The 57,609-nt window shown below is 59.5% G+C and carries 50 protein-coding genes; 25 read left to right on the top strand and 25 right to left on the bottom strand.

Annotation, left to right across the window (positions count from 1 at the left end; genetic code table 11):
- Nucleotides 1-175 precede the first annotated feature (175 nt).
- Nucleotides 176-4,528, top strand: coding sequence for a mechanosensitive ion channel domain-containing protein (locus CCR96_RS01850; RefSeq protein ID WP_201215590.1), 4,353 nt, complete (start codon nt 176-178; stop codon nt 4,526-4,528).
- 133 nt (nt 4,529-4,661) lie between these two features.
- Here the strand turns inward: CCR96_RS01850 and CCR96_RS01845 are convergent, their stop codons facing one another.
- Nucleotides 4,662-5,312 (bottom strand): methyltransferase domain-containing protein, encoded by a 651-nt coding sequence (locus tag CCR96_RS01845; RefSeq protein ID WP_201215581.1) that lies wholly within the window; start codon nt 5,310-5,312, stop codon nt 4,662-4,664.
- Nucleotides 5,313-5,532: 220 nt separating this feature from the next.
- On the opposite strand from CCR96_RS01845, the gene CCR96_RS01840 reads away from it, so the two are divergent.
- Complete coding sequence (locus CCR96_RS01840) at nt 5,533-6,510, top strand: universal stress protein (RefSeq protein WP_201215579.1); 978 nt, start codon at nt 5,533-5,535, stop codon at nt 6,508-6,510.
- On the opposite strand, the gene CCR96_RS01835 is transcribed toward CCR96_RS01840, so the two are convergent.
- Nucleotides 6,507-8,252, bottom strand: a complete 1,746-nt coding sequence (locus CCR96_RS01835) for a cation:proton antiporter (RefSeq protein WP_201215577.1) — start codon at nt 8,250-8,252, stop codon at nt 6,507-6,509. The two genes, CCR96_RS01840 and CCR96_RS01835, sit on opposite strands and share 4 nt — an antisense overlap.
- 206 nt (nt 8,253-8,458) lie before the next feature.
- Between CCR96_RS01835 and CCR96_RS01830 the strand changes: the two genes are divergently transcribed.
- The 3 genes from CCR96_RS01830 (at nt 8,459) to CCR96_RS01820 (ending at nt 11,931) form a co-directional block, all read left to right on the top strand.
- Entirely contained in the window at nt 8,459-10,039 is a 1,581-nt protein-coding gene (locus tag CCR96_RS01830; protein WP_201215574.1) for a peptide chain release factor 3, read from the top strand.
- A 115-nt stretch (nt 10,040-10,154) separates the two neighbouring features.
- Nucleotides 10,155-11,282 (top strand): hypothetical protein, encoded by a 1,128-nt coding sequence (locus CCR96_RS01825; RefSeq protein ID WP_201215565.1) that lies wholly within the window; start codon nt 10,155-10,157, stop codon nt 11,280-11,282.
- A gap of 142 nt (nt 11,283-11,424) precedes the next feature.
- Nucleotides 11,425-11,931: an Hsp20/alpha crystallin family protein gene (locus CCR96_RS01820; protein WP_242518332.1), complete on the top strand. Its 507-nt coding sequence runs from the start codon at nt 11,425-11,427 to the stop codon at nt 11,929-11,931.
- A gap of 331 nt (nt 11,932-12,262) precedes the next feature.
- Here CCR96_RS01820 and CCR96_RS01815 read toward each other — a convergent pair whose 3' ends face one another.
- Complete coding sequence (locus CCR96_RS01815; RefSeq protein WP_201215595.1) at nt 12,263-12,865, bottom strand: DUF938 domain-containing protein; 603 nt, start codon at nt 12,863-12,865, stop codon at nt 12,263-12,265.
- A 279-nt stretch (nt 12,866-13,144) separates the two neighbouring features.
- On the opposite strand from CCR96_RS01815, the gene CCR96_RS01810 reads away from it, so the two are divergent.
- Nucleotides 13,145-14,242 carry a hypothetical protein gene (locus CCR96_RS01810; protein WP_201215563.1) on the top strand — a complete coding sequence of 366 codons (1,098 nt, stop codon included), beginning with the start codon at nt 13,145-13,147 and terminating at the stop codon, nt 14,240-14,242.
- A gap of 6 nt (nt 14,243-14,248) precedes the next feature.
- Complete coding sequence (locus tag CCR96_RS01805) at nt 14,249-14,848, top strand: hypothetical protein (RefSeq protein ID WP_242518330.1); 600 nt, start codon at nt 14,249-14,251, stop codon at nt 14,846-14,848.
- Nucleotides 14,849-15,000: 152 nt separating this feature from the next.
- On the opposite strand, the gene CCR96_RS01800 is transcribed toward CCR96_RS01805, so the two are convergent.
- On the bottom strand, nt 15,001-17,115 hold the full coding sequence (locus tag CCR96_RS01800) for an NAD(+) synthase (RefSeq protein WP_201215557.1): 2,115 nt from the start codon (nt 17,113-17,115) through the stop codon (nt 15,001-15,003).
- Between the two features lie 348 nt (nt 17,116-17,463).
- Between CCR96_RS01800 and CCR96_RS01795 the strand changes: the two genes are divergently transcribed.
- Complete coding sequence (locus tag CCR96_RS01795; RefSeq protein ID WP_201215548.1) at nt 17,464-17,625, top strand: hypothetical protein; 162 nt, start codon at nt 17,464-17,466, stop codon at nt 17,623-17,625.
- 39 nt (nt 17,626-17,664) lie between these two features.
- Here CCR96_RS01795 and CCR96_RS01790 read toward each other — a convergent pair whose 3' ends face one another.
- From CCR96_RS01790 to CCR96_RS01770, 5 genes are all read right to left on the bottom strand, one after another.
- Nucleotides 17,665-19,467: an AAA family ATPase gene (locus tag CCR96_RS01790; protein ID WP_201215545.1), complete on the bottom strand. Its 1,803-nt coding sequence runs from the start codon at nt 19,465-19,467 to the stop codon at nt 17,665-17,667.
- 304 nt (nt 19,468-19,771) lie between these two features.
- Nucleotides 19,772-21,133: a glutathione-disulfide reductase gene (gorA, locus tag CCR96_RS01785; RefSeq protein WP_201215543.1), complete on the bottom strand. Its 1,362-nt coding sequence runs from the start codon at nt 21,131-21,133 to the stop codon at nt 19,772-19,774.
- Between the two features lie 448 nt (nt 21,134-21,581).
- A complete protein-coding gene (locus CCR96_RS01780) occupies nt 21,582-22,316 on the bottom strand; it encodes a glutathione peroxidase (protein WP_201215541.1) in 735 nt (244 codons plus the stop codon).
- A gap of 473 nt (nt 22,317-22,789) precedes the next feature.
- The gene (locus CCR96_RS01775) at nt 22,790-22,993 is read right to left on the bottom strand and encodes a hypothetical protein (protein ID WP_207191826.1); all 204 of its coding nucleotides are present in this window, start codon (nt 22,991-22,993) and stop codon (nt 22,790-22,792) included.
- Nucleotides 22,994-23,131: 138 nt separating this feature from the next.
- Nucleotides 23,132-24,766: an alpha-D-glucose phosphate-specific phosphoglucomutase gene (locus CCR96_RS01770; protein WP_201215536.1), complete on the bottom strand. Its 1,635-nt coding sequence runs from the start codon at nt 24,764-24,766 to the stop codon at nt 23,132-23,134.
- Between the two features lie 179 nt (nt 24,767-24,945).
- Here CCR96_RS01770 and htpG point away from each other — a divergent pair, with 179 nt between their 5' ends.
- The 5 genes from htpG to CCR96_RS01745 are packed head-to-tail and all read left to right on the top strand — an operon-like array spanning nt 24,946 to nt 30,751.
- Complete coding sequence (gene htpG / locus CCR96_RS01765; protein ID WP_201215534.1) at nt 24,946-26,871, top strand: molecular chaperone HtpG; 1,926 nt, start codon at nt 24,946-24,948, stop codon at nt 26,869-26,871.
- Between the two features lie 5 nt (nt 26,872-26,876).
- Nucleotides 26,877-27,380, top strand: a complete 504-nt coding sequence (locus CCR96_RS01760) for an ATP-dependent zinc protease family protein (protein ID WP_201215531.1) — start codon at nt 26,877-26,879, stop codon at nt 27,378-27,380.
- Entirely contained in the window at nt 27,370-29,628 is a 2,259-nt protein-coding gene (locus CCR96_RS01755; RefSeq protein ID WP_201215529.1) for an adenylate/guanylate cyclase domain-containing protein, read from the top strand. The genes CCR96_RS01760 and CCR96_RS01755 overlap by 11 nt, the downstream gene beginning before the upstream one ends.
- A 2-nt stretch (nt 29,629-29,630) precedes the next feature.
- Nucleotides 29,631-30,176: a hypothetical protein gene (locus CCR96_RS01750; protein ID WP_201215526.1), complete on the top strand. Its 546-nt coding sequence runs from the start codon at nt 29,631-29,633 to the stop codon at nt 30,174-30,176.
- Between the two features lie 53 nt (nt 30,177-30,229).
- Entirely contained in the window at nt 30,230-30,751 is a 522-nt protein-coding gene (locus tag CCR96_RS01745) for a hypothetical protein (RefSeq protein ID WP_201215524.1), read from the top strand.
- Nucleotides 30,752-30,767: 16 nt separating this feature from the next.
- On the opposite strand, the gene CCR96_RS01740 is transcribed toward CCR96_RS01745, so the two are convergent.
- The 6 genes from CCR96_RS01740 to CCR96_RS01715 all read right to left on the bottom strand — a co-directional run bounded on the left by CCR96_RS01740 (nt 30,768) and on the right by CCR96_RS01715 (nt 33,713).
- Nucleotides 30,768-31,454: a hypothetical protein gene (locus tag CCR96_RS01740; protein WP_201215522.1), complete on the bottom strand. Its 687-nt coding sequence runs from the start codon at nt 31,452-31,454 to the stop codon at nt 30,768-30,770.
- Nucleotides 31,455-31,476: 22 nt separating this feature from the next.
- Nucleotides 31,477-31,902: a BLUF domain-containing protein gene (locus tag CCR96_RS01735; RefSeq protein ID WP_201215519.1), complete on the bottom strand. Its 426-nt coding sequence runs from the start codon at nt 31,900-31,902 to the stop codon at nt 31,477-31,479.
- A 34-nt stretch (nt 31,903-31,936) separates the two neighbouring features.
- Complete coding sequence (locus CCR96_RS01730) at nt 31,937-32,251, bottom strand: hypothetical protein (protein WP_274601052.1); 315 nt, start codon at nt 32,249-32,251, stop codon at nt 31,937-31,939.
- A complete protein-coding gene (locus tag CCR96_RS01725; RefSeq protein WP_274601051.1) occupies nt 32,206-32,685 on the bottom strand; it encodes an efflux RND transporter permease subunit in 480 nt (159 codons plus the stop codon). Before CCR96_RS01725 ends, CCR96_RS01730 begins: the two co-directional genes overlap by 46 nt.
- Before the next feature lie 117 nt (nt 32,686-32,802).
- A complete protein-coding gene (locus tag CCR96_RS01720; protein ID WP_201215516.1) occupies nt 32,803-33,162 on the bottom strand; it encodes a response regulator in 360 nt (119 codons plus the stop codon).
- Entirely contained in the window at nt 33,159-33,713 is a 555-nt protein-coding gene (locus CCR96_RS01715; protein ID WP_201215514.1) for a hypothetical protein, read from the bottom strand. The genes CCR96_RS01720 and CCR96_RS01715 overlap by 4 nt, the downstream gene beginning before the upstream one ends.
- A gap of 267 nt (nt 33,714-33,980) precedes the next feature.
- On the opposite strand from CCR96_RS01715, the gene CCR96_RS01710 reads away from it, so the two are divergent.
- From CCR96_RS01710 to CCR96_RS01700, 3 genes are all read left to right on the top strand, one after another.
- Nucleotides 33,981-34,547, top strand: coding sequence for a hypothetical protein (locus CCR96_RS01710; protein WP_201215511.1), 567 nt, complete (start codon nt 33,981-33,983; stop codon nt 34,545-34,547).
- Nucleotides 34,548-34,634: 87 nt separating this feature from the next.
- Nucleotides 34,635-37,115 (top strand): VTT domain-containing protein, encoded by a 2,481-nt coding sequence (locus tag CCR96_RS01705; RefSeq protein WP_201215509.1) that lies wholly within the window; start codon nt 34,635-34,637, stop codon nt 37,113-37,115.
- A gap of 4 nt (nt 37,116-37,119) precedes the next feature.
- On the top strand, nt 37,120-37,905 hold the full coding sequence (locus CCR96_RS01700) for an endonuclease/exonuclease/phosphatase family protein (protein WP_201215506.1): 786 nt from the start codon (nt 37,120-37,122) through the stop codon (nt 37,903-37,905).
- 45 nt (nt 37,906-37,950) lie between these two features.
- Here CCR96_RS01700 and CCR96_RS01695 read toward each other — a convergent pair whose 3' ends face one another.
- The 4 genes from CCR96_RS01695 to CCR96_RS01680 form a co-directional block, all read right to left on the bottom strand.
- Nucleotides 37,951-39,780, bottom strand: a complete 1,830-nt coding sequence (locus tag CCR96_RS01695) for a mechanosensitive ion channel family protein (RefSeq protein ID WP_201215497.1) — start codon at nt 39,778-39,780, stop codon at nt 37,951-37,953.
- 26 nt (nt 39,781-39,806) lie between these two features.
- A complete protein-coding gene (locus tag CCR96_RS01690; RefSeq protein WP_201215494.1) occupies nt 39,807-41,828 on the bottom strand; it encodes a sodium-translocating pyrophosphatase in 2,022 nt (673 codons plus the stop codon).
- Between the two features lie 157 nt (nt 41,829-41,985).
- Nucleotides 41,986-42,771: a hypothetical protein gene (locus tag CCR96_RS01685; RefSeq protein ID WP_201215492.1), complete on the bottom strand. Its 786-nt coding sequence runs from the start codon at nt 42,769-42,771 to the stop codon at nt 41,986-41,988.
- Between the two features lie 410 nt (nt 42,772-43,181).
- Entirely contained in the window at nt 43,182-45,527 is a 2,346-nt protein-coding gene (locus tag CCR96_RS01680) for a HAMP domain-containing methyl-accepting chemotaxis protein (protein WP_201215489.1), read from the bottom strand.
- Nucleotides 45,528-45,869: 342 nt separating this feature from the next.
- Between CCR96_RS01680 and CCR96_RS01675 the strand changes: the two genes are divergently transcribed.
- Nucleotides 45,870-46,478 carry a DUF2726 domain-containing protein gene (locus CCR96_RS01675; RefSeq protein ID WP_201215486.1) on the top strand — a complete coding sequence of 203 codons (609 nt, stop codon included), beginning with the start codon at nt 45,870-45,872 and terminating at the stop codon, nt 46,476-46,478.
- On the opposite strand, the gene CCR96_RS01670 is transcribed toward CCR96_RS01675, so the two are convergent.
- Nucleotides 46,468-46,797 carry a Rieske (2Fe-2S) protein gene (locus CCR96_RS01670; protein ID WP_201215484.1) on the bottom strand — a complete coding sequence of 110 codons (330 nt, stop codon included), beginning with the start codon at nt 46,795-46,797 and terminating at the stop codon, nt 46,468-46,470. The two genes, CCR96_RS01675 and CCR96_RS01670, sit on opposite strands and share 11 nt — an antisense overlap.
- An 18-nt stretch (nt 46,798-46,815) precedes the next feature.
- Complete coding sequence (locus CCR96_RS01665) at nt 46,816-47,916, bottom strand: anthranilate phosphoribosyltransferase (RefSeq protein ID WP_201215482.1); 1,101 nt, start codon at nt 47,914-47,916, stop codon at nt 46,816-46,818.
- Between the two features lie 238 nt (nt 47,917-48,154).
- Between CCR96_RS01665 and CCR96_RS01660 the strand changes: the two genes are divergently transcribed.
- A complete protein-coding gene (locus CCR96_RS01660; protein WP_201215479.1) occupies nt 48,155-48,439 on the top strand; it encodes a type II toxin-antitoxin system TacA family antitoxin in 285 nt (94 codons plus the stop codon).
- Nucleotides 48,436-48,957, top strand: a complete 522-nt coding sequence (locus tag CCR96_RS01655; RefSeq protein WP_201215477.1) for a GNAT family N-acetyltransferase — start codon at nt 48,436-48,438, stop codon at nt 48,955-48,957. The genes CCR96_RS01660 and CCR96_RS01655 overlap by 4 nt, the downstream gene beginning before the upstream one ends.
- A 15-nt stretch (nt 48,958-48,972) precedes the next feature.
- Here CCR96_RS01655 and CCR96_RS01650 read toward each other — a convergent pair whose 3' ends face one another.
- The 3 genes from CCR96_RS01650 to CCR96_RS25455 are packed head-to-tail and all read right to left on the bottom strand — an operon-like array spanning nt 48,973 to nt 50,372.
- Nucleotides 48,973-49,953, bottom strand: coding sequence for a carbon-nitrogen hydrolase (locus CCR96_RS01650; RefSeq protein WP_201215474.1), 981 nt, complete (start codon nt 49,951-49,953; stop codon nt 48,973-48,975).
- A 29-nt stretch (nt 49,954-49,982) separates the two neighbouring features.
- Entirely contained in the window at nt 49,983-50,216 is a 234-nt protein-coding gene (locus tag CCR96_RS25460; RefSeq protein WP_420827245.1) for a hypothetical protein, read from the bottom strand.
- 9 nt (nt 50,217-50,225) lie between these two features.
- Complete coding sequence (locus tag CCR96_RS25455; protein ID WP_420827244.1) at nt 50,226-50,372, bottom strand: hypothetical protein; 147 nt, start codon at nt 50,370-50,372, stop codon at nt 50,226-50,228.
- 580 nt (nt 50,373-50,952) lie between these two features.
- Here CCR96_RS25455 and CCR96_RS01640 point away from each other — a divergent pair.
- The 6 genes from CCR96_RS01640 to CCR96_RS25450 all read left to right on the top strand — a co-directional run bounded on the left by CCR96_RS01640 (nt 50,953) and on the right by CCR96_RS25450 (nt 57,468).
- Nucleotides 50,953-51,537 (top strand): pilus assembly FimT family protein, encoded by a 585-nt coding sequence (locus CCR96_RS01640; protein ID WP_201215472.1) that lies wholly within the window; start codon nt 50,953-50,955, stop codon nt 51,535-51,537.
- Nucleotides 51,538-51,565: 28 nt separating this feature from the next.
- The gene (locus tag CCR96_RS01635; protein ID WP_201215470.1) at nt 51,566-52,291 is read left to right on the top strand and encodes a prepilin-type N-terminal cleavage/methylation domain-containing protein; all 726 of its coding nucleotides are present in this window, start codon (nt 51,566-51,568) and stop codon (nt 52,289-52,291) included.
- A 258-nt stretch (nt 52,292-52,549) separates the two neighbouring features.
- Complete coding sequence (locus CCR96_RS01630; RefSeq protein WP_201215467.1) at nt 52,550-54,025, top strand: pilus assembly PilX family protein; 1,476 nt, start codon at nt 52,550-52,552, stop codon at nt 54,023-54,025.
- Complete coding sequence (locus CCR96_RS01625) at nt 54,022-56,178, top strand: type IV pilus modification PilV family protein (protein ID WP_201215465.1); 2,157 nt, start codon at nt 54,022-54,024, stop codon at nt 56,176-56,178. Before CCR96_RS01630 ends, CCR96_RS01625 begins: the two co-directional genes overlap by 4 nt.
- A 498-nt stretch (nt 56,179-56,676) precedes the next feature.
- Nucleotides 56,677-57,174 carry a type IV pilin protein gene (locus CCR96_RS01620; protein ID WP_420827243.1) on the top strand — a complete coding sequence of 166 codons (498 nt, stop codon included), beginning with the start codon at nt 56,677-56,679 and terminating at the stop codon, nt 57,172-57,174.
- 27 nt (nt 57,175-57,201) lie between these two features.
- Nucleotides 57,202-57,468, top strand: a complete 267-nt coding sequence (locus tag CCR96_RS25450) for a DUF29 family protein (protein WP_201215462.1) — start codon at nt 57,202-57,204, stop codon at nt 57,466-57,468.
- Here CCR96_RS25450 and CCR96_RS01610 read toward each other — a convergent pair.
- On the bottom strand, nt 57,437-57,609 hold a 173-nt coding region (locus tag CCR96_RS01610), incomplete at its 5' end, for an IS1 family transposase (RefSeq protein ID WP_242518334.1). The genes CCR96_RS25450 and CCR96_RS01610 overlap by 32 nt on opposite strands.

Genomic DNA, 57,609 nt, shown 5'->3' with positions numbered 1-57,609 from the left:
GCACAGATGGACATCCGGCATCAAAAACGACGTAAAGATATTGAGCGATATTACAAAGGAAACGATCCTGATAGCGCGAATGATACTGGTTGAGCTAGGGGCTCGGAATTAATCTAACAAAGTAGTATTAGGCGGCATCAGTATTGGTCTGCGCTCCTTCAAGATGGCTTGTCTGATGTTTCTGTTTTTTAGCATCCAGACGAGTGTCATGGCACAGGAGGAACCTACCAGAGAAGAGATTCGAGTCGTTCAGCAACTACTCTTGGATGATGGCTATATTATTGACTCAGTTGATGGACTGCTGGGTGCGCAGACCATCAGAACAATTCGGCAGTTCCAGCGTGAAAATGATCTTGATGTTAGTCCATATATCGATGTATCAGCGATTGAGGATATTAAAGGGTTCTTTCAGGGGCGTTCAGGTGGGGAGGTGAATTCGACTGATGAGTTGGATTCGACGAGTAAATCAGGCGAATCAGGCGAGTCGAGCGAATCAGACGGGTCAGGCGGATCAGGCAAACCAAGCGAATCAGACGAATCAGACGAATCAGACGAATCAGACGAATCAGGTGTATCAGGTGAGTTGGGCGAGTCAAGCGAACCAAGCGAGTCAGCTCAAACAACGCAATCAGCTCAAACAACGCAAAAAATATTCTCTTTGCCATTACAAGTTGCTAGCCTTGAGTCAGGATATCATGAGCTCAGCAATGAAGAGCTATTAAAACAAGCTACGGAAATCTACCGTCAAGAGGAAAACCGCTTTAATGCCAAGCGGCGGCTATTACAACAGCTGAGGACTTTATATCGACAGGCTGAGCAAGCTAACAAAATCTATCTGCAATCGATTGAACAGCAACCGGTCGTTATCCTGGAAGATGCGGTAGCGTCCGATACGGAGGCCCCAGGAGCCACAGGATTGGCAATGGCTGTACAAGGCCCGCAAATCCAAGAACAGCTTAGCATCGCCGACGCTGAGCAGCAGCTTGAGGGTTATCAGAACCAAGTTAAGGATATCAGTCGACAGATCGAGATCCTTGAGCAGGTCATGGCGCAAAATGAGGTGACTCAACAAGCCGCAGAGGCGTTCTCTCTTGCGTTGCGAAGACTCCACGTCATCGTGCTAGAGATCGATCTACGAGTCGCGGATGGAACCTTCAAGGAGGAAGTCCCGCCATTCTTAACAGAAAGCCTGCTCAGTCAGCAGTCACAACGACTCGAAGCACTGCGTGAGCGTCTCGTTGCGTCTCAGAAGGCGAATCGCGAGCAATTACAGATCCTCCAGACCCATCTTGAGCGTATCCAGCAATCTGTTGCCGAGGCGGAAACGGCGCTGACAGCGATGCGCGAACAACAAGAACAGCTCAGTGAAGCGCAACGTTTTGAAGAAGCGTATCGCGATAAGACTGATCAGGCTGTGAGCCAAGAGCTCGCCGAGCTAGAGAACGAGCGGATCTCCTTGCAAGGTGGAGTGCGACTCTCGCTGCTTGGTCTGCAAAGGGGGCTCGCGCAACTGGATGGAATTGAGGAGGCGCTTGAGCCTCTACCCAGTGATGCAATGGCCTCACTCGACAGCGGATTATCGGCTTCTGAGACGCAAGAGTCTATTGATGCCTTGAAGGCATTGATTACAGGTTACGAGTCTCGGCTTGTCGAGCTGAACGGCTATGAAGAAAGACTGGCCGAGATTGCCGAGCTGACTGAGGTTGTCAAAGCGGAAACAGGCATCTTGCAGGAGCATCTTAAAAAGATGCGTCTCTTGGCTGAACTGCTTGGGACAAGAGGCGCGGCACTTGGGAAAGACGTTGATCTAGATCGCATTGCACAATATAACGCATCAATACAAGAGAGTGTGCAGGAGATCGATGCAATTAGCCAAGGCGTTACTGAGCAGTCGGCTGCATTGGAAACACGGTTGGAGGAGATTCGGTTAGCGCATGTCAAGGCAAACCAACGTCTTGCAGATTTAGAGCAAACATTGGCATCGGCAAGACAGGCGCAGGAATGGCAACAAGAGCTGACCGAGCTCGACGGTGAAGGCTTGATCGCTCGTTTTGTCAGTGATGCTGAAACCTTGGTGGCGCAACGCCAAACGCTCGACGAGCAGCGGCAGGTGATCGGTGAATTGTCGGAGCAAGCGGCAGCGCTGCGCAAGACGATTGATACGTTCACGGACCCCTTAGTCAAGATGTCAGATGCCTCTGTGCAGCAGGAAAAACAGAGAATCCAAGAGACGCTCTACGACCTCTCGGGCTTGGAGTCGCCAGCAACATCTGGTGCACCATTGGCGACGGTTCAGCCCAACGCTGAAGCATCGGCAGCGGCAGATGAGACCAAGGCGGATTCCGAGGAATCGGAACAGAAGCAGGTAACAGAGCAAGAGGTAGTCGATGTTCAGCAGCCTGGCAGCGGGGGGTTATCGGCTGACGTTGCCGGCCTTAAGGCGTTCCAAAACCTCCTCTCCACGCGACAGCAGAACGGGCAGGCGCGCCAAGAAGACCGCACGCAGCTCATCGAAGTGCTTAATGCACTCGAAAAAGCACAAGCGGAGTTTATTGATGCTCTGTCTGAGATTCATCGACTTTCGCTGCAACAATATGCCACGGCCGTTGAGCTCAAGAAACAGCTCGGGCGTGGCGATTTAGCTCCGGAGCAAGCGCCTGAGGGGTTGATCGGTGCGCTTGCCAAGGCGCCTATCGAGGCATTGGAGGCAGAGCTGAAGGAGCTCATCAATCGTCGGTCTCATGTTCGTCTTCGCCTTTCCCGTTTGGCAGCAGAGGACCCAGCTCAGACCGAGCGAGATGAGCTGGCCGAGACGCTGCAGTCGCTCGTTGGACAAAGGCTTGATCTCTTGGCCGATATTCAGCGCCTTGAGGATGAGCGCACAACAGATCAAGAGCAGTTGACTGAGGGCGAGCGCCAAAGACTTGAACAGCAGGCTGAGAATCGCATGCGTGCGGGGAGCGGTTTCTTGGAATCAGCGCTGGGCTTTCTGCCATCGGAGCGAGCAGAAGAGTTGACAGAGCTGATGCGTAGCCATTACCAGGAGCTGGTGATGGTGGAATCTAAGCAAGCCTTGTTGGCTACTGAGCAAGAGAAGGTGGCCTATTTACTCCAGCTGGTGCGAGATGATCAGCAAACCGTTAGCGACTATCTGCCCATGCTACGGGCTCAGTTGAAGGCATTAGAACGGGAGCAAGAGGGTGCCTGGGTGCGGTTACGCGCGCAGTTTCAGCCCGATGAGGCGGAAAAGTTATTGGCTGATTATGCTGAACGCACCGGCCAACAGCTAGAGCTTGCGCCCGCTATCTTGGAGCAGGATCGGGCTGAGTTTGTCGAAGAAGCGAGCAATCAGCTGCTATCGCATCATGCGCAAATGCTGGCCTTGCAGCAATGGATTGCACTGTTTGAGCAGAGGCAAGTGGATACGCTTGTGCGCGAAATCGCGCTGTATCAGGAGCGAGAAGGTGAGATTAGTGCGTTGGATTTAGCATTACAGCGCCAGGTCAAGCGGCTCTTGGGACATACGGATGAGGAATTGGCTGCGCTGGCTGAGAGTCAGCGTCCCAGTACCCAGCTCGAAAAGGCCTATTTTCTTGAAGGTGAGCTTGGGGTTGAGCATGAGCAGCGCACTCAGGCGCGGCTCCGCGCCCTGTTAAAGGTGGTTGTAGAGATCCTAGTGATCATCGGGTTCGCCTGGCTATTGATTGCTGGGGTCAAGCGTCTCGTCGACCGCAAGGTTCGTGATTTGGAGATGTCGGGTGCGCCTGAAAGTACGCACACGTTGTTTGCACTCTCCTTTGGCTTTGCTGCCTTTCGCATTCTGGTGTTGGTTCTTGCCTTTATGCTGGTACTGAGTAGTCTTGGCTTCAATATCGGCGTCATTTTGGCAGGTCTTGGTATTGGTGGATTCGCGATTGCAATTGCCGCGAAAGAGACCTTGTCTAATCTGATTGGCGGGATTACGTTGTTTGTTGAGCGCCCATTCCGCATTGGTGACATTATTCAGATTAGTAATGACATCAAACTCGGTGAGACTGAGTTTGGTCGAGTTGAGAGTGTCTCATGGCGAACGACGCGAATTGCTAACGTAATGAACTATAACATTACGATGCCCAACAGCCGAGTCGCGGAGTCTGCGATCATCAATTACACGCATCAGATGCCACTACGCGACTTTACTCATGTCTATGTGTCGCCAGCCTATGATGTTCGCAAGGTGCTACTCTTGATTACTGCCGCTGTGGATGAGTGTCAGTTGATTCGGCAGGATATGCAAAAGCAGATATTGGCCGTGGGTACGGAAGTGGCCGGCGAGATAGTGTTGACAAAATACGAAGTGCGTTGGTATACGGATGTGACCTATATTGCTCGTGCTCGTGTATTAACCGAGTTCTGGGACCGTATTTCTCAGAAGTTCTCTGCATCTGGTGTACCGCTGGAATATATTGCGCGTCGCTCGACGGTCGAACCGAAGTCGGACTCGAGCAATCGGGATGTCCCCAATGCGCTCTTGGAGAGAGAGCGCTGACATCGTGAGCCAAGTCGACTGTATGTCGCTCTAATGGCTATTCTCCAATGGATCTTGTTGTATCCGCTGCGCGGACGCAAACGATTGGTGATGATGGCAGGGCAAGGATGGGGTGGCTTTCAGCGGTGTGATGCTAGAGAGGCTGACGCCGAAACAGCGCCATCTGGCTAGCACCGCCACAAGCCGGATGCACGCCACCGATGTCCCGGTGGCGCAGCCCATAGCCATGCCGTTGTGCAACACCGCGCGTCCAGTGCTGGAACCGCGGGCGGTCCCATTCGAAACGATGGTCGGGATGGCGAAAGCGGTTCGGTGGCACCTCAAGTAGTGGGTTGTACTCGGCATTCGGGGTGGTGATGATCACCGTTTGCGGGCGCATCCGGGCAAAGATTGCTTGCTCCACTTGGGCGAGATCCCGGGGGTCGATGTGCTCGATGGTCTCGATCAGGAGGACGCAGTCGAAGCCGAGGAGGCCCGCGTCGGGCTCGGTCAGCGAGCCGTGCCGCAGCTCGATCCTGTGACCTTGGCGTTCGCTGCCTCGCGTCCTGGGTGACTCGGTGCTGATCGAATCGAGCCGCAGCCGCGCCTGCTCAAGACAGCGGGCATCCAGGTCGAGCCCTAGGATGTGCTCAAGTCTCGGCTCCTGCGCGAGTCGCACGAGCAGTTCCCCCTCGCCACAGCCAAGGTCGAGCAGACGACGGGCGCCGCTTGCTCGCACGGCGTCGATGACGGCCTCGAGGCGCTCTTCGTGCAGTACTGTGATGGCTTCTTGATTCCAGTGCATCAATGTCAACGATGGGGTTCAATGAAGGTTCACTATGCCCTTCGAGGCTAGAATGTTGTCAACAAGATGTTGTCAACAGGATGAACAGCAGATGGCGCACGCCTGCTTGAGTCCCGTTTATCGTTTATCTTGGGGCTGGATTGCTTGAGGCTGGACCGAGAGACTTGGCGAAGCGACTGTTAGCCAAGACACGCATCCTTTACCGAGGCGCGGATCAGTGATGAAGCACTTTACCAATATCCTCTATGTCTTGGATCAGGAGGCCGAGCAACCTTGCGGTCTGGAGCGTGCCGTCGCGTTAGCGCGTGGCAATCAGGCCCGGCTCAAGGTGGTATCAGTGATCGAGTCGCTGCCGGCTGGAACACCATTGGAGGGTCTGGATCTCACCACCGATGATCTGCAAGCGGCGAGCCTTGCTGAGAGTGAGCGTTGCCTAAACGCGCTGGTCGAGCCGCTGCGAGAAACGGTCGCGATCGAGACCAAGGTGCTGACCGGGAAGCTCTTTCGCGAGGTAATTTGGGAGGTGTTGCGACACAACCATGACCTGGTGATGAAGTGCGTTGGTTACAAGCCGCCGATGGCCGCGCTGTTCGGCAGTGAGGATCTGCATCTACTGCGCAAATGTCCCTGCCCGCTCTGGCTGGGACGTCCGCAGGACGCGTTGAATTACCGCCGCGTGTTAGCGGCGGTCGATGTGGCGCCGCTTGGGCCTAACAAGGAACAAGCGCAGCAGCAGGCGCTGAATGCGACCATCCTGGATTTCGCGGCCGCGCTGGCGACCTCGGAGTTTGCCGAACTGCACGTCGCGCACGTTTGGACCGCGCTCGGCGAGCCGATCTTGCGTGGAGGCATGATCGCCACACCCGCCGAGACCAAGATCGATGCCTACATCGAGGCCGAGCGTCGCCGCCATAGCCAGGCCCTGGAACGGGCGCTCGCGGATCTGGAGGTGCGAGCTGGGACCGAGACCATGCAGTGGCTCAATCCCGTGCGGCATCTGCCTAAGGGTTCTCCGCGCGAAGAGCTGCCCGCGCTGGCGACGCGCATCGATGCCGACATCCTGGTGCTGGGGACGCTGGGGCGTACGGGGGTTTCCGGACTCTTGATCGGCAATACCGCGGAGGCGGTGCTCCAACGGATCGACTGCGCGGTGTTGGCGGTGAAGCCTGAGGGTTTCGTCAGCCCGGTCGCCGCCTAGCGGCCTTCAGCGGTGCGTTTGCGCTGGATGTCGATGATGTTATCAGCGGCGAAATCCACCGCATCGCGGAACGGGTAGAGGATGATCGGCGCACCGGCACGCCAGAGCTGGGCGCCGCGGGCCTCGTCGCGTGCGACCACGGCGATCTCGCCGTTGAAGCGGCGCTCCGCCAAGGCCTGCAGCAGCATCCGATTCGAGTCGATATCCGGCAGGGTGCTGATCACCCATTGCAAGCCATCCAGCGGCAAGGTGTCGAGAAAGGCGGGGTCATGGCCGTCGCCAAAGCAGACCGGGAGTTCGTCTTGCGTGAGATGGCGCACCAGATCAGGGTCACAATCAACCCCGAGCACGCGCATGTCCGCAGCGCTCAAACGCTTCGCCAAGCGCAGCCCATAGCGGCCGAGGCCAAGGACCAACACCTGTGGGCGCAGATCCGCTGAAACCTGCGCCTCGGCGGCGATCTCGCGGAAGGGCGTGCGCCGCTCGAAGACGCCGAGCAGCGGCGCCAGCAACCGATACAACGGCTGCGAATACAGGATCATATAGGTCGACAGGGTGATGGTGACGATGCCGACCAGGGTGGTCACCCCAAGCGCCTGGACGCCGATGTGGCCGAGTCCAATGCCCATGGCGATGAAGACGATCGAGAACTCGCTGATCTGCGCCACCGTCAGGCCGGCCAGGAAACCGGTGCGCTTGCGGTAGCCCATCACGCCCATGATGGTCATGACGATCAACGGATTGCCGATGAGCACGAAGAGCGAGAGCAGGATGGCCGGCAAGATCTCGGCACCCAGGGTTGAGAAATCGAGCTCGGCGCCCAGGTCGACGAAGAAGAAGAGCAAGAGGAAATCACGGATACCGCTCAGGCGTGCGCTGATCGCCTCGCGGTAGACGGTGGAGGCGAGCGAGAATCCGGCCAGGAAGGCACCGGCCTCCTTGGAGAAGCCGACCCATTCGCCGAGCGCCGCCAGCCCGGTGCCCCAGGCGATGGCGAAGATCAGCAGCAGCTCCTGCGAGCGCGCCATGCTGCGCAGCAGCGGCGGGATCAGATAACGCATGAGCAGGAACATCAGCAGCGCCGCGCCGAGGATGCGGGCGGCGAGCGAGACGGCGATCTCCCAGACCGGTGCGTCGCCACCGGCGCCGAGCGCGCTCATCGCCATCATCGCAACCACCACGGCGATGTCCTGCACGATCAGGAAGCCGATCGCGATGCGCCCGTGCAAGGCATCCAGCTCCCCCTTGTCGGAGAGCAGCTTGACGATGATGATGGTGCTCGAGAAGGTCAGGGCGACGGCGATATAGAGCGCCTCGACCACGCCTTTACCGAGCGCCAGGATGAGCACGAAGCCAAAGACGATGGTGAAGGCGAGCTGGCCCAGGCCGGTCGCCAGCGCCACCTTACCGATGTCGCGCACGCGCGTCAGATCGAGCTTGAGCCCAACGACGAACAGCAGCACCGAGACGCCGATCTGTGCCAGCACGCTGACCTGATCGTGCGATTTCACCAGCTCGAACCCAGCCGGCCCAACCGCGATACCGACGATGATGTAGGCGATCAAGACCGGCTGGCGCAGTCGCACCGCGAGCGCGCCGGCTGCCGCCGCGAGGACCAGTAGCAGCGCTAGCTCGGTGAACGGATCGAAGGCCGGTAGGCTAATGGGCAGGCTAATCGGCAGGCTAATGGGCAGGCTAATGGGCAGGCTAATGGGCAGGCTAATGGGTAGGCTGAGTGGCATGGATTCGCACATCTTGAGGGCCAATTCATACACTAGCACGTGCAGTGATCGGGATGGCAGCGAGGGCGGTGATCCGGGCACCGGTTCAAGTAAGGGGCAGGGCGGAGCCGGCGGGCTTTGAAATCGTCAGGTTCTGATGCTGCCGGAGCCAAGCCTCGGTTACACTAACCGGTTTTGCGACGCGCCAACCCAGGCAGCTAGAGATCATGTCCCAGCTGGAAGAACAGCTCCACCGCCGGCGTACCTTTGCGATCATCTCGCATCCCGATGCCGGTAAGACCACCCTGACCGAGAAACTGCTGCTGTTCGGCGGCGCCATTCAGCTCGCCGGCACCGTCAAGGGCCGCAAGGCGGCGCGCCATGCGACCTCCGATTGGATGGAACTCGAGAAGCAGCGTGGCATCTCGGTGACCTCCTCGGTGATGCAGTTTCCGTATCATGAGTCGATCGTCAACCTGCTCGATACCCCGGGCCATGGCGACTTCTCCGAGGACACCTATCGCACCCTGACCGCGGTCGACTCGGCGCTGATGGTGATCGATGTCGCCAAGGGCGTTGAGGAACGGACCATCAAGCTGATGGACGTCTGCCGGCTGCGCAGCACCCCGATCCTCACCTTCGTCAACAAGCTCGATCGCGAGGGGCGCGATGCGATCGAGGTCTTGGACGAGATCGAGCAGGTGCTGCAGATCCAATGCGCGCCGGTGACCTGGCCGATCGGCATGGGCAAGCGCTTCAAGGGGGTCTACGACCTGCGCCATGATCGCACCCATCTGTTCAGTGCCACCCATGGCGGCAAGATCCAGACCGGCGAGGTGATCGACGGGCTCGATAACCCGCGTATGAATGATCTGCTCGGCGATCAAGCTGATGAGCTGCGCGAGGAGCTGGAGCTGGTGCAAGGCGCGAGCCATCCGCTGGATCTGGATGACTATCTGGCTGGCAAGCAGACGCCGGTGTTCTTCGGCTCGGCGATCAACAACTTTGGCGTCAAGGAGCTGCTTGATGCCTTTGTCGAGTACGCCCCAGCACCGTTGCCACGTCCAACGCGTGAGCGGCTGGTTGCGCCAAGCGAGCCGAAATTTACCGGCTTCGTCTTTAAGATCCAGGCCAACATGGACCCGGCGCATCGCGACCGCGTCGCCTTCCTGCGCGTCTGCTCGGGCAGCTACAAGAAAGGCATGAAGATGCGCCATGTGCGCATCGGTAAGTCGGTGCAGGTCGCCAATGCCATCACCTTCCAGGCCGATGAGCGGCGGCAGGTCGAGGAGGCCTGGCCGGGTGACATCATCGGTCTGCACAACCATGGCACCATCCAGATCGGCGATACCTTCAGCGAGGGCGAGGATCTCAAGTACGAGGGCGTGCCCTATTTTGCCCCGGAGCTGTTCCGGCGCGTGGTGCTCAAAGACCCACTGAAGACCAAGGCGCTGCAGAAGGGCGTGCTGCAGCTATGCGAGGAGGGTGCGACCCAGGTCTTTCGACCGCTGAAGAACAACGACATCATCCTCGGCGCCGTCGGTGTGCTGCAGTTCGAGGTCGCCGCCTATCGGCTCAAGGGTGAATACGGGGTCGAGGCGGTGGTTGAGGCGATCAGCGTCAATACCGCTCGCTGGGTCGAGTGCGATGACCCGAAGATGCTGGCGCGCTTCCAAGAGAAGGCCTACGAGAACCTGGCCTTGGATGGCGATGATCAGCTGGTGTATCTGGCGCCGACGCGGGTCAATCTGGATCTGACTCAAGAGCGTTGGCCGGAGATCCGCTTCCTGGCGACGCGCGAGTTATGAGGTTTGCCCAAGTGTGAGGTTTGCCCAAGGCGTTACAAGGCGTTAGGCGCTTTCCGGCACAGAGAGACACAGATCCTTGCGGTTGCTATCCATCCAGCCTGACTGAGGTCCAGCGATGACCGAGCATGCGAGGCAAGTTGATCCCGGGTTGAGGGTGCTTGCGCCAGGTCTGTTTGGGCCCGTCCCGTTATTGCCCGAGCAGGCGTTGGCAACACCTGCGTTGGATCTGGTGCTCAAGCGTGGTCGGCTTCAGCGCACGTCTCAGTCCGATCCTGATCCACGGGCCTCAGCCCAAGCCCGGAACCAAAGCCAGAACCAGAACCAGAGCCACAGCCAGTCCGAGCCAGCCAGCCCGACCCAGCATCTGCTGCAGCTCTTCGGTGCGGCCTCGAGCGCGCCCTATGCGCGTGCCGTGGATGATCCGCGCTGGGATCGGCAGGGTGTGGTGCTGCAGGCCGATCCGGTGCATCTGCGCGCGGATCGCGATCAGCTGCGGTTGTTCGACGCCCGTCATCTGGGGATCAGCCAGGCCGAGGCCGATGCGCTGGTGGCGGAGGTCAACGCGCATCTTGCCGAGGATGGCTTGCGGCTGCTGGCGCCGGTGGCCTCGCGTTGGTATCTGCAACTGCCTGAACCGCCGCGGCTGGAGACCCATCCGCTGGAGAGGGTGATCGGCCGCCACATCGATGGCTTCTTGCCGACTGGCCCGGATGCGCGACGCTGGGCGGCGCTGATGAGCGAGCTGCAGATGTTGCTGTTTCAGTCACCGGTGAATGCGGCGCGGCAGCAGCGTGGGCAACCGGCGGTGAACGCGCTCTGGATCTCGGGCGCTGGACGCTGGCAGCCACTGGCGATGGACTCTGGGGGGCCGCAAGCCTGGTCGCGACTCTGTGCCGATCAGGCGTTGGCGCGGGGCTTGGCGGCGGCCGCCGGGCTCGAGGTCTTGCCGGCCGCGGCGCCCGCCGATCAGCCGGGCACCTTGCTGGTCGCGGATGACATGGCGGACGGCTTGCTGGATGCCGATGTCGACGCTTGGTTGACCGCGGTGGCGCGCTTGGAGGCCCGTTTACAGGCGGCGATCAACGCGCTGCGGGGGCGGCGGCTGGCCGCGATTGAGCTGGATCTCTGCGATGGCCGCTGCTGGCGGGTGTCCCTTGCCGGGCTGCGTCAGTTCTGGCGTCGTGGTCCCTCGTTAAGGCAGCGCGTCATTGTGCATCCTACTGTGCAATCAGGGTTTTCCTGATCTTTTCCGACCTTGCGACCTGGTCTTTTCTGGTCTATGTTTAGAATGAAGGAAGGGGAAAAGGAGTCTGATGAGTCGGGATCGCAAAGGGTAGGAGTGAGGTAAGGAAGCAGCAAGGGCGCGGCAAAGAAGGAGGCTGACCATGAACACGAAAGAGAAAGCACTGAAGAGAGAAGAGCGACAAGAGGCCCAAGCACTGCAAGCACGGGAGAACCGTTGGTTCGAGGAGATGGATCATCTGTTTGATCGCATGATGCACCGCGGTGTGCTGCAGCCGTTTCGGAGTCTGTGGCCGGATTGGGCGCCATTCCAGCCGGATCTTGATATTCGTGTCCCGCGTGTGGACATGATCGATCGAGACGATGAGCTGCTCATCCGCGCGGAGGTGCCGGGTATCGACAAGGAGGCGCTCCAGCTTGATCTGGCGGGTGATCTACTGACCATCCATGGTGAGCGTCACCATGAGGAGACGCGGGACGGTGACCATGTCTACCGCTCCGAGATCGTCCACGGGGCCTTTAGTCGGACCATGCGGTTGCCGACAGGGCTCGATACCGAGGCCATTGAGGCCAGCTTCAAGAACGGCATCCTTGAGGTCCATCTGCCGAAGTTAGAGCAGACCAAGCGGCAGAAGATTGAGGTCAAATGACCTCAATGAGCGGTCCAGTGATCCGCACGGCGATCGTCAGATCGTCAGTCGGCCCGGCAAGCGTTTGAGCCAAGCCTTGATTGACGATCTGGATTGACGATCTACCTGTGTCGAACTTGAGTCGAACTCAACTCAAGCCGACCTCAAACGCACCAACCTCGAACAGTCGACCCGGAACCTGAGCGTCCCGGGATCGGATCGTTTCCAATGCGGCCTGTTCGATCAACTGACGGTTGGTCGCTCAGCCGCCCCGCCCCTTGGCCCCTTGGCCCCTTGGTCGTCGATGCGTCGATGTCTAGCTCAGAGTCGATGCTCTAGCTCCGTCGATGCTCTAGCTCCGGCGCCAGACCAAGGTACGATTGTTGACTGGCATGGCGATATCGGCCTCCAGTGAAAGACCGGCGGCAGCGGCAAAGTGCTCGAGGTCGCGGCGGTCGCGTACACCGCTGAGGGGGTCGCGCAGGCGCAGTGAGCGGTCGAAGTAGGCATTGCTCTCGCTATTGTGCTGGCCATCGAGGCTGAAGGGGCCGTAGAGTATGAATAGGCCTTGGCGCGGCAGCAGTGCGCCAACGCCGGTAAACATCCGCTCAACCTGTGCCAGTGACATGATGTGCGCGGTATTGGCGCTGTAAATCGCGTCATAGTCAGTGCCGCTGAACGCGTCGATCCAGTCGGCATCGACGTCGAGTTCTAGCGGGGTAGGTAGGTTTGGCAGTCCTGCCTCCTCGATCCACAGCCTGATTCCGGGCAAGTGATAGGCCACATCGGTGCATTGCCAGCGCAACTGCGGCAAGGCAGTGGCGAAGTGGACGCCGTGCTGACCGGTGCCGCTGCCAATCTCGAGGACCGAGCTTGCTGATGCCAACCTGGGTGCGATGACCTCAAGGATCGGCTGCTTGTTCTCTTCGCTGGAAGGAGAGAAGGGTTTGTTCATCATGCCTGAGGTCGCTCGTTCGATTTGCCGATGGGTCAAGATCGTCGATGGGTCAAGAGCGTCGTGGCTGCCGTTGTGTCGGTGATTTAAGGCTCGAGGGTTGCTTTCGCAACGGGCATCCTGAGTTGGGCATCCTGAGTTGGCGCTGATCCCGGTGGCGCGGATCAGCTATGATGGGCGTCTGCTGGCCGTTCACTGATTCCAGCCTGATCACCTTCCAGCCTGATCACCTCTATTAGAGTCCTGATAAACCTCCGTTACCTCCGTGATGAGACATCGATGCGTGCAACGCTCCTGAGCCCTGTGCTGATCAGCATCGCGCTGCTGGCGGCCTGTGCCACTGGTGACTTGCGCGATGAGGGCAGCAATGCGCTCAAGGCGCCGGGCGCGATGCGCGCTGACCGCGCGACTGTCTCGGAGAACGGAGCGACTGTCCCTGCGGGCCGACTGGGCGCCGGCTCGACGGGCGGAACGACCGCCTCAGTGACCTTCGAGACGGGCGCCCCTGAGGGCCAGCGAGGATCAGGCGAGCCGCCGATCTTGCCGAACTCAGGCTACCTATTTGATCAGGATATGCTCGATAAGGATCGATTCGATAAGGGCGTGCTCTACGCAATGGCCTATCTTCCCTCATCGAGCGGCGTCGAGACCGAGCGCGCCAACAGCCTGGCGCAGCTCTATGCGGATGCCCGCCCCGGCTATGATCTCTATACCTTTGTCCTCGGTGGTCCGGTTGGGCCTCAGCCGGGTGCCGAAGCAGCGGCCTACGATGAGCTGCTGCGCGTGATTGAGACCTATGTGCTTGGAAACCCTGCTGAGTCGGGCGCGGCGCGCGGGCAGCATGGCTTCTTGATCCAGGTCGATCCTTTGCTCGATAGTCAGTTCGATGCTGGGCTGTCTTCTGATGCGGGGTCAGAGGCTGAACAAGCTTCCGACGCGGGATCATCCGGTGCCTCGCTGGCGGAGCGCGCGCGGCCTGGGCTCTCGCTGCAGATGCAGGTGGCGTTGGCTCGGCAACTGCGGGTGTTTGGTCATGTCGAGTTGGCGGACAGGCTTGAGTATTCGAGCGGCCCGTTCCTGGTCTCCAGCCTGCGACCGGCGTTGATCCCGATGTCAGAGCAGGTGCCGTTGCTGATCGTCGATCTCCACAAGCTTGGGCCTGAGTACATGGTCTCACTAATCGACGCTTATGATCGACCCATCCCCGGCGAGCTGCGTGGTCGTCCGGAGAGCCTGTCGGCGATTGGACGCCGCGTGCAGGGCATGTTTCCCAATCAGCGCCTCGATAAGGGGGCTGAGCCACCGCCTTCGGGAACCTGGATTTGGCTGATCGGTGAGCCCGGCCTGAGCCTTGCGTCGGCGGCTGCGATTTTTTGAGGAGGTATGATCTTGGGCGGACGACTGAGCGGTTTATTTCGATTCATGATCGGCATCCTGCTGCTGCAGTCAGCCACGGCATTGCTGACCTATACGGCACTGATGACTGATCTCGAGCAGACGGTCTATCTCTTTGCGGGGCTGGCGGCATTGCTTGGCTTTCTGGTTGCGCTTTGGTTTGATTCCGTGGTTGGTAGCGTGCGCGAGCAGACGCTCGCGCAGCAGCATAAGCGGCACACCCGCGAGCGCGAGAAGCTGCGCATGCAGGCCGAGCGCGAGAAGGCCAAGCTGGTGGCGCGCAAGAGCAAGGATTCGGGTGGCGCCAAGCTGCGCACCGGGGTTGCGGTGGGTGGCGTGGTCGGGGTCGGCGTGGCGATGATGTTCGCCCAGTTCCTGACGCTTGGGCTGCTCACGATCGCCACCGCCGGTGGCGCAGCGGCCGGTTATGGCCTCCGCGTTCGCCAGGAGAAGCGCCTGCGCATCCAGAATGGGACCCTGAACAGCGAGCGGCTGATCGCTTCCTCCGCCGAAGAACCCCCGGCGCTGGAGGCGCAGACGTCAGGGGCGGTCCGGCGGCGGAAGAAGCTCAAGAACGCGACTGGCTGACTCGTCAGGGCAGCTCAGGATCCTTAGGGCCTGGGTTGGTGCCACGGGATGGACTGCCTACTCATAAGCATAAGCATAAGCATAAGAACGAATCATCGAGACGGGGTGATCCCCAATGACCTTCCATGCTGATGACCTCCCATGCTTACGGATCAAAGATCAGGTACGTTCTCGCGTAGCTCCTGAAGCCAGATCCTTGCTTCGGCATCGCTAGGCGCCCGCCAGTCGCCCCGCGGCGAGAGCGAACCACCGGAGCCGACCTTGGGGCCGTTCGGCATGCAGCTGCGCTTGAATTGACTGGTCTGGAAGAAGCGGAACAGAAACACTTCAAGCCAGTGCTTGATCTCGGCGAGGTCGTATTGGTGGCGGCCTGCCTCGGGCAGGTTCTCGGGCCACTGGCCTTGGGTCTTGTCGTGCCAGGCATGCCAGGCGAGAAAGGCGACCTTGCTCGGGCGCAGGCCGTAGCGGCTGATCCAATAGGTGTTGAAATCCTGCAGTTCGTAGGGGCCGATCTTGGCCTCGGTGCTCTGTAGGCCGCTGGCTGTGGATATCCCGGTTGCCGCATGCGCATCGGCCGTTGCCGCATGCGCATCAGCGCTTGCCATCTTGGCATCGGCCGGCACCAGCTCGGGCGAGATCTCGGTGTCGAGGATCGCTTGCAGCAAGGCGTTGGTGTGGGCGTCGAACTGGTCGCTAGCGATGACCCAGCGGATCAGGTACTGGATCAGGGTCTTGGGCACCGACGCATTGACGTTGTAATGCGACATCTGGTCGCCGACGCCGTAGGTGGACCAGCCAAGCGCGATCTCGGAGAGGTCGCCGGTGCCGAGTACCAGCGCGTTGTGGTGGTTGGCGAGTCGAAACAGGTGCGAGGTCCGCTCACCAGCTTGCACGTTCTCGAAGGTGACGTCATAGACCGGCTCGCCCTCGGCGAAGGGATGGCGCAGATCGGCGAGCATCTGCCGACAGGACGGCCGGATGTCGATCTCCTCGGCGGTTGTGCCGAGCGCCTGCATCAGCGCGTGGGCGTTGGCGCGGGTCTCTTGACTGGTGGCGAAGCCGGGCAGGGTGTAGGCGAGGATATTGCCGCGTGGCAGTTCAAGCCGGTCCATGGTGCGCGCGGCGACCAACAGGGCTTGGGTTGAATCCAGCCCGCCGGAGATGCCGATCACGATGCGCTGGATTCCGGTGGCGCGCAGGCGCTGGGCGAGACCATGGACCTGGATGTTGTAGGCCTCGTAGCACTGCGCGTCGCGCTCGGCGCTCTCGGCCGGCACATAGGGGAAGCGCGCGATCGACCGCTGCAAGCCGAGATCGCCGCTTGGCAACTCGGGGCTGAAGCGCACCCGGCGCATCGGTTGCAGGCGCTCACGCTCGGCGCGGATACTGTCGCTGAAGCTGGTCGCGCGCAGGCGCTCCTGTTGCAGGCGCTCCAGATCGATGTCGGCCGTGATCATCTGCTCGGCATGCGGGAAGCGCGCGGACTCGGCCAGCAGCCGATCCTGCTCGAAGATCAGGGCATGGCCGTCCCAGGCCAGATCGGTGGTCGACTCGCCAGGACCCGCGGCCGAGTAGAGATAGGCGGCGATGCATTTGCCGGATTGCGCGGCGCAGAGGTCATTGCGGTAGCGTGCCTTGCCGATGGTGATATTGCTCGCGGACAGATTCAGCAGGACCGTCGCGCCGGCCATGGCGGCGTAGGTGCTGGGCGGGATCGGTGCCCAGAGGTCCTCGCAGAGTTCCATGTGGAGAACCAGGCCGGGCAGGGTGCTGGCCTCGAACAGCAGGTCAGTACCGATTGGGACGAGTTGGTCGAGCAGTTCGGTCTCAGGCCTGAGCAGGGTATCGGCGGCGGCAAACTGGCGCTTCTCGTAGAACTCGCGATAGCTCGGTAGATAGGACTTCGGCGTCACCCCAAGGATGCGGCCTGCATGGATGGCGACCGCGCAATTGAACAGGCGCCCATCGATGCGCAGCGGCAGCCCAACCGCGATCAGCGGTCGCAGCGCGCGGCTGGCCTCGACCACCTGAGCAAGTGCCGCAAGGGCGGCATCGAGCAGGGTGTGCTGATGGAAGAGGTCGTCGTTGCTGTAGGCGGTGAGCCCAAGCTCCGGAAACAGGGCGATGAGCGCGCCGGCCTCGTGGGCGCGACGGGCGAGGGCGATGGTCGCCTCGGCATTGGCGGGCGGGTTGCTGATCCGCACCTCGGGGACGCAGACGGCGGCCCTGACCAGGCCTTGCTGATAGAGGTTGAAGAAATCGCTCAATGGGTTATGTTCCTAGCGAGCAGTCTGAAGATCGGCCTCCAATCAGCTTAAAGACGAACCGACCGGGTGCGGCCTCCGCATCATGTTAATCTGACGGTGCCATATCGCGGAGACGATACAAGAAAAAGACATCTCGCGCAGAGACGCAAAGGCGCATAGAAGAAGTGAAGAAGTCAAGAAGTGAAGAAGTGAAGGGCAAGAGAGGCGCACTGGGAACATCGAGCAAGCGCTTTCTTCCTTTGCGCCACTGCGTCTCTGCGCGAGCCTCTTCTTGCTACGTCGCAACATCACGCGACCTCATGTCGAGGCCGCGCCCAACCGACCTCTCTACCGCCATAGGCTCGCAGCATGATCCATCGCACGCTGACCTTCATCCTCTCGACACTGTTGATCGGGCTCCTCACCGCCTGCGCGAGCCAACCCCAGGCTGTGGGCACCGCCAGCGATCGCAGCGGCCCGACGCTCTATGGCCAGCTCGGCGTCTCCATCGACCACGCCTCGGTCAAGTAGCGTCCGCAAGCGCTGCAACGGTAGTGGCGTCTCACCAGCTCACGCCGGCGCAGCCGGGGAGCTCCGCCACAGCAGGCGCTCAAACCCAAGCGCGACCACGGCATGGGTGTGCAGACGCAGGCGCTTGCCATAGGCCTGCTCCAGACCTTGGCGGTGGCGGGCCAGCTGGGCCTCGGCCGCATCCAGGCAGGCGGCGACCTTGGGCTGGGCCATGAGCGCCTCGCGCGACTGCGCGCGCAGGGTCTCCGCGGTCTCGCCGAGTTCCTGAAGGCTCAGGTATTTGAACTCGAACAGGTGATCGAGCAGCGCAAAGCGGCGCATCTCCTCGCGCACGATCAGCGAGAGATCGGCATGGCCGCGCGCGATGGCGGTCTCGGAGTCCATGACATAGAAGATGTCGGCGAACAGGGCGATGAGAAAGACGGTCTTGACGGTCAGCTCGTTGGACCAGCGGTAATCGCGGTTGTCGAACACGCGCAGGTGGTTGGCTTGCAGTAACTCGACCAAGGGGGCGAGTTCGCCCTTCGCGTACAGGGCCTTGGCGGCCTGAGTGAGGCTTTCGCGCTCGGGGTAGTTGGGAAACAGCTGATCACGGAATTTCTCGACATAGAGCTTGCGGATGACCAGGTTTGGAATACCCAGCACCAGTTCACCGAAGGGGGTCTGGTCCCTGAGCGTCAGCGCCCCGAGAAAATACAGTAGCGAGCCGAGATAAGGCGCATCCCGAGGCGCGCGACGCAGGTCTTCGACCCCAAAGCGGTGCGCCAGGCTGGCGATCACCGGCGGATGCTCGGGATCAAGCGCGGCACCGATGAGTTCCTGCCCATGCGGCTGGCGGGCGACGAAGTCGATGCGGTTGCGATCCATGGCCAGGTTGCTATCGAGCATCTCGCGCGGCGGTGCGCCGGTGGTGGCTAGGGCCTTGAAGAAGTACAGCGCCAGGGTGGGATTATAGAGACCCGGGCCGGGCTCGTAGCCGAATCGGTAGCCGTTGTACCAGACCCGCATGGTCTCGAGCATACGCGCTGACCAATCCCGGTCGCGTTGCTGCTCGGCGGCGAGCTGGCCGAGCACGGCCGCAATCTCGGCTTCGCTGAAGCCGCATAAATCCACGAAGCGCGCATCCAAGCTGATGTTTTCTGAGACGTTGTAGCCGCTGGAGATGTCCGCCAGCACCACCGGCGAAACCCCGGTGATGAAGACCCGATCGATACCTTGGCCCGACGCCAGGGATTTGACCGCCTTGAAGAGCGTTTTGAGCAGGCCTTCGCCGGAGACCAGGGCGTCATAATCCGCTCGGCGCCCGTGCATCAGCTCATTGGCGAAGTTGTCGTACTCGTCGATCAGCAGATAGAGATCATGGCCGCTCGCACGCGCGACATTGACAACTGATGCCAGAGCGACCAGGCCATTGTCTTCACGCAACCCAAACTCTGAGGAACCGAAATCGGTTCTGCCAAGCTGGGTGCGGTAATGCAGCAAAAAGCCTTTGGCTTGGCTATTGAGGTGATCATGCAGCGCCTGGCGAATCTCGGCCAGGTTGCCGCTGGCATCGACCATGGAAAAGTCCCAGCGCAGCACGAAGTACTGGTTGCGCCGCGCGGTGGGGTTCTGGCCGATGGCCAGCGGCCCAAACAGCGCGTCGAATTCCGCCGCCCGGGCGAGGTCGTAGTAGTTCTCCAGCGTGGTCAGCCAGGCGGTCTTACCGAAACGGCGCGGTCGCAGAAACAGCAGCTGCTTGCCCGCTTCCTCCAGCGTGCGGATACGGTCGGTGCGATCGGCGTAGTAGTAGCCTTCGCGGCGAATGGCGTGGAAATCGGCGGTGCCGTAGGGGAATTTCATGGTCGATCTGCGAGCCGTGGCATGAGCAGTCGCCGTGCTGAGGCCGGCGTCAGGGGCGGTTTCCGCATGATATCGCCATTCGCCCCGACTTCTTAAAGGCTGAGTCTGTAAATCCTGATGATCTAAGCGTCTTTTGTCCGCTAATCAGGTGGAACCACTATATCGACCCGCGTCTGGTCCTGATGGGGCGCATGAAACAGACCGCCTTTCGTTGAATACCAACCTCGCGGTGCGAGGCGCGGTCGACGCAGCGGATGGCCTTTGTCTTGGACCCGCATCGATCCGCGTCGACCCGCCAGGCTCGTTAGTCGCCGGTATACGGCTCCTTCAGCGTCACCAACTCCTCGGCGCTGACCGGATGGATGGCGACGGTATTGTCGAAGTCTTCCTTGGTCGCGCCCATCTTCACCGCCACCGCGAAGCCTTGCAGCATCTCGTCGACACCATCGCCGACCATGTGGATGCCGACCACCTGCTCCTTCTCGCCGAGGCAGACCAGCTTCATCGCGGTGCGTGGCTCGCGCTTGTTGAGCGCGTACTTCATCGGCGTGAAGGTGGTCTGGTAGATGGTCACTTGCTCGCCGGTCTCGCGCGCCTTGGCCTCGGTCATGCCGACCGAGCCGACCGGCGGATGCGCGAACACCACGGTCGGGATGTTCTCGTAGTCCAGATGCCGCTCGGGCTGATTGTTGAACAGCCGATCAGCGAGTCGACGCCCGGCGGCGATGGCGACTGGGGTCAGCGGCGCGCGACCGGTGATGTCGCCGAGCGCATAGACGCCGGGGACATTGGTGTTCTGATAGGCATCGGTCGGGATGATCCCGTTTGGGAGATGCTCGATCTCGGTCGCCTCGAGGTTGAGTCCGGCGGTGTTGGCGCGGCGGCCCACCGCCCAGAGCGCGGTGTCGAAGCCGGTCAGCGCGTTGCCGTCGCGGTCGATGATCGCGATGCCATCCTCGCGCTGCTCGAGCGAGCCGACCGCGAACGGTAGGTTGAGCTTGATCCCCTCGTGCTCGAGGTTGTGCTTCACGGTCTCGCTGATCAGCGGGTCGAAGGTCTCGAGCACCTTGGGCTCGAGCGCGACGATGGTGACCTCGGAGCCGAGCGAGTTGAGGATGCCGGCGAGCTCGACGCCGATGTAGCCGCCGCCGATCACGCAGACCCGCTTTGGCGCCTGATCGAGCTTGAAGAAGCCATCGGAGGTGATGCCCAGCTCATGACCCGGCACCGGCGGCACGATCGGCTGGCCGCCGGTGGCGATGGCGATGTGTTCGGCGGTGTAGTGCTCGCCGTTGACCTCGATGGTCTTGTTGTCGACGAAGCGCGCGGTGCCCTGCAGCAGGGTGATGCCGAGCTTGTCGACATAGCCGTTCCAATAGTTGCGGATGCCGTCGATCATGCCCTCGCGGCCCTTGACCAGGGTCGGCCAGTCGATCGAGCGGATCTCGGCGTTGACGCCCAGCTCGGGCGCGTCGCGCACCGCTTGGGCGATCTCGGAGGCATACCACATCAGCTTCTTCGGCACGCAGCCGACGTTGACGCAGGTGCCGCCGAGCTGGCTGGATTCGACGATGGCGGTGCGCTTGCCATAGGCCGCGGCCTTTTCGGCCACCGCGAGGCCGCCGCTGCCGCCGCCGATGGCGATGAGATCGAAATGCTTGTCCATGGGGTTCTCCTAGAGATCGAGGTGAAACAGGGTGATCGAGTCCGATGGCGGGTTAGCCTGCCGTTAAGCAAGTCCAAACCATGCCAAATCGAGCCGAGTCTGTTGGTATCTAAGAGGATCTTGAACCTAACGGCCATGCGATCGGCCAATCCTCCGGCTGCCTGGCTCAAGGCGCGGCTCAGGATCGGGGGTTGATCGGAGAGCGCAGCCATTAGATAGGTCGGCAGCGATGAGGGCCATGCGTCGCCCTCGGCGCTAGCAATGGGGCCACTGATTGGCTGCCGGCAAAACCGGCAGGCCGATCAGTGGGGAACAGATCCCTCTGCAAGCGATTGATCCTTGGTCAGGCGATGACTTGCGATCGCGTGGGCGCGCACTGACTTGAGTCCCGAGCGCTGCCTGTTACGCTTTAGCGAGTCTCGCTGAGCGCAACCTTATCGGCTCGCTATTACCGGCTCGCCATCCACTTCTCGAGGTCGTCAGAACCACCGATCTTGGTGCCGTTGATGAAGATCTGCGGCACTGAGGTCGCGGCGGCGACGGCACGCAGGGTTTCTTCGGTGTAGTCCTTGTTCAGTACCAGCTCCTCAAACTGCATGCCAGCATCGCTGAGCATAGCCTTGGCCTTGGCGCAGAATGGGCAGCCGGGACGGGTGAAGACGGTGATGTCCGACGGCTTGGCGGCGTTCGGCGCGATGTACTCGAGCATGGTGTCGGCGTCGGAGACGTGGAAGGGGTCGCCCGGCTCCTCCGGCTCGATGAACATCTTCTCGATGGTGCCGTCCTTGACCAGCATCGAGTAGCGCCAAGAGCGCTTGCCGAAGCCGAGGTCGTCCTTGTCGACCAGTAGGCCCATGCCATCGGTGAACTCACCGTTACCATCGGGGATGAAGGTCAGGTTTTCCGCGTTTTCGTCATCCTTCCAGGCGTTCATGACGAAGCCGTCGTTGACCGACATGCAGATGATGTCGTCGACGCCCGCGGCCTTCAGCGCCGGTGCCAGCTGGTTGAAGCGCGGCACATGAGTCGAGGAGCAGGTCGGGGTGAAGGCGCCGGGCAGCGAGAAGACGACAACGGTCTTGCCTTTGAACAGATCATCGGTGGTGATGTCCTTCCAGTCGTGATCGGTGCGGGTACGGAAGGTGACATTTGGGACTTTCTGGCCGGTGCGGTCTTGCAGCATCAGGGATACTCCGTGCGTGGTTGAGTGGAACGAGGAAAAAGGGTCCGAGCGGAGCTGTCGTCTCGCTCAGTCCACAGAATGGGGTAAAAACCGCGAGCATCAAAATGGATTGTTTGGATCATGGCAATCGGTTTAACCGATCGTTGACAAGTGTCGCGGGCAGAAATGGCTATGACGACTGTGTTTTATGCTCGATGAGCATTGATCAGCCTCATCCTAGGCGATCGGCTCAATCTTGAGCAATTGATGCATTGAGGGGTGATCAAACAAGAAGATGGCCCTGTCGGTTTCCCGAGCAGGGCCATGCTGGACTGAATCCTCAGGGCTATGGAGCTTATCACCTGCTTTGCCGTTGCAGCGCGCTGAACGGTTAAAGTAGGGCGCCAGAATTGGCACCACACCAAGTCAGATGAGCCCTAGTCCTGACGTTGAGCGTCTGGACGCCCGTGAGCGGCATCCGGGGTGGGACAGGCTCAAGCGCGCGGCTGGGCTGGCATCACCACCGCAGCGCTTTCACCATCCTTCTTCTTGCCGCCGCAGCTTTTGCCGTCGCCAGCGACAGCGGTGCCGGCGCCGAGGACCAGGGTCAGGCCAAAGACCAGAGCGGTAGCCAGGGTTGCAGTACGCAGCTTCATGTCGATGTGCTCCTCGCGACAGGCGCGATTGATGTTAATCATGGCGGGATGCAAAAAAGACATCTCCGACGAATCGGAGTATGGGACCGCTGCTGCCGCACCACAACCCCTGGTTTTACCTGAATCTCACGCGATGCCTGTTCTAGGATGACGTTCTCGGGTGACGCCGCGCCATCTGCGCTAGGTCATCACGTCCGGCTCAGTGCGGCCGGTGCGCGCCTCAATCTGAGCCAGCTCGCGGGCGATCAGGATCAGTGGCGCGAGCGCCTCTTGTACAGGGCGATCATGGCCAGCGCTATCGGCCTCATATTGCTCGATATAGACGCGAAGCGTGGCGCCCTGGGTGCCGGTGCCAGAAAGTCGCAGTACGATGCGTGAGCCGCACTCGAAGCCGATGCGGATGCCCTGCTGCTCAGCGACGCTGCCATCGACCGGATCGGTGTAGGCGAAATCATCGGCGAAGGCGACCTTGAACGCGCCGAGCTGTTGCCCAGGCAGGCTCGGCAGCAGGATGCGCAGATGGTTGACCAGGCCCTCGGCGGCCTCGCTGTCGATACCTTCGTAGTCGTGGCGAGTGTAGTAGTTGCGTCCGAATCGGCGCCAGTGATCGCGGACGATCTCACCGACCGATTGGCGCTTGACGGCGAGCAGGTTGAGCCAGAACAGCACCGCCCAGAGGCCGTCTTTCTCGCGCACATGATCGGAGCCAGTGCCGAAGCTCTCCTCGCCGCAGAGCGTGATCTTGCCGGCGTCGAGCAGGTTGCCGAAGAATTTCCAGCCGGTCGGGGTCTCGAAGCAGTTGACGCCGATCGCCTCGGCAACGCGATCCGCAGCCTGGCTAGTGGGCATCGAGCGCGCGACCCCAGCGATGCCGCGCTTGTAGCCGGGCGCGATCTGGGCGTTGGCGGCGAGCACCGCGAGGCTATCGCTGGGGGTGACGAAGAAGTCCCGCCCGAGCACCATGTTACGGTCGCCATCACCATCGGAGGCGGCGCCAAAATCCAAGCCGTCCGGCCCTTGCGTGAGCGCGACGAGTGCCTGCGCGTGGGCCAGATTCGGGTCCGGATGACCGCCGCCGAAGTCTTCGAGCGGGACGCCGTTCATCACTGTGCCTGGCTCGGCGCCGAGTCGATGCTCCAAGATCTCGATCGCATAAGGGCCGGTGACCGCGTGCATGGCGTCGAAGCGCATACGGAAGTGGCCGGAGTTGAAGAGTTGTTGAATGGCTTCAAAGTCAAACAGGCTGGACATGAGTTCAGCGTAATCGGCGACCGGGTCGATCACCTGAACGATCATCGCGCCGAGTCTCGACTCGCCGACCTGATCTAGATCAACCGGGTCGGCATCGATGATTCGGTACTGATCGATGCTTCGGGTGCGCTCGTAGATGGCATTGGTGACCGACTCCGGCGCAGGGCCGCCGGCATCGATGTTGAACTTGATGCCAAAATCCTCGTCCGGTCCGCCGGGATTATGGCTGGCCGAGAGGATGATGCCGCCCTGGGTTTGGTACTTGCGGATGATGCAAGATGCCGCCGGTGTCGATAGGATGCCGCCCTGACCGACCAAGACGCGCGCCACGCCATTGGCCGCTGCCATGCGCAGGATGATCTGGATGGCCTCGCGGTTGTAGAAGCGACCGTCGCCGCCGAGCGCCAGGATGCCGCCGTTGAGCTTGGTTTGGGTATCGAAGATGGCTTGGACGAAATTTTCCAAGTAATGCGGCTGTTGGAAGGTCGTGACCTTCTTGCGCAGCCCCGAGGTGCCTGGCTTTTGACCATCGAACGGCGTGGTGCTAATGACAGGTGCTTGCATCGACATAACCCTTGATTTTGAGTTGGTTTGCCTCTACCACAGCGGCGCCGGCGAGGCTTGGCAAGCACAATTGTAACCAGTGCGGCCGGTCCGCGACTGATCAAATTACAGAAGCGTCGGGCGCTAGCAGCCCGGTCTTCGATGATTCTCAACCCTACGACGACAGGTGATCGACACCCATGACCGTTGATGCGCATAAGGAAACCCTCGAGTTCAAGGCCGAGGTGAGCCAAGTCCTCGACCTGGTGATCCGCTCGCTGTACTCGAACAAGGAGATCTTCCTCCGCGAGCTGATCTCCAACGCCTCCGACGCCGCCGAGAAGCTGCGTTTCGAGTCGCTGACCGACGAGGCCCTGCTCGAAGATGACCCCGAGCTTCGGGTCCGGGTCAGTGTCGATAAAGAGGCGGGCACCATTACCGTCTCCGATAACGGTATCGGCCTCAGTCGCCAAGAGGTTGTGGATACCATTGGTAGCATCGCCAGCTCCGGCACCCGCCGTTATCTTGAAGCGATGTCTGAGGGCCAGACCACCGACAACGCCCTGATTGGGCAGTTCGGCGTTGGTTTTTACTCGGCCTATATCGTTGCCGACAAGGTGACCCTGGTCTCACGCCGCGCCGGCCTGACGGCTGAGCATGGCGTGCGCTGGGAGTCCGACGGCCGCGGTAGCTTCACGCTCGAAACCATCGAGAAGCCAAGCCGCGGTACCGATGTGATCTTGCATCTGAAAGAGGACGAGAAAGAGTTCCTCGACGCCTGGCGTGTGCGCAGCGTGATCAGCAAGTTTTCCGATCATATCGCGATGCCGATCGAGATGGCCAAGGAAGACTACGGCAGTGAGGACGACGAGAAGAAGGACCAGGACACCGAGCCGGAGCTGGAGCAGGTCAACCGCGGCACCGCGCTCTGGATGCGCAACAAGTCCGAGCTGTCGGATGAGGATTACAAGGAGTTCTACAAGCATATCTCGCACGATTTCGATGAGCCGCTGGCCTGGGCGCACAATCGGGTCGAGGGCACCAACGAGTACACCACGCTGCTGTTCCTACCCAAGCGCGCGCCATGGGATATGTGGGACCGCGAGCAGAAGCACGGCGTCAAGCTCTATGTGCGCCGCGTCTTCATCATGGACGAGGCCGACAAGCTGATGCCGCACTGGCTGCGCTTCGTCAAGGGCATCGTCGATTCCGACGATCTGCCGCTCAATGTCTCGCGTGAGATCCTGCAGCACAACCGCAAGATCGACACCATCCGCGGTGCCAACACCAAGCGTATCCTCAGTCTGCTCGAGACTATGGCCAAGGATGAGCCAGAGAAGTACCAGACGTTCTGGAAGGAGTTCGGCAAGGTGCTCAAGGAAGGGCCAGCGGAGGACTTCGCCAATCGCGAGCGCATCGGTGGGCTGCTGCGCTTTGCCAGTACCCATAACGATAACGACGAGCAGACGGTCTCGCTCGATGACTATATCGAGCGCATGAAGGACGGCCAGAAGGACATCTACTACATCACCGCCGACAGCCCGGCGGCGGCGCGCCACAGCCCGCACTTGGAGGTGTTCCGCAAGAAGGGCGTCGAGGTGCTGCTGCTGTCCGATCGGGTCGACGAGTGGCTGGTCAACAACCTGCACGAGTACAAGGAGAAGCATCTGCAGTCGGTGACCAAGGGCAAGCTCGATCTTGGCGACCTGGCGGATAAGGAAGAGCAAGAGAAGGCGGAGAAGGCCGAGAAGGAGCACGAAGACCTGCTCAAGCGGCTCAAGGACTCGCTCGGCGATCGGGTCGAGGCAGTGCGCGTGTCGACCCGACTGGTCGATTCGCCGGCCTGTATCGTGGTTGGCGAGCACGACATGAGTGCGAACCTGGCGCGCGTGCTAAAGGCGGTCGGCCAGGATGCGCCGAGCATGAAGCCGACGCTGGAGATCAACCTCGAGCATCCGATGGTGCGCCGCCTAGAGTCGGAATCTGATCAGGGCCGCTTCGATGATCTCGGCATGATCATACTCGATCAGGCTATCCTCTCCGAAGGGGGGCAGCTCGATGATCCGTCGGCGTTCGTCGGGCGTCTCAACAAGCTGATGTTGAACATGTTCATGAGTGGTGCCTAATCCTAATGGCTGATGCCCTGGTGACCCTTGGCTGGCGCGAATGGGTCGGCCTGCCCGAACTCGGGCTGCCGCTGATCAAGGCCAAGGTGGACACCGGGGCGCGCACCTCGGCGTTGCATGCGTTCCAGGTCGAGCGCTTCACCCAGGGCGGTGCCGATTGGGTGCGGTTTTCGGTGCACCCGCTCCAGGGTCGGGATGATTTCGTGGTCCGCTGCGCCGCGCCGCTGCTCGATCGGCGTTGTGTCACTGATTCCGGTGGCCATCGCGAGGAGCGTGCGGTGGTGGCCTCGATGCTTGAGGTTGGTGGCCAACGCTGGCCAGTCGAACTGACCCTTACCGATCGCGATAGCATGCGATTTCGCATGTTGGTGGGCCGTACCGCCCTCAGCGGTCGGGCACTGGTCGATGTGCAGCACTCCTATCTGACGGGAAGGCATGCCAATGCCGCCGCTGTTTACCGCGGCGGTTTGTCTCACGATGCTGCTGAGGCCGTGCGCGATGATCCGTAGCTACAAGGTCGCCTTCGTCGCACTCTTCGTCGGTCTGTTGGCGTTGACGGTGTTTGCGGTCTCCGTGAACACCTATCGGCACGCGACCCGGGTTTCACTCGATCTCTCGGCCGACATCTTGTCCGAAATGTCCGCCAAAGTGGTTGCCGAGACCTCGGCGCGGTTCGAGGCAGCGCGGGATCTGGTCGAGATCAATGCGCTGTTGGTTGGCGAGCGCGGTCTCGAGGATGACCAAGGGCTATTCCGTCTGTTCGGGCGCCAGCTGGCGTTGTTGCCACAGATCGAATCCCTCTATGTCGCTGGCCCGAACGGCGACTTCATCCAGGCGCGCAGCTCGCCACAATGGATGACGCGGCTGATACGACGCGAGGCAGCGCCGGGCGAGGACGCAAGTCAGGCGACCGAGCGCCTCGTCTATCGCGACGCGCAGTTTGCGCCGATCGCTCGGATCAACGGCGATGCGACTTATGATCCGCGCCAACGCGATTGGTATCGCCAGGCCGTTGCTGCCGAGCGGCTGCAATGGTCGCCGGTCTATCGATTTGCTGGTACCGGCGAGCGCGGCCTCACGGCCGCGGTCGCAGTGCGCGAGCCCAATGGCTCGCTGATCGGCGTGGTTGGCGTTGATATCTCGCTAAATAGCTTGTCGCAGTTTCTCAGCGGACAGCGGATCGCGCGCGGCGGCATCGCCCTGATCGTTGACGCCGATCGGCAACTGATCGCCTTTCCAGAGAGCATCGAGCTGCGCCAGGGCGCCGTTGCCGCGCGTGCGAATGCCGATGCGACTACTGTGGATACGGCTTCGACTGGCGTTACACCGACTGCTGACGCGGGGCTGCCACGGGTCGATGACCTCGGCGTGCCCTGGCTGGTCGACGCCTATCGGCAAGACGCAGCGTCGCAACAGCGCTCGGCCATCAATCGGGCCGAGTACAGTCTGTCGCGCACCGATGGCCGGCGCTATCTGGCGCAACGCCAGGCGTTTCCGCCAGGGGTAGGTGACGACTGGGAGCTGATGTTGGTGGCCCCCGAGATCACCTTGCTCGAGTCCGCGCGGCGTCTGTTCAGCGAAGCCGCCGCCATCTCCCTGATCTTGCTCCTGGCGGCGGCGATCGCGGTCTCCTTTCTCGCCCTGCGGCTGTTTCAGCCACTCAAGCGCTTGGTGCTGAACACCGAGCTGATTCGCGAGTTCCGTTTCGCCGATGTCAAGCGGGTGCCCTCGCGCTTCGCCGAGATCAAGGCCATGGACGAGGCGTTGTGGAAGATGAGTCAGGGCCTGCGCTCGCTAGAGAAGTTCGTGCCCATCGATGTCGGCCGGCGGCTGATCCAATCCGGCAAGCGTGCCGAGCCCGAGGCCGAGGTGCGCGAGCTGACGTTGCTGTTTACTGGCGCCTCGGACCTAGCGAGCCTGTGCGAGGCGCTGCCACCGGCGCGCATCACCGAACTGCTCGGACGCCAACTCGATATCTTCACCAACACCATCCTACGTCACAAGGGCACCATCGATAACTTTCTCGGCGAGAGCGTTCTCGCTTTCTGGGGCGCTCCCGTGGTGCTCGAGGATAGCGTCGATCGCGCCTGCCGCGCCGTGCTCGCCTGCCGCGATGCCGAGACCGCGCTGCATGCCGACTGGGCCAAGTCGCTTGCGCCGGGCGAGCCGGCACCGCCGCTGAATCTGTTCTCGGTGCATCATGGCCGCGCCATCGTCGGTGCCATTGGCTCGCGCCAGCGCATGAGCTGGACCGCGATTGGCGACAACGTCGCGCTGGGCTGGGATCTGCATCAGCTCAATCGCCGCTATGGCACACGGATCATCATCAGCGGTGAGGCGCGCGAGCATGTCGCCGAGCGCTACTGGACACGGCGCCTCGACGTGCTGCCGCTGAACAGTGGCGCGCGCAAACTGGAGGTCTTCGAACTCATCGATCGGCGTGATCGGATGCTGCCGCCGGAACGGCTCGAGGCCATCGCCCGCTATGAGGCGGGTCTTGAGGCCTTGCTCGAGGCCGACTGGGAGCGCGCCGAGGCGATCTTCCAGCCGCTCGCCGATCGCGATCCGACCGACTTTGCGGTGGCCCTGATGCTATCGCGCTGCGGCACACGCGACGCCTGCTTCTGGCCTGGGCTGGCCGGCCCGGGTGATGACATGCTGAGCGGCCCCTTCGTCTCCCGACCCGTCGCCTCGCCCGGGCTGAGCCTCGACAGCGAAGACCAGTCACAACGATTTGGTCTGCGCAAGGACCGTTAGCGATGGAATTGAGAGACGAACAAGCGCTTGATCAGGCGATGGATGGCTTTGCTGGTCTGATGCGTCGGATCGATGCGCGTCAGAGCCGGATCGAGGCGCGGGTGGCGTTGCTCTATCAACTGCTGTTTGGTGCGGTGATCGTCTTGGTTGCGTCCTTGTCGTTCTTGACCATCATCCTCTCGCGCCAGATCCCGGATGCGACCGCCGCGGTGACTGGATTGAATGAGCATTTTGCCCGTGTCGCGGACAATATGGATCGTATTGAGCATTCCATGCGGGTCATCGACGCCGGCATGCAGAGCCTGCCGACGGTGATCGCTCAGGTCGATACCATGCATGGCGGCGTCGCCTTCATGTCTCAGGATGTGACCCAGATCGCCCAGTCAATCGCAACCATTGATGACAGCGTTGGCACCATGTCGACGAATCTGGGCGATATGCGCCAATCATTCCAGCTGATGGAGGATACCGTGGGACGCATGGGACGCGATGTGAATCATCTGTCGCAGCCGATGCGGATGTTCAATTGGATGAACCCGTTTCGATGAGCGACGCAGCATGAGTTCGCCTTTAAGCGCTGAGTTGGTCCGAGAGACCCATAATGATCGAGCGTGATCGTATCGAAGCCCTGACCGAGCTGATGTCTGAACTCGAGCAGGATCTGGACCGCAGCGATCGTCTGACCGGGCGTCGGCACCGCGGCGTCGAGCTCTGGGTGCGGCTCGTGATTGGCTTGGTCGCCGCGCTCGCGCTCTCCAACCTCTACTTCGTCAATGATCTGACCGACGAGGTGCGCCTGGTGATCACGCGCATGCAAGAGATGAACAGCCTCTTCACTCGGGTTTCGGTGCGCATGGACCAGATCAGCGTTGAGATCGATGCGATCGAGCGCAATGTGCTGCTACTGCCGGTGGTTGCCGAGCAGATGCGCGAGATGTCCGCGCATGTGATGGCCATGGAGCAATCGGTCTCATTCATGGACCGCGCGGCGGCAGGGCTCGGTGACTCGGTCGCCATCATGGATGGTAATCTGCGCGACATCAGCCTGCGCTTTCATGGACTGAATCGAAGCGTTGGCGCCATGGGGGTCGATGTCAATCAGATGTCACGACCGCTGCCATAGCGACTACTCGTAGCGATTACTCAAACAGAGGGATACTCAGCGCAAAGATGGTTGCAACCGGTTCGAGTTGGCTCTCGTGCATGACCATCAGGGTGTTCTCGGTCTTGTGCTGCGGACCCGGAGGAATGACGATCGCGAACTCGCCTTCCTCTAGGTGGAATTCATGGATCTCGCGCAGTCCTTCCTCGGTCATGCAATGGCTCGAGCGATAGGCGTCGTCCTCTCCGTAGACAAGGCGGTTGTACATCTTGAACAGGGTGTAGAGGCTGAGCCCCTTCGGAAAACTCGGCCATCGCGCTGGGATCAGACGCGTTTCTTCGTCAATCACTTGGCCTTTTGCGTTAGCTGCCGCGATGGCCTGATCGAGTGGCTCAGCCAATAGTGAGGCGGCATTGGTCGGTAGCGGCTCTTGCTGTGCCCTTGCTCGCTGAAAGGTCTCGTTGACCTGCTGAAAGTCATCGAAGGTATGCAGCGGATAATCGATGTACTGAAGCTCATCTGGCGAAAAGCTGCCGTTTTCCCAGCCATGAATAACGCGGAGGATCAGGTGCCGCCGCCGCATGGGTCGAACGACGAGCAGATGCAGCATGATGTGGATATGCAGCAGGCGTTCGACAGCCTCATTAGAGAAGGCGTCGTAAGGCGAGGCGAAGATCTCATGCAGCCGGCCGGGCACATGCTCCCTTGCTTCTTGATGGGTCATGATGGTGTCCAAGATGCGTTCCTTAGTTGTCGCCTTTTTGCAGTATTCGGCCGAGGTCGTCAAGGAGTTCGATCGCGCTTTGAGCGCTCATCTGGTAGGGGTTGAACTCGGCCCCAATCGAATATTGGGCGATGATCTTTCGTGTCGTTTCGGTCCAGGGCAGGTAGGCCATGTCCCAGTCCGCGAACTGACGTTTGCTGACCTCGCTGTAAGCGACGATCTGAACATTGTGATGACGTTTGTCGCAACAGATCCGACTATAGAGCCTATTGACGACCTCGCGTGAGCCTTCGAGGCATTGCAGGAAAAAGTTGGAATTGAAGAGCAAGACCCCGGTGATCGAGTCCTTGACATTATTGCGGCGCGAGACCTCGAGGATGTCGCCGAGTTCCTCACTGCCAATATTCTTGATGATTTCGCTGCAATAAGTAATGCGGGTCAAGTGCATCGCGATGCTCTCCGGAAACTGTGTCGGCCGCTGTTCAAGCCCTGCCAAGGCTGTGCTGGAAACGATTGCCGCTGTCGAGCTGTGGTCTCGAAGGCGAGGAGCCTTGGCGCAGGCGTTGAAGGCCGTTGCTGAGGTTGTCTCCAAGCACTAAGAGACAGGGGGTGAGGGCTAAGGTTAGCAGAGTCGCGAAGCTAAGTCCGCCGACGATGGCGCTCGCGAGCTGTGTCCACCACTGTGTCGAAGGTGCGCCGAAACTGATACTGCGTCCAACCAGGTCGACGTTCATCGACATGACCATCGGCATCAGTCCGAGCACCGTGGTGAATGCCGTGAGAAAGACCGGCCGCAATCGTCGGCGAGCCGTCTCCAGCGCGGCGGCGACGGCGTAGGCGACCGTCGGCCCCTGCCGCGAGACGCCGATCGGCCAGCTCGGTGACGACGATCGCGCCGTCCACGAGCATGCCAACCACCAGGATGAGGCTGAATCATCACCTGCAGGCTGGCAGGCCAGTGCTCGCGCTCCTGTGCGACGATCTCGCGCACCGCGGCGATGGTCTCGATGATGTTGGCGCCGACGCCTTTCTTGATCTCAAGCGTGACGGCCGGCTGTCCGCCGACGCGCGCGAAGCCCTCCGGGTCTTTGAACCCGCGGCGCACGCTGGCGACATCACCGAAGGTGACGACCCGATCGGCGGCGGTCTTGACCGGCATCGAGAGCATGGGGTAGTGCTCTACCGAGGAGCGCTGTCGCCGCTGACGCGGTGCGTAGTTTACTGTAAACAAGGACTCCATCGTCCGGGGTGGCGACGCGCCACGGACGTTAGAGGTTCGGTTCGGGTTCGCGCTTTTGCTGGGCCTCTCTGTTGCGGAATGCCCTGTTTGCGCTTGGCCGCTAGGCCGCTAGGCCGCAATGCGCTCGACAATGGCGTCGACGTCGGAGAATGAAAACGGTTTTTCTAGGACGGCCGCAACATCAAGAAGTTTGAGTCGATCGGTCTCTCTCTCATGCAGTTCCGCGAAGCCGGTGATGACGATGACGTGGCAATTGTGATGTTTTCGGCGCAGACGTTCGAGCAGATCAACGCCGTCGATCTCGGGCAATACCATATCGATCACCAGCAGATCATAGCCATCACGGTCACAGAAGATCTCCGCGAGGTGGCCATCGAAGGCAGCGACGACCTCATGGCCGCGCGCAATCAGATGATCGGCGAGAATGGTCGCGAGCAACCGATTGTCGTCCACAACGAGGATTCTCATGACGAAGACTCCAATGATAACAAACGTTTGCTGCAGTCGGGACAGATGCCGTGGGTAATCCGTGGCATGGCATCCGCGGCGAATAGATGCAGTTGCTTCACGGCCTGTTCCACCTCAACCCAGGCCTGCTCGGCCAGAACCGCCTTGCACCAGCTGCACATCGACAATACCTGCGGTGTCGTCTGCCGGCTTCGGTGAGCCGCCACCAGCGGCATGTAGGGCCTTGGCGCAGCGCGCAGCAACCGGCTCGCGAATTCGACCTCGTCGCTATCGGCGAGATAGCGCATCTGCATCTGCATCCAGCGGCGGCAGTCCGGCGAGTCGCAGCGGTAGCCAAATTGCAATACCTCGCCTGTTGCGCGTGCGCGTTCGATCAGGAGCCGGTAGATGTGGCGCGTCTCCTCGTCAACGATGACTGAGAACAACGGCCGGCCCAGTTCTGCAGCTGCGGTCGTTTCACGACCGTTCTCGGCGGCGAACGCGAGCCACTCTGCGCTGACGAAGCTGATGCGCAGCCCAGCATCGACGCGATGCACAGACGTGATGCACATAGGTTGTGTTTGCGGGGTTGGTAGACATAGAACGATCCGCCATCTCATCAAAGCCTAGCAGATCCCCCGGATATTAAACGGTCATTGCCCGCATTTTTTGTATTGACGAGGGCGCTGCGTCGGTGGCTGCTGGCGATGTCGAGTTGTTGCTTTCGCCGTGTCAGTTGCGCCCCAGCTCCGACCTCGTTAGTTTGTGGCGGGCACGCGATCAATCGAAGACACCAGAACTCTCCAGAACTCTCCAGAACACACCAGAGGATATCGACCATGCAGAAGACACTGTTCGAGATGATGCTTGGCGCCGCGTTGAGCTTAGGCGCTGCATTACCTGGCACGCTACTAGCGCAGCAGGCCGCTGAGCCAGCGGTGGCGGGCATGGTGGGGGCGCAGCTGACCGGAAAGGTCATGGTGGTCAATCCCGAGACGCGGCTGATGACATTGAAGGATGCCGATGGCGCCTATCACGTCTTGCATGTACCGCCGGAGGTGACCCGTATCGATCAGATCAAGATCGGTGATGAGGTGACGATCACGGAGATCTCGACGGCGTTGATCGAACTCGTCCCTGCCGCTGAGGCCGGAACGATCGGCAGCGAGCGGAGCACGGATGTCGATCGTCAGCCCGGCAAGAAGCCGAGCGGCAGCATCACTGATACGCTGACCGTCTTCGGCAAGGTGGTAGGGATAGATAAGGCCAAGGGAACCGTCACTATCGAGGGGCCGAATCAGACGCGCACGCTCGATGTCGATGATCCGAGCCTGCTTGAGGAGGTGTCAGTTGGCGATGGCGTGATTGCACATTTCCAGAACGTGATCATCGGCGAGGTCAAGTAGCAGTCGGATCTCAGGGTAAAAGAGTCTTGGAGGCAGCGCCTCTGGCTCAAGGTGGTATCGGCTGCCGGGGGTCAGGTGCGTCGAGCGATGACAGCATCAACAACGACTGATCTGCGGCTGGTTGCTGGGCGCAACTGCTGGCGGGTAGAGACTGCGCGGCGGGTCGGTCTCTGTGTCGATGGCGAGTGCTATTTCGGCATGCTGCGCCAGAGTCTGATCGCAGCGCGTCGGTTCATCGCCATCACGGCTTGGGATCTTCACAGTCAGCTCGAGCTGGTGCGTCCTGATCCGCAAGACGGCTGGCCAACCGCGTTTGGGGATCTGCTGCTGCGTTTGCTCGAGGTTCGCCCCGAGCTGGAAATCTTCATCCTGCTCTGGGACTACGCGCCGATCTATGCGCTCGAGCGTGAGCCGCTGTTCTTTGGGGAGGTGCCCTGGCACAAGGATGCGGACAAGCGCCATCCGCGTCTGCACTTCATCCTCGACGACGTGCATCCGTTGATGGCGAGCCAACATCAAAAGCTGGTGCTGATCGACGGCGCCTTGGCCTGGTGTGGTGGCTTCGATATCAGCAAATGGCGTTGGGATACCGAGGCCCATCGTGCCGATGAGCCGCGCCGGCGCGATCCCAGCGGTGATCCTTACCCACCGTTCCACGATCTGCAGCTGCTGGTCGACGGCGATGCGGCAAGCGCGCTCTTGCAGCTTTTTGCTGAGCGTTGGGAGCGGGCGGGGGGTGAGGTTCCGCAGGTGCTGCATTCGGGCACAAAGGCGGCAACAGCCAATGTTGGGGCGGCTGATGTCGAGGCTTCTAATGGCGGCACGGGTGGTGATGGCTGTGCGTGTGATGATGGCGGCACGGGTGATGATGGCGCCGCCGATGACGCCTGGCCGGCGGAGCTTGAGCCGTTCTTGCATGAGCAGGCGGTTGGCATTGCACGCACCCTGCCGCTGTTTGACGGGCGTGCCGAGGTTCGCGAGTCCGAGCAGCTCTACTTGGACATGATCGCCGCGGCTCGAGACCTGATCTATATCGAGAATCAGTACCTCACCTCGCGATCGGTCGCCGAGGCACTGGAGCGCTGCTTGGCGCAGCCGGAAGGTCCGCTGATCCTGATCATTCTGCCGCGCGAGACCGGCCATTGGCTCGAGCAGCATACGATGGACCTGATTCGCGCGCGTATCCTCGAGAGACTGCGCGCCGCAGATCGGCATGGCCGGTTGCATTGTTACTATCCGGACCTGCCTGGGCTTGGCGACAAGTGCCTCATGGTGCACGCGAAGCTGATGATCATCGACGACCGCGTGCTGCGGATTGGGTCGTCAAATCTCAGCAACCGCTCAATGGGGCTCGATAGCGAGTGCGACCTCTGCCTGATTGGCGACACCGAGGCCGCACGCACAGAGATCCAGCGTCTGCGTCGGCGCCTGCTCGCGATGTTCCTATCGCTTGACCCTGAGACCCTTGCGGCTGTGGAGGCCGAATGCCGGCGCTCGGTCACCAACGGCAAGGGTTCGGCGGCGATGGGCCTCGCTGGAGCGCTCGCCCAGTTGGTCGACGGCGGTGAGGCTGGCGTCAACGCGGCAGCGGCAGCGGAAGAGCAAGCGGAAGAGCAAGCGGAAGCGGAAGCGGAAGCTGATGGGTCGCAGCGCGATGCCCTCGCCAGCCAGAGCGGTATTGGCGCCGACCGCCGGCCTGATCGCGGCGCTGATCGCGCTGATGGAGAGACTGAGGGCTCGTCTCGAAACCAGACCCGCCCAGATTTGCGATTGCGTCGCCTCGAACCGAGCATCGATCCCGAATGGGATCGGCAAGTCCCTGACGAGCGACTGATCGATCCGGACCGCCCGCTGGCTCCAGACTGGGTTGGCGATGTCGTCGTCGGTGAGGAGCACCAGCCGCATGCTCGCTGGCGCGCGCTGCTCGGCGTTGGCCTGTTGCTTGCATTTCTGGTCCTCGCGGCGCTGTGGCGCTGGACGCCGGTGGGCGACTGGCTAGAGCCACAGCAACTGGCCGAGGCGGCTCGGGCGCTGACTCACTCGCTGTGGGGTGTACCGGTCGCGCTTAGCCTCTTTGTGGTCGCAAGCGTGGCGGCGGTTCCGGTGACGCTGTTGATCCTGGTTACCACCTTGGTGTTCGATCCATTGCCCGGCGCCTTGATTGCGCTTGGAGGCTCGGTGCTCGCGGCTGTTGCTGGCTATCAGATCGGCCATTTCACCGGCGCTGGCACGGCTGAGAAGCGTCTCGGCGGACGGCTTAGCGACCTGCGCCAGCGTTTGGCGAAGCGCGGCATCTTTACGGTCGTGGTGCTGCGAATCGTGCCCGTGGCGCCCTTCGCCATCCTCAATCTGATCGCTGGGGCGATTCAGGTTCGGTTCCGCGATTATCTGATCGGTACCCTAGTCGGCATGGCGCCAGCGGTGATGGCGATGGCGCTGTTCTCTCAGGGCCTGCTCCAGCTCTTGGGGCGTGCCGATATGCGCTCGCTGGCGCTCTTACTCGGCGGCATCCTCATGGGCGTTGCGCTGTTCTGGCTCGGGCGGCATCTGTTACGCAAGTCGGACTAACGGCGTGCACAGGGGCCTAACGGTTGCTAGCTACAATATTCATCGCGCGGTTGGGTCGGATCGCCGCAAGGACCCAGTGCGCATCGCTGAGACCATTGCCGAGCTCGATGCTGACCTGATCGCCTTGCAGGAGGTCGAGACGCCCATTCGCGATGCGCCGCTGGTCTTTTTGCAGCACCTAGCAGCGTTGGGATATGAGGCGCGGCTTGGCCATACCCTGCAGCGCGGGACTCATCACTACGGCAATCTACTGCTGAGCCGCTTGCCGGTACTTAGCCACCATCGACTGGATATCAGCCAGCCAGGGCGAGAGCCGCGCGGTCTCATCGAGGTCAGCGTCGCTTTAGAGCCTCTGCGCCTGCAGTCAGACGCGGGCAGACCCGCAGAGGCTGCTCCGCCGGTCCTGCGCTGTCTTGCGACCCATCTTGGCCTGAGCGCATCCGAGCGCCGGCATCAGGTCGCCGCCATCCTGGCAACTCTGCGCGATGCGTGCCCCGCAGCCCGCGATCTCACGGTGCTGATGGGGGATTTCAATGAGTGGCGACGCAAAAGCCCCCGCCTTACGCCGATTGACCGCATGCTGAAGCCAGCAGTGTTGCCGGCGAGCTTTCCGGCGCGTTGGCCGCTACTGGCGTTGGACCGGCTCTGGCATGGGCCCGGACTTGAACTGATCGAGGGATCTGTGGTGAGTACGTCGGCCACCCGGGCCGCCTCGGACCATCTGCCGCTTCGGGCTCGGCTGCGCTTGCGCAACCGAACTGATCCGGTGTGCGAATCTGTAGTCTGTTGAGAGGATCTCTCTCGCCCGCGCTCCGTGCCGAGTGGCTGCTGGCCTTTAGGTTGGTGCCGTTAGAGCGGCGGGGTCGCGCGGCTTGAGGTCGATGGTCTGGGTGGGGAACGCGAACTCGATGCCTGCTGCGTTGAAGCGCTCGATGAGCTGCAGATTGAACCAGGTGGCATGCTCTAGGTAGGCCCAGTAATCCGGCGGCGAGAACCAATAGAGCACCAGGATGTTGAGGGAGTCGGCGTTGAGGTCGCTGAAATAGACCCTTGGCGGTAGGTTCTCGTCATCCTCGTGGATGCGCTGATTCGATGGTCGCCCCAACGCGTCTTCGCTGCGATCGCCATCTTCTTCCAGCGACAGCAACTGCTGAATGATCTCGATGGCGCGCTCGATCTTCTCCGGCGGGGTGTCGTAGGTCAGGGTGACGTTCAGCAGACGCTTGATATTCGGGCGCGCCGCCACGTTCTCGATACTGGAGATGCAGACTTCGTCGTTGGGCAGACTCACCAAGTGACCGTCGAGCGTCCGCAGCCGCGTCGAGCGCAGACCGATCTCTTCGATCATGCCCTGGTGATCGCCGATGACGACCCGATCGCCGACACGAAACGGCTTGTCCGCAAACAGTATGACGCCACCGAGTAGGTTCCCCAGCGTCGGCTTTGCCGCAAGCGCAAAGGCGAGTCCGCTCACGCCCAAGCCGGCTAGCAATGGGATCAGCGAGACGCCTAGGGCTTGCAGCCCCTCAACCCAGACCCAGATCGCCAGTGCATAGGCGATTAGCCGACAGGTGAGACGCACCATGCTGGCATCGAGCCCGGCCGGGCTGATCGAAGGCGAGCGAATCATCACGGCCGCGACAAGATTGGCGCCGACCAGCAGCGCCCAAGTTGCCGTGGCATAAAACCAGACCCACAGCACATCGTCGATCAGGTCCAATGGAAGCAGGCGCAGCCGGACATCGATCGCGATGACTTGAATCCATAACGGGATAAACAGCAGCAACAGCAGTGGCAGGATGAGCCGGACCAGGCTGAAGGTGATCTCATTGGGGTCATCCCAGCGATCCGTAAAGATCCGGCTAAAACGATAGACCAGCAGTGCCGAGAACAGGCTGATGAGGACGATGACCGCGGTTGCCAGGTATTTCCATAGTGGCTGGCCAAAGAGTGCTTGGCGCAAGAACCCTGGCATGGCGTCCGTGATCTGAGTAGAGATCAGTGGTCCGGAATAGGCGAGATAGTGGTCGAGGAGGGGCGTTTCGCCCGCGGCCGGCGGAAACTGGCTCAGCGCGGCTTGGTACAGGGCCTCGGTGTTTCTGACCGTGTCATCGGAAATGATCCAATCACCCACTCGTGGCCCGTCCTGAATCCGCTGTAGCGCGATGGTCGACCCTGGTACGCGCCAGTAGTTGAGCTTCTGCTGGGCGACCTCGGTCTGGTCTGGGATCTGATCGTTGGGCGGTAAAGGAATTCGGGCGATGACCTCGGAGAGCTGCGAGAGGAGGGCGTTGGTGCGCGCGAAGCGCTCGCTCTCGGGCAGGATCGATCCGTCGATCAGCTGCGCCATCTGTGTGTAAAGGTCGATCAGTTGCTGCTCTTGCGCGCTGTCGATGTCGCCTTCGCGGCTGCCATGGGCAAAGACGTCGCGGATCTCGGTCGCAAGCTGCGTGAAGACCGCGAGCAACTGCTGAGGGCTACGGCTGTCTCTGACAAACAGCAGGCCAGGAGCGTGCTTCGCGGTCGATAGCGCGTTATCGAGTTGTTGCTGCAGGCCGTTTTGGGCGGCGCCGATAGAGGTTGCCGATAACAGCCCGATCAGGATCAGCCAACGGGCGCATGCCAGCCCGACAGATTGTCTGAGGCGCTTGCCAGGGACGTTCATGACGGGTGGCGACGCCCTCGTTGGGGCTAGCCCAGCAGGCTGTTGCCGAGCAGTGGCGCGATCACCAGGCTGACGATGGCCATGACGTTGATGAGGATGTTCATCGACGGGCCTGAGGTGTCCTTGAACGGATCGCCGACGGTATCGCCGACCACGGTCGCCTTGTGCGTATCCGAGCCCTTGCCGCCGTGATTACCCTTCTCGACGAACTTCTTGGCGTTATCCCAGGCGCCGCCGGCGTTGGCCATGGTCAGCGCCAGGAGCACGCAGCCGAGCAGGGCGCCGCCGAGCATGCCGCCGAGCGCGGCTGGTCCGAGGATGAAGCCCACCACCCAGGGTGCGGCGATGGCGACCACGCCGGGCAGCACCATCTTCTTCAGCGCGGCCGTGGTGGCAATGTCCACACAGCGGGCCGTGTCTGGCTCGGCGGTACCTTCCAGCAGGCCGGTGATCTCGCGGAACTGGCGGCGGATCTCGTTGATCATGGCGAAGGCGGCGTCGCCAACCGCGGTCATGGTCATGGCGGCGATCGAGAACGGCAGGATGCCGCCGACGAACAGGCCGATGATCACCATCGGGTCGCTCAGCAGGAGCTCAAAATCCGGCACATGCAGCGATACGCTTTCGATATAGGCGGTGATGATGGCCAGCGCGGCCAGTGCCGCAGCGCCGATGGCGAAGCCCTTGCCGATGGCTGCGGTGGTGTTACCAAGCTCGTCGAGGGAGTCGGTAATACGCCGGGTCTCGACCCCGAGTCCGGCCATCTCGGCGATGCCGCCGGCATTGTCGGCGACCGGGCCATAGGCATCGATGGCCATGGTGATGCCGACCGTGGCGAGCATGCCAACGGCGGCGATACCGACGCCGTAGAGACCGGCCAGTTGGTTCGAGACGAAGATGATGACGCTGATGGTGAGCAACGGCACGATGACCGAGCGCATGCCGACGGCGAAACCGGTAATGATGACGGTGGCGGCGCCCGTTTCACCGGCTAGCGCGATGCTGGCGACGGGTTTCGACGAGGTGTAGTACTCGGTGACCAAGCCAATCACGATGCCACCGAGCGCGCCGATGAGCACGGCACCCCAGACCGCACCATTGACGCCGGTGCCGATGATGACGAGATAGGCGACCAACATGAACAGCAGGCTCGCGCCGATGGTGCCGATGCGCAGCGCGCGCTCGGGCGACTGGCTGGAAAAACGCTTCACCAGCCAGATGCCGGCGATGGAGCAGAGCAGGCCGACCGACGACAGCGCCAGCGGCAGGAACATCAGCGCCTCACGTTCCCCAATCGGATCGATGAGATCGGCCGCCAGGGTCGAGGCGATGGCGATGGTGGCGATCATGGCGCCGCAATAGGACTCGAAGATGTCCGAGCCCATGCCGGCGACGTCGCCGACGTTGTCGCCGACATTGTCAGCAATCACGCCAGGGTTGCGCGGGTCGTCTTCCGGAATCCCCGCCTCGATCTTACCCACCAGATCGGCGCCGACATCAGCGCTCTTGGTGAAGATGCCGCCGCCGACGCGGGAAAACAGCGCCACACTCGATGCACCCATGCCGAAGCCATGGATGGCGTGGGCGGTCTCAGGGTCACCGCCAAAGAGCAGGTAGAGCGTACCGAGACCGAGTAGGCCCAGCGAGGCCACTGCAAGGCCCATGATCGATCCGCCAAAGAAGGCGACGGTGAGGGCCTCGGCGGCGCCCTTCGAGTGCGCGGCGACGGTGGTGCGTACATTGGCCTTGGTCGCGGTGTTCATGCCGATGTAGCCAGCCAGCGCCGAGGTCAGTGCGCCAACCAAGAAGGCCAGCGCCGTCTTCCAGCCGAGGAAGACGTATAGCACCACCAGGAGTACGGTGGCGAAGACGCCGAGCACGGTATATTCCCGGCGCATGAAGACCATGGCGCCGAGGTGAATGGCATCGCCGATGGCGGCGACTTTTGATTCGCCCTTCGGATAGGCCATCACGGTTCGAAAGATCAGGTGCGCCGTCCAGAGTCCGACGATGCCAAAAACAATGGGTATAAGCGCATTCAGGCTCATGGCTAGATGGTTCTCCCTCTCGCTCGAAGTCAGTGTTGTTATCTAGTGTTGCTCTAGTGTTGCTCTCTAGGGCAACGTGGGCTGGCTCAGCCTGTTGCACTGAGCAGTCCATGCGTCGGGTCGCCTTGCATGTGCAATGACGCCGCGATACAGCCCCTTACATAGCGCGCCAGAAGCGATAGTTGGTCGCCTCGATCTCCGCCCGAGAGGGCATTGGAAAGAAGCGGGTCGACTCCTGAGAGGCGAACATGAAACCGTGGCGAATGAGCTTGTAAGGGATGGTCTCGAAGGCGCTGTCGAGCCGAAGGCCCTTGCTCTGCTTATCGGGGTCGGAGCGTAGTCCCATGATCGCCGCTCGCAGGTTCGATGGATGCAGGCCAGGGATTGGCGGATGCATGGTCGGGCGCTCCTCGAACTCTTCGAGGAAGTGCTCGATATCGAGCTCGATCTGGGTGTAGAACTGTTTCGGCGCGCCCTTGGGAAAGGTGGGGTCGGTGATGTACTTGCCGAACGCTGGGAAGTCGAGGCGTGACATCACCAGCATGCGCAGCGGCGCGATCTCGGCGTAGATGCGTAGGAAGCCTTCTTCGTGCGTCTTGTCATAGGGTGCGCTGTCGAGCGCTAAGGTGTAGCCCTCCGGCGTGCTGAGAAACACCCGTTTGATGGCGTCCAAGTCGATATGCTCGAGGACGCGATATGTCGAGAGAAAGATGGTCGCCTTGGGCTTGCCATCGGGATGCGGCTTGAGTGCCGCGAGGCCCTCGTCGATCTTGAAATAGGGATGCCGATACTGGATGTCGATCTCGGCGAAGACGACCTTGCCCGCGTAGTAGCGCACAGAGCCGGCGGTGTAATGCCTGGCGAAGGCTTCAGGGTCGAGTTGGGAGGCGACTAGAGCCGGGTTTGGGGCCAGGATCTGATAGAGGTGACTGTCGTATTGCATGCTCGATTCCCCTGGTTGGGCGATGCCGGCCCACTGAACGCTGAACGCTGCGTGGTCGGCGCCGATGAGACCTGTTCGATTGGGCCATCAGTGCGATCAGGAATGCGCCTCTGGATGGGACTTTATGCTGCGTGGCATCGCGATGTGGCGAAGCCATGCGCCGGCTTGGTTTCCCCTAGGTCGCGGCGGGAAAGCGCGGGATTATGCAGGATTTCCCCGTCCAGTGTTCTCGCGCCACTTGATCCGCGTCATAGCGCTGCCGCTTCTTTACCGCCGAGTTTCCGCCAGCACTGCTCGGAGGTAAAGAGCCCCAGACACGAAAAAGGCCGGCAGCGCCTGCGCGCTGCCGGCCTTTCAATAACCGGCCAGCCGCGAAGTGGCGGCCGGCCGAGCCTTAGGCGAAGAGGGGCCTAGAAATCATCGTCCTTGTGATGCGATTGCAAGAGCGGTGGGTGGCTGGTCAACGACTGACCTTCATTGCTCGAGGCGACCGTCGTATTGGTGGAGCGTACGCCATCGACCAAGAAGCGCAGGTCGTCGACGATCCGCTTCAGCTGTGCGGCCTGGTTGGCCAATTCCTCACTGGCGGCGGCGGATTCTTCGGCATTCGAGGCGCTGATCTGGGTGACCTTGTCCATCTGCGAGACGGCGAGGTTGATCTGCTCAACACCGCGTGCCTGTTCATCACTGGCCGTCGCTACCTCGCTCATCAGCTTCGTGACCTGGGTGCTTGCGGTCACAGTCTCTTCAAACAGCGAGACCATCTCCTCGGCCACGGCCTTACCCAAGTACTTCTCTAGCTCGGCGGACACCTCTTTGATGCGGACGGTGTTCTCTTGCGCTGACTTCATCAGCTCATTGGTGTTCTTGACCTCATCGGCACTGCGCTGAGCCAGTTTGCGAACCTCGTCGGCGACGACGGCGAAGCCTTTGCCTTGCTCGCCAGCGCGGGCGGCTTCGACCGCGGCGTTGAGCGCCAACAGGTTGGTCTGGAAGGCGATGCCATCGATGGTGCCAACCACCTTTGCCGTGCTGTTGGTGCTTTCCTCGATCGCTTTGATCGCCGTGTCAAGCTTCTGCAGGCGGGTTCTGACCTCATCAGCCGTGGCTCGAGCCGCCTTCACGCCTTGATCAGCCTTATCGTTTGCTGTGCGGCTGAGGGCATCCGCCTCGCGTGCATGCTCAGCATTCTGGCGCGTGCCTGCCGCCATCTCTTCAACACTAGAGCTGGTTTCCTCGAGGCTACTGGCCTGCTCGCCGGCGCCCTCGGCCATCTGCTGGCTGCTGATGTTGACGTGACCGCTGACGGTGGCGACCTGATCGCTGCCCTCTTGCAGACCCTTCACAACGCGGTTGATCGGGCCAACGATTGAGCGGGTGATGAGCCAGGCGAGGACGATGCCGATGATCAAGGCAACGATCAAACCGATGATCACCACCAGGCTGCTGAGGGTCAGGCTCTGCATGGTCTCATTGGCAATCCGCTGAGTCGCGGCAAGCCCGGCATCGGCAGTAGCGATGGTCGCAGCGATCAATTCGTTGCCTGCGATCGTGCGCTGAGTCGCCAACTGATCGTCGGCCTGGGTGTTGCTGACTAGGCTTTCTAAGGTCTTGCCATAGCCCGTTGCCGCAGCCCGGGTATTCTCAATGTCGGCGAGGAGCGTGCTGTCCGTGGTCGTTGCCTTCAGCTGGTCCAGCAGCTCTTGGATCTTCGGTAGATTGTTGCTGAGTGCTTGTTCGATCAGGCTTAGGTCGTTGAGCGCCTGCCCCTTGAATGCGCTGACCCGGGTCTCATTGCCCTGATTGATGATGTCAGTGGCGGTCGAGATCGCGCGATGGCGGCCGTTCATATCCGCCTTCAGGGTCTCGATCTGGCTATCGAGAAAGGCTGATGAGGTTGAGGCAAAGATCTCGGCTGCCCGGTCCATGTCGTTCCGCAGTCTCGCCAGCTGTTGCTCGCTCGCCGAGAAGCCCCTGTCGGATTCGCGGCCGAACGCCACGATGCCTTCCTGGTAGTTGGCCGCACTCTCGGCGATCGCATCGAGTTGTTCGATATTGTCTTGAGCTCGCGTGATCGGTCTGAGTGTGTCAATGATTGCTGGGATCTGCTGCAGGCTTTTGATCGCATCCTGCCTTGATGCCGTTTCTCCAGTGGCCTGTGCCCTAAAGTTTGCAACACGGGCATTGGCGCCGAGTTTGACCACTCGAGTGATCGCCTCGACCTTGGTCGTGCGTTCTTCGAGTGCTTGGTCGAACTGTTGATTTTGTGCGTCGAGGAAATTGGTTGCGGCTTGCATGAAGGCCGCTGCGTTGGTGTCGAGCTGCTGCCGGTTCCCCGCCAAGGCCGCCTGCATCTCTTGCGTCTGCTCCATCAGCTCGAAGTAGCGGTTGCGCGCCTGCTGGGCGGTATCGAGCTGGCCGCCGAGTGCGGTTAGATGCATCGCTTTCTTGTTGAGTTCGCGCGCATCCTTGAGTGCCTCGTCAAGGAGTCCAGCCTCGGTTTGCGATTCGCGCCAGAAGGTCTCGTTTCCGTCGGAAAAACTGTATCCGCGCATGGCGTACATGAGCCGATTTGCGGCTCCGCGCAGCCGAGTGGCGACGTCGACTTCAGGCACATACTCCTCGGCCAACATAGCCGACTGGCTCTTGACGTTCAGCATGTTGACGGTTGCGATGCCGCCAAGCACCGCGGTAATCGCGATCAGCGCCGCGAATCCCAAAATGATCTTGCTGCTAAGCTTTAGGTTTTGAAACATATTCGTTCTAGCGTCTTTTAAGTCGAGGGACGTCTGATCTGTTCCAGGCAGAGCAACGACAACTTGTTTATTTGAGAGCGATGTTGCGGTGGGCGAGGAGCACCCCGGCCAATTTCTGGAACCTGTTGGCTGGGGCTTCGTCTACTGACACTTGTCCGCAGGCAACTATAGCTTACAACGCGCACGGCTATAAGGGTTTGGCAGAAGTTCCCCTAGGGTTTTCCCTTCGATGAGTCATGACTGTGTGGTCTGTCGCAATTTGGGCGATGATCTTGGCGCGTTCGATGCGTTGGTCGCCTGAACCGGCCCGGGTTTGGATCTTACACGTCTGAGGAGACTGGCTTGACACCCCTCTACTTACTGCTGGTTGCCGCGACCCTGATCATCGTCGCGCTGTTGATCTCCGCATTGCGCTTACGCGGCATGCGTCTGCGCGGAGAGCCGTTCGAACGACGACCGCTGTTGTCGGTGGATGAGCTGCGCTGTTACCAGATGATCTCGGAAGCGGCTGGGGATGCCTATTGCGTTTGCCCCAAGGTTGCGGCCTTGGCGCTGTTGCGGCCTCTGCCACGCATCGGGCGGGGACAGCGGCGGTTAGCGCACGGGCTCTTGGCCGAGGGCTGGGCGGATCTGCTGCTTTGCACGGCCGCTGACCTCTACCCGTTGGCTGTGGTTCGGTTGCTGCCGGCCAAGTCAGATCGCGCGCAGCGCCGGATTGTCGTGCGCTTGCGAGCGGCCTTCGCGGCCGCTGGCATGCCCGTCATCGAGCTGACGGTGGGCGATTTGCCGTCCGTGGAGCGCTTGCGTGGGCTGGTTGCGGAGGCGATCGCGATGGCGGATGTACGCCTGGTCGCGCGCGCCGAGCCGACCAGCGGTGATGATGATGAGGATGCGCTCCTATCCGATCTCGCCGCGGCCATGCGTGATCCAGATGGTCGCGTTAGCCGCTGATGCCCGATCTGGGATCGAGCCAGAGGCGACCTTCGCACAGTTCGAGCCGATAGGTGCGGATCGGCTCATCGGCCGGCTCATCCTCGGGCGCCCCGGTTTCGAGGCTGAAGCGGCTGCCGTGTAGCGAGCATTTGATCCGGTTGCCATCCAAGCAGCCATAGGAGAGCGGATAGTCCTCGTGGCTGCAGTTGTCTTCGACGGCATAGAAGCGATCATCGACCCGCGCGATGATATATGGCTTCTGCGCCACTTCGACGCGGATGAACTTGCCCGGCAGGATCTCTTCGGCCTTGGCGACCTCGACGAAAGGTGATTCCATCAGTGTCAATCTCCTAAGTTAACGCAGGCGCCGAGCGGCTGCGCCTGAGTCGAGCGCGGCGCGGATGCGATCGGCGCCGGCGGCGATGGTCTGCTCGCGTCCCAGATGCCAGAGCACCAGGGCGCCGGAAAACACTAGGCTGTCGTAGGTCGGGCCGCGCTGGCCCTCCAGCGCCGCCATGCCGGCTTGCGCGGCCGCCTTCGCGGTGGCAGGGACATCGACAGCCACCGCGATATCGTCATTCGGGCGGCTTGCCGTGGGGAGATCATCGGGCAGCGGCACCGCACGCACATTTTGCTCGATGCCGATCTCGGCCGGGTTGATATCGAACGATTGCTCCTCGCCAAACTGCTGATAGTTGAAGCAGACGCCGTTCTGCCGCAGCGAGGGCACAATACCGCCCTCGACGCCGCGCACCAGGAGCGCGGAGTCGAACCCGGCGTGGCGGGCGAGTAGGGCGTAGATGCGCGGATAGGGCTTGTGCACATAGCCGGTGACCAGGTGGGTCTTGCTGCGCCCATGGATCGGCCGCGCCAGCACCTCGACTGTGGTTATGGCTTGGCGCTTAACGATGGTGCTGCGCAAGGGCACCAGGTCATGCAGCTTCGGCGCAAAGGCGCGTTGGTCGATATAGGTCCAGCCGACCGCCGGGTCCGAGACGCGGGCAGCGGCCTCGGCCGGGCTGAGATCAACGGGCAGGCCGGCTGCTTCGAGCACGTGGCGATGGGTGACACCGAACTTGGGGCCAACCGCATCAACGCCGTGCGAGACCGCCGCCACGCCGCATTCGGCCAAGAGTGGCGCGAGGAAGGGGGAAGACGGCAGACAGCGATTATAGCCGTCATAAGGATCAGCGAGGTCGACTACCTCGTCGACCTCAGCGACCACATGATCAGTCGCATCGCGCACGGCATCCAGGATGCCACGCTGCTCATCATCGGTCTCGCGCTTCATCCGTAGCGCAATCAGGAAGATGCCAGCCTGGACCGGATCGACAGCGCTGTCCAGGATCGCGTTCATACCAAGGCGAGCCTCGTCGAGCGAGATGTCCTTCGACAACTCCGGGCCAGTAGCAATGCGTTGCAGGATGGAGCGCATCGAGCGTTGGGTTTCGTTCATGGGATCAGGGCATCTCGTGGCAGGCTGTAAGGTTAGACGGAGGATTGGTTAAAGGATGGGCGCTAGCAGATGGCATGCGCGAACCCCGCAAAGCTCGGGGTGAGTGGGGCTGGGTTCAAGTTAATGTACCTGGTCTGCCGCCGCTGACTCTGTGTCAGTGCGAACGGAGACTTCCCTGGAGGTGCTGCGTCTCTTGTACTAACATAGTATGCCGTTTGCACCACAAAGAGGCTGTCTCATGTCCACCGCGTCACCCACTCGCACCGCGCGACTTGGGCTACGTGCGACCCCGCAACAGGAAACTGTCTTGCGTCGCGCAGCCGAGGTCGCGCACAAGTCGCTGACGGATTTCATTCTCGACGCCGCTTACCAGGCCGCCGAGCAAACCTTACTCGATCAGCGCTTATTCATGGTGTCAGGCCATCATTACCAAGCGCTCCTTGAGATGCTCGATCGACCCGAATCCGATAACGCCGGTTTGGCCGACCTGTTCTCGCGGCCCTCGGTCTGGACTGATCGATGAAGCTATCGCCACCGCGGCCACTCGATGCACGCGACCAGTTGGAATCTTTCGACTGCGGTCAGCCAGCACTCAGGGACTGGCTGCTACGCCACGCGCGCCAGGCTCAAGGCAGCGGTTCGGCGAGAACCTTTATTGTCTGCGATGGCGAGCGCGTGGCCGGGTACTACAGCCTGACCGTTGGCCAAATCGATACCCTGGATGCCCCAGAGCGGATTCGTCGCGGCATGGGCCAATACCCAATCCCTTTGATCATCTTGGCAAGGTTAGCCGTCGATGTCGCGTACCAAGGGCGAGGTCTGGGTATCAGCCTGTTGCAGGATGCCATCCGCCGAACCATCGCAATGGCTCAACAGGCCGGTATCCGGGCCCTACTGACGCATCCAATCGATGCCAACGCAGAGGCGTTCTATCGCCGCTTTGGCTTTGAGCCGACGCGCGTGAACGAGCGGCAGTTGATCCTGCTGCTTAAGGATGCAAAGCGCTATGCCGGTCCGCTCAAGCAACCGGATGATCGGTGACGGCGCCATCTGACATCAATCACGCCAGCGTTTCAACAGGTCAGCGTAAGCATCGATGCGTCGATCGCGCAGGAAGGGCCAGATGCGGCGCACCTGCTCGGTACGGGCTAGATCGATCTCGGCGATCAGCAGCTGTTCATCGTCTGTAGGAGCTTGCGCCAGGATCTCGCCTTGTGGGCCACAGATGAAGGAGTTGCCCCAGAATTGGATGCCGGTGCTGGTCCTGGTGCCCGTGCCGGTGCCAGTTTCAGTGCTAGTGCCGGTCGCCGTCGTTTTTGGTCTTGGTTCTGGTTCTGGTTCTGGTTCTGATTCTGATTCCCTCTCCGCCGCGGGACTCGGCTCGAAGCCGACACGATTACAAGCCAATAGGGGCAGACCATTGGCGATCGCATGGCCGCGCTGAACGGTCATCCAGGCATCGAGCTGGCGCGCCTGCTCCGCCGCGTCATCTTGCGGATCCCAGCCGATCGCGGTTGGATACAGCAGCAATTCAGCACCAGCCAGCGCCATCAGCCGTGCCGCCTCCGGGAACCACTGATCCCAGCAGACCAGTACACCGAGTCGGCCAGCGGCGGTCTCGATTGGCTCGAAGCCGAGGTCGCCGGGCGTAAAGTAAAACTTCTCGTAGAAACCCGGATCATCCGGGATGTGCATCTTGCGATAGACACCGGCCAGGCTGCCATCCGCGTCCAAGACCACTGCGGTGTTGTGATAAACGCCGGGTCCGCGCCGCTCGAACACCGAACCGACGATGACCATGCGGTGCTGAGCGGCCAGGCTGCCGAGCCAATCGGTGGTTGGACCCGGGATGGGCTCGGCCCGATCGAACTGCGCGCTATCCTCGGTTTGGCAAAAGTAGGAGCCGTTATGCAGCTCCGGCAGCAGAACGAGCCGGCAGCCGTTTGCCTTGGCGCGCTCAAGCTGTCCTTGGCAGCTCTCCGGGTTGCAGGGGGCGGCGAGCCGAGCGCTCGCTTGGACGAGAGCGATTTTAAGCATGTGAGGGTGCAATGCGGGTTGCGGTGCTGCTAAGGCCAAAGCTTGAGCACGCCGATGACGGCGCCACCGACGCCGATCGTGATGCCAAAGGACCAACGCATGAAGCTGTCCATACGCTGTTGCAGGTTGCGGATATCATGCTGGACGTTCTCGAAGCGTTTATCGACCTGTTCGAAGCGCTTGTCAACTTGTCCGAGGCGCTGATCCATGTTGGCTTGCATGGCCTCGAAGCGTTTATCCATCAGCGTGAAGCCTTCGCGCATCAGCTCGCGCTAGTGTTTCAGCTCTTCCTCGACGCGGACCATGCGTTCGCGCAGCTTGATCTCGTACAACGCTGGTGGCTTGCCGAGGCTCTGTTCGGTCAGCCAGTCGCCGATGTGTACTTTGATGAACTCGATATCTTCTTGGGCTAGTGCCATGAATCTCGCCTACTGATGGTCGATGACGGAACCCTTGTGAGATGAGGCAGTTACGACGAGCCAGGGAAGGCTGTTAAGCAGGAGATCCGCGGAACATTTTCTCTCGGTAACCACGCATCAAGATGCCGTTAAGACTGTTTGTAGCAGACTCTCCGCATCACGAGCAGTCGACTAGCGGTATTGCTAAGCAGTTCAAAGTTAGCACATCCGGCGTCCGCTACCATCAGGTACTGAAGGGTGCATCAATCAAAGCAGATCATCGCAAAGAGACTCCGCTAAGAAAAACAAACAAAACAGCGTGTTGAGTCCTTAGGAAAAGAGGATGCAGTATCTCAGCCGTTGAACATCAAGTTGAGTGTGACTTGAATCGAAGATCCGATACGAGGCTCCGATCATCACTTTGTTGACTGCGGACCAACACGGGAAACATGGTCTAAGCTTTTGTATTTCTAGAATAAACTGTAATCAGCATTATGCTGTATCGGTCTTGGGTCGACTCAAAGATTACCATCCGCTTTGCTATACTTTAGCGGTGATGGGGCGAAAAAACGAGTTTCTATATGTCCGAATATATTGATCTATGAAAAACAAGCATAGTGGAACCGCGGCACCGATGCCTTCATGTCAATTTGGCTTTACCTTGATCGAGATGATGATGACAATTGCGATTGCGGCAATTCTTTTCGCCATTTCCGCTCCGTCCTTTCAAGGTATGATTGAACGTGCCCGCGTCAAATCGTTAGCAGAAGCAATATATTCGCATCTACAATTCGCGAAAGGGGAAGCGCTTAAGGGCATGCAGGGTCCGGGGGGAGATGTTCAGGTAACGTTTAAGAAAGATGCGAATCCACAATGCTTTGGAATGGTTCGCGATACTGATGCATGCGACTGCACGAATGTGAATACTCCAGACTGTATCATTGGCGGTTCAGAAAGGTTGGTAACGCTCACGAATGCTGAGTTTCCTGGTGCGTTAATAGTGGGCACAGGCGATGAGACGATTGAGTTCGATAGTATTCGCGGAACAGCAAATAACACAACAATAGAAGTGCAAAGTACAAGCACGGCTACGCTCAAGCTGGCGATTGTCGTCAGTGTTCTTGGTCGGATCAAGATCTGTATTCCATCTGGTGGCGATGATATCACTGGTTATGAGGGATGCTGACTGTACTTTATAGGTTTAAAATATTGCTATGAGTGCCTTCCGAAGAAAAGAACAAGGCTTTGGCTTAGTCGAGTTGATGGTGGGTTCAGCCGTTGGCCTCGTTGTAATAGCGGGGGCTGTAGCTCTTGTAGTCTCTATTCTTAAAAGCAACAACGATACGATCAAAGCGTCGCGTCTTAATCAGGATCTTAGTGCAATAATGTCAATCATGGTCAACGAAATTCGAAGAGCAGGTTATCGTTATAACTGTAGCGGAAATCGAGTTGACTTTGCTTCTTTAGACACTACGAGCACATGCGTTCACTATGTATATGTAAATACAGGTGGGTGTAATGGTTATGATGATGATGGTGATGGAATAATTGATGTAGACGAAAGTGACCCAGAGCAACTGCACTATGGCTTCAGGTTGCACGACGACGGCGACAAGATATCAATGCGAAAAAAGCCAACAACAGAGTTACCATTCACCTGTGCTGGGCCATTTACTTGTGCTGGGCCAGCATATGAGTGCTATCGTTGGGAGTCTGTTAACGATGTAGAAGAAGTGATCATTACGGATTTCTCGGTATCTGAAAATTCGCATTGCTTAGATAGTGATGGAGCAACTATTTCATGTGCTTCAACTATTCCAGCCCCTGTTGTTCGTGTGCGCCAGTTGGATTTATCCTTGAGTGGTCGTTTAGCGAGTGATGATTCAGTGAGTTCGACGATTCAGGAAACTGTACGAATACGTAATAATGAGGTATTTTAATCATCGCAACGACCCGTGTTATGGCTAATCGTAAGGCTCACGCTGGATTCTGGACCGCAAGCCAGGATGGCAGCCTAAGTAGCGTTTTCAACGAATTAAAAATTTCCATTTATAAGGCCCGGCTACCTGGCTTCTAGAGGTTAGTCAGAAACATATAAAGAGCGAGAGATAAATTGCTGAGTTTGAATGCCTCTCTATAGATTCAGATTTAGAGGTGCTTGTGAATCAGTTGACAAAAAACATCTTGGCAAACAGACAATGAGTGACCAGCGCGGAGCCGTAGCGCTCGTGGTCGGATTGATGCTGTTGTTCCTAGGAACAGCAGGAACCTTCTATGTGTCAAAAAGTTCAATAATTGATCAGCGCATATCCGCTAACGCTATACGAGCAAAAGCAGCGTTTGAATCAGCAGAGGCTGGCTTGAACTTTGCAACGGCATTTATGGATGTTGATAAACGCGATTTGAATGGTAATGGCACCGACGATCGAGTGGATATGTTGACAGGCTTGGTGATTAGTGGAAACGACGACATGGACGATGATGGAGGGCGTGAGTTTGATGACTGTGACACTGATGGAGATGGCGACTGTGACGGATATGATGCTGGTACTGGCGATGGATATCTACTGCAAGCTGTTTGGGATTCAAATAATCAAGTTTACAGTTGGAGCCTCCCAACTAATGCGGGTTCATGCGATTTAGATGTCAGTGGTGATAATGTTCGGAACTGTCTCTTGATCCAGATGGCCGATAATTACAGAGTTGTCGTTAGTTCAACTGGATATTCGGATGATAGGTTGGCATTAAAAACCATTGTTCAAGAATTCCGCCGTATTGCTCCCTCACCAGGTAATTTGAACGCCAGCCATGCCTTAATTACCTATGCGGGTGTTGCGGTTGCTGGGTCTATGAGTGTCATCAACGTCTTTTCAAACGCAACCATTTGGTCAGGAGGTGAGGTGTCGAGCTTTGGTGGCACGAATAGCGGAACCTTTGTTCATCCTGATCCTGATGGGCCGACAGCCTATACTGATGCGACGACCGGAGATTTAGTACCGTTTTTTGATAGGAATGGGAATAATACATACGAAACAGCGACGTCCGATGAGCTACTGCTTGATTACACAGCAAATGCGAACTCAAGCACATATTCGGGAAGCGATATTACTAAATCGTCTGGAGTATTTGAAAACGAGGTGATGCTTGGTGCTGACATTATTGATGATAGTGAAGCGCTGAGATGTGATAAGACCGCAGATCCTGATTGTTTCTTCAATAACTTCATTGCTGGACCACCGGATTTTGCAAAATCAGCCGCGGACTATGTGACGACCGACGATCGATTAGTCGATCCTGAAGGCAATTTTGGAATACCTGGGAGCTATATTTGGGTTGATGCGCGCAACAGTGATAACTCTTTGAGTGATTTCGGCTTCAAGAATGAAACATACGGTACACCGGAAGAGCCGATCATACTGGTGATCGATGGCAATTTTGATCCGCAGGGTTCTTGGCGCATGTATGGCGTACTCTATGTGCGCGGCGATGTAGTTGGCGGTGGAACAGGTGGAGGGCTTCTCATCGGCTCGGCTATCGTAGAAGGCGACATCGGTGTCGATAACTCCGGTGGTATGGATGTCATCTATGATCCGAATGTTATTGGTCGTTCAGGCGGTGGAGACTCGCGAATTTCATCCGTTCCAATAGCCGGCACTTGGAGGGATTGGCAGTGATCAACTTGAACTTTTTCGGAGAGCGAGTGCGCGGCTTTGCCCTATTGGATGCGCTAGTCACCATGGCGATTTTGGCGCTTGGGATGACGGCTTTGGCGACCCTGAATGGGCGCCTAGTCTCAGGCGGAAATATTGCTAAGAATCGGGCGCAGGCGGTGGCGATTGCGCAGAAGAAGATCGAAGAACTTAGGGCTAACGTGCTTAATGATTCAGGAGGGGTAGCCACCAATAATTTCTCAACGCTTGCCAGCGGCTCTGATAGTTGTTCAGATAATCCTAGTCCATATCCATGTGGTAGTGCGGGATTTCAGCGGCAATGGATATTAAGTGACCATACGGCGATTCCTAATTCCAAGAATATACAGGTCAGTGTGACATGGACGGATGCAGAGAATCAGCCGCAATCGGTCTTCCTCTCGAGTCTCGTGACCTGGGATAATCCGCTAATGCAAGCTGGGGCCGTCGATGATGATGATTTTATCAATATGGGAGGATTTCCTGATCCGACCGGTGGTGGGTCGCTGCAATTAAGTAACCCATTGGATGTCATCGGGGAGAATCCTACTATCGCTAAGGATAATCAGGATTTCAACTTGAGAGTCGTGCAGTATCAGGGCGGCGTTGCTGTTTATGATCCTACGATCACCAACGAAGATCAGGTCTGGTTGACCACTGACCCCGGCGTTATTGAAATCACTGGTAACGTTAAATTGTCTACCGATGATGATGTTCCAGATTCCGCGCCACATAATTTTACCAATGAAACGATGTATGGTGTCTTACGCGCGATTGCTGCTGACGCGGGTATTTGCCGAGAAGTTGAGAATAAAAATAATACAGATGATGACGATTCAGACAATTATCTAGATTTTCTCTGCTACGTTGGTAGCAACTGGTATGGCCGTATCGGAATTATGGCGATTGATGCCGATGGAAAGATGGTGAATATCGAATACTACGGATCTGGAGTTGGAAATGCTGATCGTCTTTGTCCCCATACCTATCGCTACGGAAGCAAATGTGATGTAACAGGTGAATACATTTTAATGGTATCGGGTGGGCAAAATACTTATTGTGGTGGATCGCCATTGAACCCCGACTTTGTTCCAGTGACAACAGTGGTCATCAATAGTTTGAGTGGGGAGCCCATGCTCTATGGAACACTGACAGGGCAGAATTTTGTGATCCAGGATTCGAATATTCCCTGCTTTGGAAACCTAGCTATATATGGAAGTATTACCTTGACTGGCGGCGATAGTGCTCGTGGTATTATTATGAATGTTGTAGAGGTAACTCCATCGGGTGCGACATCAGGCTGTAGTGTGTTTGAAGACGCTGATCAGACAACTGGAACCTACCACTGTTCCGTACCGACGGGTTGGACGGGGACGGTGACATTCACAGCGGAAAATTGTAGTGGTGCACCGATTGATAAGGAGTATACGGCCTTATCCGCTAACGTCAATGAGAATGTATCGATCTCAGGTTGCATTGGCGATACGTTATTGATTAAAGGTATGATTGCTAATCTTGAGCTTGCTATGGATCCGGTCTTAGTCTTTGTTGATACGAATGATAACGTGATTGATGGCGTGGTGTGCGATCTGGTTGGCAACCGGGAAGGCGACTCGGTTAACGACCCTGATGCAAATTATCGTTGTGATAATATTCCCGGCAATTCAGCAGGCAAGATTGTGGTAAGCGCCGAAAATTGCTCTGAGATATCTTCTAGCTCAGCGACTTACAGTGGTGATACGGTGAATGTCGACATCGGCGGTTGGACGACGAGTAGTTGTCAGCCGGTTGAGTATGTTGTTAATGGTTTCATGAACAAGCCGGGCAATGCGAAATGGGAGGCAGGTACTGGTGGCGACAAAGTGGCCGTCTCCGGTTTGGTCGTTCACTTTAGGCTTGAGGGTGATGCAACATCCTCAACATGCGACACTATCTCTGGACTTAGTAATCAGGTCGACAGCTATGGATATAGCTGCAGCTTCGAGAGTTATCCGAATACCGGTGTTGTAATGTCCGTGGATGCCTGTGGTCCGAGTGCTGGCGATCTCTGTATGATCGTTCAGTCAACTACAGATACATTTGTTCTTGGGAATACGAATCCCATACCTGGTATTAACTTTAATTTAACCCCTGATTAGCAGGGTAATTGGCCCAGAAAAATGACTCGTGACGATTGATGAGTTCATCCCCTGAGTCGGATCGCTTACACATACGGAAAATCCGCGTGGCACAGGTGGTGTTCTAATAAATAGGCCTAAGCCGTGCGCTTGGTCGCGCTAACATTAAACACCGTCTACCGAGTCCCTTGATTGAATCACAACGGTTCTATGGCTTAGCGCAGCACTCGCGGCAAGAGGTCAATGACTATCTCGACGCGGCAAGGCTGGCACCCATGCGCTCAGTTCCGGATTGATGGTCAGCCCACCAGCAGGCGATATTTTGCAAATTGGCCTGTGTCTTGCCAGGGTTAACCTATCATGATCAGCCTCGAACAACGCATTCACCGCTCACGCCTGGTACTGGATGCCCTGTGCCAGGCGATGAGGCGCGAGGCGGGTACCCTATTTTCGTGCGAGTCCTTGATGATCAGCAGCCCTAGCGCCGCTGTTTATCAACCGAGTGTTGAAGCGGTCTGAATGATGAGAAAAATTAAAGGTGGCTCCGGAGGTTTTACGCTGATCGAGTTGATGATCGCTGTGGCGATCGTGGGGATTCTCGCTGCTATCGCTTATCCTTCGTACCTCGATTATGTACGCAAGAGTCGGCGTTCGGACGCGTTGTCAGCCCTGTCGTCAACGCAGCTGGCGCAGGAAAAGTGGCGTGCCAACAACATCGCTTATGGCACCGTCGCTGAGATAAGGGGCCTTTCCAATCTGAAAGACGGGAACGCGTCATCGGATGACGATTGTCCGACAGGAAAGGTTTGTTCGCCGGATGACTTTTACGCAATGAGTGTACAGCGCACTATAACGACACCTCGAGACTCTTGTGGCTTAGATACGAATGCGCCAAGCGGTACGGCTTATGCGATCAAGGCAACGGGTCAAAACGGCCAACAAAACGATACCGGCTGTGCGGCGATTTGCGTCGATCAGACAGGAACCTTCTATCCAGCGAACTGCGTGAGCCGTTAGTGTTTTCCGCTAGTCTGAGGTGATCTGATGGGTAATTTGACAGCGAGGGCGCAAGAGAACGATGCGTTGCTCTGGGCCGAACAGCAGGCAGCTCTTGTTCGCTCAGGACGATTTGGCGAGCTTGATTATGAGGGTATTCTGGAGGAACTGGAGAATATGGGAAGGGAGCAGAGGGTCGCCTTGCAATCGTTGTTTCGGCAAATCCTCATTCACTTGCTCAAGCTCGACTACTCACCGGCGGGTAGTGCTCTACATGTGTTTCTCACACGGCAAGCCCGAACTCATATCGATTGATAAAAAGCCCAATAACAGTATCGTGCATGACGTCGAGTTTGGAAAAACAGATGGTTTTCCGTGCCAGGCGTTTAATACGTGTTCTGAGCGTAAGATGCTTGCGTTCAATTTTTTGTGTATTGGCCTTACCAGTCACTTGCT

The sequence above is a fragment of the Halochromatium roseum genome (genome assembly GCF_016653315.1).
Classification (GTDB): domain Bacteria; phylum Pseudomonadota; class Gammaproteobacteria; order Chromatiales; family Chromatiaceae; genus Lamprobacter; species Lamprobacter roseus.
The sequence above is the reverse complement of the archived record's forward strand: the minus strand, read 5'-3'. Positions and strand labels throughout refer to the sequence as shown.

Excerpts from the sequence above, each read along its gene's own strand:
- CCR96_RS01660 (WP_201215479.1), top strand. The coding sequence starts at position 48,155 with ATGTCCACCGCGTCACCCACTCGCACCGCGCGACTTGGGCTACGTGCG.
- CCR96_RS01670 (WP_201215484.1), bottom strand. The coding sequence starts at position 46,797 with ATGGAATCACCTTTCGTCGAGGTCGCCAAGGCCGAAGAGATCCTGCCG.
- CCR96_RS25450 (WP_201215462.1), top strand. The coding sequence starts at position 57,202 with ATGGGTAATTTGACAGCGAGGGCGCAAGAGAACGATGCGTTGCTCTGG.
- CCR96_RS01655 (WP_201215477.1), top strand. The coding sequence starts at position 48,436 with ATGAAGCTATCGCCACCGCGGCCACTCGATGCACGCGACCAGTTGGAA.
- CCR96_RS01720 (WP_201215516.1), bottom strand. The coding sequence starts at position 33,162 with ATGAGAATCCTCGTTGTGGACGACAATCGGTTGCTCGCGACCATTCTC.
- CCR96_RS01695 (WP_201215497.1), bottom strand. The coding sequence starts at position 39,780 with ATGAACGTCCCTGGCAAGCGCCTCAGACAATCTGTCGGGCTGGCATGC.
- CCR96_RS01815 (WP_201215595.1), bottom strand. The coding sequence starts at position 12,865 with ATGAACAAACCCTTCTCTCCTTCCAGCGAAGAGAACAAGCAGCCGATC.
- CCR96_RS01775 (WP_207191826.1), bottom strand. The coding sequence starts at position 22,993 with ATGATTAACATCAATCGCGCCTGTCGCGAGGAGCACATCGACATGAAG.
- CCR96_RS01825 (WP_201215565.1), top strand. The coding sequence starts at position 10,155 with ATGACCGAGCATGCGAGGCAAGTTGATCCCGGGTTGAGGGTGCTTGCG.
- CCR96_RS01770 (WP_201215536.1), bottom strand. The coding sequence starts at position 24,766 with ATGCAAGCACCTGTCATTAGCACCACGCCGTTCGATGGTCAAAAGCCA.
- CCR96_RS01745 (WP_201215524.1), top strand. The coding sequence starts at position 30,230 with ATGATCGAGCGTGATCGTATCGAAGCCCTGACCGAGCTGATGTCTGAA.
- CCR96_RS25460 (WP_420827245.1), bottom strand. The coding sequence starts at position 50,216 with ATGCGCGAAGGCTTCACGCTGATGGATAAACGCTTCGAGGCCATGCAA.
- CCR96_RS01790 (WP_201215545.1), bottom strand. The coding sequence starts at position 19,467 with ATGAAATTCCCCTACGGCACCGCCGATTTCCACGCCATTCGCCGCGAA.
- CCR96_RS01780 (WP_201215541.1), bottom strand. The coding sequence starts at position 22,316 with ATGCTGCAAGACCGCACCGGCCAGAAAGTCCCAAATGTCACCTTCCGT.
- CCR96_RS01805 (WP_242518330.1), top strand. The coding sequence starts at position 14,249 with ATGATCTTGGGCGGACGACTGAGCGGTTTATTTCGATTCATGATCGGC.
- CCR96_RS01640 (WP_201215472.1), top strand. The coding sequence starts at position 50,953 with ATGAAAAACAAGCATAGTGGAACCGCGGCACCGATGCCTTCATGTCAA.
- CCR96_RS01850 (WP_201215590.1), top strand. The coding sequence starts at position 176 with ATGTTTCTGTTTTTTAGCATCCAGACGAGTGTCATGGCACAGGAGGAA.
- CCR96_RS01845 (WP_201215581.1), bottom strand. The coding sequence starts at position 5,312 with ATGCACTGGAATCAAGAAGCCATCACAGTACTGCACGAAGAGCGCCTC.
- CCR96_RS01665 (WP_201215482.1), bottom strand. The coding sequence starts at position 47,916 with ATGAACGAAACCCAACGCTCGATGCGCTCCATCCTGCAACGCATTGCT.
- CCR96_RS01830 (WP_201215574.1), top strand. The coding sequence starts at position 8,459 with ATGTCCCAGCTGGAAGAACAGCTCCACCGCCGGCGTACCTTTGCGATC.
- CCR96_RS01705 (WP_201215509.1), top strand. The coding sequence starts at position 34,635 with ATGACAGCATCAACAACGACTGATCTGCGGCTGGTTGCTGGGCGCAAC.
- CCR96_RS01740 (WP_201215522.1), bottom strand. The coding sequence starts at position 31,454 with ATGACCCATCAAGAAGCAAGGGAGCATGTGCCCGGCCGGCTGCATGAG.
- CCR96_RS01680 (WP_201215489.1), bottom strand. The coding sequence starts at position 45,527 with ATGTTTCAAAACCTAAAGCTTAGCAGCAAGATCATTTTGGGATTCGCG.
- CCR96_RS01835 (WP_201215577.1), bottom strand. The coding sequence starts at position 8,252 with ATGCCACTCAGCCTACCCATTAGCCTGCCCATTAGCCTGCCCATTAGC.
- CCR96_RS01760 (WP_201215531.1), top strand. The coding sequence starts at position 26,877 with ATGGCTGATGCCCTGGTGACCCTTGGCTGGCGCGAATGGGTCGGCCTG.
- CCR96_RS25455 (WP_420827244.1), bottom strand. The coding sequence starts at position 50,372 with ATGGCACTAGCCCAAGAAGATATCGAGTTCATCAAAGTACACATCGGC.
- CCR96_RS01635 (WP_201215470.1), top strand. The coding sequence starts at position 51,566 with ATGAGTGCCTTCCGAAGAAAAGAACAAGGCTTTGGCTTAGTCGAGTTG.
- CCR96_RS01750 (WP_201215526.1), top strand. The coding sequence starts at position 29,631 with ATGGAATTGAGAGACGAACAAGCGCTTGATCAGGCGATGGATGGCTTT.
- gorA (WP_201215543.1), bottom strand. The coding sequence starts at position 21,133 with ATGGACAAGCATTTCGATCTCATCGCCATCGGCGGCGGCAGCGGCGGC.
- CCR96_RS01715 (WP_201215514.1), bottom strand. The coding sequence starts at position 33,713 with ATGTGCATCACGTCTGTGCATCGCGTCGATGCTGGGCTGCGCATCAGC.
- CCR96_RS01690 (WP_201215494.1), bottom strand. The coding sequence starts at position 41,828 with ATGAGCCTGAATGCGCTTATACCCATTGTTTTTGGCATCGTCGGACTC.
- CCR96_RS01735 (WP_201215519.1), bottom strand. The coding sequence starts at position 31,902 with ATGCACTTGACCCGCATTACTTATTGCAGCGAAATCATCAAGAATATT.
- CCR96_RS01795 (WP_201215548.1), top strand. The coding sequence starts at position 17,464 with ATGATCCATCGCACGCTGACCTTCATCCTCTCGACACTGTTGATCGGG.
- CCR96_RS01630 (WP_201215467.1), top strand. The coding sequence starts at position 52,550 with ATGAGTGACCAGCGCGGAGCCGTAGCGCTCGTGGTCGGATTGATGCTG.
- CCR96_RS01710 (WP_201215511.1), top strand. The coding sequence starts at position 33,981 with ATGCAGAAGACACTGTTCGAGATGATGCTTGGCGCCGCGTTGAGCTTA.
- htpG (WP_201215534.1), top strand. The coding sequence starts at position 24,946 with ATGACCGTTGATGCGCATAAGGAAACCCTCGAGTTCAAGGCCGAGGTG.
- CCR96_RS01840 (WP_201215579.1), top strand. The coding sequence starts at position 5,533 with ATGAAGCACTTTACCAATATCCTCTATGTCTTGGATCAGGAGGCCGAG.
- CCR96_RS01755 (WP_201215529.1), top strand. The coding sequence starts at position 27,370 with ATGATCCGTAGCTACAAGGTCGCCTTCGTCGCACTCTTCGTCGGTCTG.
- CCR96_RS01810 (WP_201215563.1), top strand. The coding sequence starts at position 13,145 with ATGCGTGCAACGCTCCTGAGCCCTGTGCTGATCAGCATCGCGCTGCTG.
- CCR96_RS01650 (WP_201215474.1), bottom strand. The coding sequence starts at position 49,953 with ATGCTTAAAATCGCTCTCGTCCAAGCGAGCGCTCGGCTCGCCGCCCCC.
- CCR96_RS01620 (WP_420827243.1), top strand. The coding sequence starts at position 56,677 with ATGATGAGAAAAATTAAAGGTGGCTCCGGAGGTTTTACGCTGATCGAG.
- CCR96_RS01820 (WP_242518332.1), top strand. The coding sequence starts at position 11,425 with ATGAACACGAAAGAGAAAGCACTGAAGAGAGAAGAGCGACAAGAGGCC.
- CCR96_RS01685 (WP_201215492.1), bottom strand. The coding sequence starts at position 42,771 with ATGCAATACGACAGTCACCTCTATCAGATCCTGGCCCCAAACCCGGCT.